At 68.1% G+C, this 43,283-nt stretch carries 39 protein-coding genes; 19 read left to right on the forward strand and 20 right to left on the reverse strand.

All coding sequences use genetic code 11. From position 1 onward, the window contains the following. Positions 1-274 precede the first annotated feature (274 nt). Complete coding sequence (locus A3CU_RS0132700; RefSeq protein ID WP_027945807.1) at positions 275-1,261, reverse strand: Acg family FMN-binding oxidoreductase; 987 nt, start codon at positions 1,259-1,261, stop codon at positions 275-277. Positions 1,262-1,425: 164 nt separating this feature from the next. On the opposite strand from A3CU_RS0132700, the gene A3CU_RS52975 reads away from it, so the two are divergent. Further along, positions 1,426-1,920: a hypothetical protein gene (locus tag A3CU_RS52975; protein ID WP_156960682.1), complete on the forward strand. Its 495-nt coding sequence runs from the start codon at positions 1,426-1,428 to the stop codon at positions 1,918-1,920. 54 nt (positions 1,921-1,974) lie between these two features. On the opposite strand, the gene A3CU_RS0132705 is transcribed toward A3CU_RS52975, so the two are convergent. Beyond that, a complete protein-coding gene (locus tag A3CU_RS0132705; protein WP_156960683.1) occupies positions 1,975-2,247 on the reverse strand; it encodes a hypothetical protein in 273 nt (90 codons plus the stop codon). A gap of 102 nt (positions 2,248-2,349) precedes the next feature. Next, positions 2,350-2,808, reverse strand: coding sequence for a nuclear transport factor 2 family protein (locus A3CU_RS47865; RefSeq protein ID WP_084144082.1), 459 nt, complete (start codon positions 2,806-2,808; stop codon positions 2,350-2,352). An 86-nt stretch (positions 2,809-2,894) separates the two neighbouring features. Between A3CU_RS47865 and A3CU_RS0132715 the strand changes: the two genes are divergently transcribed. Next, positions 2,895-3,665 carry a helix-turn-helix domain-containing protein gene (locus A3CU_RS0132715; RefSeq protein WP_027945809.1) on the forward strand — a complete coding sequence of 257 codons (771 nt, stop codon included), beginning with the start codon at positions 2,895-2,897 and terminating at the stop codon, positions 3,663-3,665. A 46-nt stretch (positions 3,666-3,711) separates the two neighbouring features. On the opposite strand, the gene A3CU_RS0132720 is transcribed toward A3CU_RS0132715, so the two are convergent. The 10 genes from A3CU_RS0132720 to A3CU_RS0132770 form a co-directional block, all read right to left on the reverse strand. Beyond that, the gene (locus tag A3CU_RS0132720) at positions 3,712-4,965 is read right to left on the reverse strand and encodes an outer membrane protein assembly factor BamB family protein (protein ID WP_052372572.1); all 1,254 of its coding nucleotides are present in this window, start codon (positions 4,963-4,965) and stop codon (positions 3,712-3,714) included. A gap of 537 nt (positions 4,966-5,502) precedes the next feature. After that, positions 5,503-7,122, reverse strand: coding sequence for a DUF885 domain-containing protein (locus tag A3CU_RS0132730; RefSeq protein ID WP_027945811.1), 1,620 nt, complete (start codon positions 7,120-7,122; stop codon positions 5,503-5,505). Then, the gene (locus A3CU_RS0132735) at positions 7,119-7,349 is read right to left on the reverse strand and encodes a hypothetical protein (protein ID WP_027945812.1); all 231 of its coding nucleotides are present in this window, start codon (positions 7,347-7,349) and stop codon (positions 7,119-7,121) included. Before A3CU_RS0132735 ends, A3CU_RS0132730 begins: the two co-directional genes overlap by 4 nt. A gap of 249 nt (positions 7,350-7,598) precedes the next feature. Further along, complete coding sequence (locus A3CU_RS0132740) at positions 7,599-7,988, reverse strand: TraR/DksA family transcriptional regulator (protein ID WP_245617454.1); 390 nt, start codon at positions 7,986-7,988, stop codon at positions 7,599-7,601. Positions 7,989-8,121: 133 nt separating this feature from the next. Next, positions 8,122-9,339 carry an MFS transporter gene (locus A3CU_RS47870; RefSeq protein ID WP_043843393.1) on the reverse strand — a complete coding sequence of 406 codons (1,218 nt, stop codon included), beginning with the start codon at positions 9,337-9,339 and terminating at the stop codon, positions 8,122-8,124. A 4-nt stretch (positions 9,340-9,343) separates the two neighbouring features. Continuing rightward, positions 9,344-11,437 (reverse strand): acetate--CoA ligase family protein, encoded by a 2,094-nt coding sequence (locus A3CU_RS0132750; protein ID WP_027945814.1) that lies wholly within the window; start codon positions 11,435-11,437, stop codon positions 9,344-9,346. Continuing rightward, a complete protein-coding gene (locus tag A3CU_RS0132755; RefSeq protein ID WP_027945815.1) occupies positions 11,434-12,237 on the reverse strand; it encodes an enoyl-CoA hydratase/isomerase family protein in 804 nt (267 codons plus the stop codon). Before A3CU_RS0132755 ends, A3CU_RS0132750 begins: the two co-directional genes overlap by 4 nt. Positions 12,238-12,285: 48 nt before the next feature. After that, the gene (mctP, locus tag A3CU_RS47875) at positions 12,286-13,851 is read right to left on the reverse strand and encodes a monocarboxylate uptake permease MctP (RefSeq protein WP_052372574.1); all 1,566 of its coding nucleotides are present in this window, start codon (positions 13,849-13,851) and stop codon (positions 12,286-12,288) included. Next, positions 13,848-14,117, reverse strand: coding sequence for a DUF3311 domain-containing protein (locus A3CU_RS47880; RefSeq protein ID WP_027945816.1), 270 nt, complete (start codon positions 14,115-14,117; stop codon positions 13,848-13,850). The genes mctP and A3CU_RS47880 overlap by 4 nt, the downstream gene beginning before the upstream one ends. 148 nt (positions 14,118-14,265) lie before the next feature. Then, a complete protein-coding gene (locus A3CU_RS0132770) occupies positions 14,266-15,531 on the reverse strand; it encodes a PucR family transcriptional regulator (RefSeq protein WP_027945817.1) in 1,266 nt (421 codons plus the stop codon). 163 nt (positions 15,532-15,694) lie between these two features. On the opposite strand from A3CU_RS0132770, the gene A3CU_RS0132775 reads away from it, so the two are divergent. The 11 genes from A3CU_RS0132775 (at position 15,695) to A3CU_RS0132825 (ending at position 28,317) form a co-directional block, all read left to right on the forward strand. Further along, the gene (locus tag A3CU_RS0132775) at positions 15,695-16,498 is read left to right on the forward strand and encodes an enoyl-CoA hydratase (RefSeq protein ID WP_281174172.1); all 804 of its coding nucleotides are present in this window, start codon (positions 15,695-15,697) and stop codon (positions 16,496-16,498) included. Positions 16,499-16,512: 14 nt separating this feature from the next. Further along, positions 16,513-17,694 (forward strand): iron-containing alcohol dehydrogenase, encoded by a 1,182-nt coding sequence (locus A3CU_RS0132780; RefSeq protein ID WP_052372575.1) that lies wholly within the window; start codon positions 16,513-16,515, stop codon positions 17,692-17,694. Positions 17,695-17,704: 10 nt separating this feature from the next. Continuing rightward, a complete protein-coding gene (locus A3CU_RS0132785; protein ID WP_027945820.1) occupies positions 17,705-19,216 on the forward strand; it encodes a CoA-acylating methylmalonate-semialdehyde dehydrogenase in 1,512 nt (503 codons plus the stop codon). Continuing rightward, the gene (locus A3CU_RS47885; RefSeq protein ID WP_052372577.1) at positions 19,209-20,210 is read left to right on the forward strand and encodes an enoyl-CoA hydratase/isomerase family protein; all 1,002 of its coding nucleotides are present in this window, start codon (positions 19,209-19,211) and stop codon (positions 20,208-20,210) included. Before A3CU_RS0132785 ends, A3CU_RS47885 begins: the two co-directional genes overlap by 8 nt. Next, positions 20,207-21,481: a crotonyl-CoA carboxylase/reductase gene (ccrA, locus tag A3CU_RS0132795; protein ID WP_052372579.1), complete on the forward strand. Its 1,275-nt coding sequence runs from the start codon at positions 20,207-20,209 to the stop codon at positions 21,479-21,481. The genes A3CU_RS47885 and ccrA overlap by 4 nt, the downstream gene beginning before the upstream one ends. A 161-nt stretch (positions 21,482-21,642) precedes the next feature. Continuing rightward, the gene (locus tag A3CU_RS0132800) at positions 21,643-22,536 is read left to right on the forward strand and encodes a LysR family transcriptional regulator (RefSeq protein ID WP_027945822.1); all 894 of its coding nucleotides are present in this window, start codon (positions 21,643-21,645) and stop codon (positions 22,534-22,536) included. A 166-nt stretch (positions 22,537-22,702) separates the two neighbouring features. Beyond that, complete coding sequence (locus tag A3CU_RS47890; RefSeq protein WP_084144083.1) at positions 22,703-24,061, forward strand: MFS transporter; 1,359 nt, start codon at positions 22,703-22,705, stop codon at positions 24,059-24,061. After that, positions 24,058-24,627: an OsmC family protein gene (locus tag A3CU_RS0132810; protein WP_027945823.1), complete on the forward strand. Its 570-nt coding sequence runs from the start codon at positions 24,058-24,060 to the stop codon at positions 24,625-24,627. Before A3CU_RS47890 ends, A3CU_RS0132810 begins: the two co-directional genes overlap by 4 nt. Then, positions 24,624-26,171 (forward strand): AMP-binding protein, encoded by a 1,548-nt coding sequence (locus tag A3CU_RS0132815; RefSeq protein ID WP_027945824.1) that lies wholly within the window; start codon positions 24,624-24,626, stop codon positions 26,169-26,171. The genes A3CU_RS0132810 and A3CU_RS0132815 overlap by 4 nt, the downstream gene beginning before the upstream one ends. Continuing rightward, positions 26,168-26,986 (forward strand): enoyl-CoA hydratase/isomerase family protein, encoded by an 819-nt coding sequence (locus A3CU_RS0132820; RefSeq protein ID WP_027945825.1) that lies wholly within the window; start codon positions 26,168-26,170, stop codon positions 26,984-26,986. The genes A3CU_RS0132815 and A3CU_RS0132820 overlap by 4 nt, the downstream gene beginning before the upstream one ends. Positions 26,987-27,273: 287 nt before the next feature. After that, positions 27,274-28,317: a metallophosphoesterase gene (locus A3CU_RS0132825; RefSeq protein ID WP_156960684.1), complete on the forward strand. Its 1,044-nt coding sequence runs from the start codon at positions 27,274-27,276 to the stop codon at positions 28,315-28,317. Between the two features lie 182 nt (positions 28,318-28,499). On the opposite strand, the gene A3CU_RS50245 is transcribed toward A3CU_RS0132825, so the two are convergent. The 4 genes from A3CU_RS50245 to A3CU_RS0132845 form a co-directional block, all read right to left on the reverse strand. Further along, positions 28,500-29,327, reverse strand: coding sequence for a carbon-nitrogen hydrolase family protein (locus A3CU_RS50245; RefSeq protein ID WP_052372581.1), 828 nt, complete (start codon positions 29,325-29,327; stop codon positions 28,500-28,502). Next, positions 29,324-30,088: an SDR family NAD(P)-dependent oxidoreductase gene (locus A3CU_RS0132835; protein ID WP_027945827.1), complete on the reverse strand. Its 765-nt coding sequence runs from the start codon at positions 30,086-30,088 to the stop codon at positions 29,324-29,326. Before A3CU_RS0132835 ends, A3CU_RS50245 begins: the two co-directional genes overlap by 4 nt. A 328-nt stretch (positions 30,089-30,416) precedes the next feature. Next, positions 30,417-31,910: an aldehyde dehydrogenase gene (locus A3CU_RS0132840; RefSeq protein WP_027945828.1), complete on the reverse strand. Its 1,494-nt coding sequence runs from the start codon at positions 31,908-31,910 to the stop codon at positions 30,417-30,419. Between the two features lie 15 nt (positions 31,911-31,925). Beyond that, entirely contained in the window at positions 31,926-33,335 is a 1,410-nt protein-coding gene (locus A3CU_RS0132845; protein ID WP_245617455.1) for a purine-cytosine permease family protein, read from the reverse strand. A gap of 218 nt (positions 33,336-33,553) precedes the next feature. Here A3CU_RS0132845 and A3CU_RS52980 point away from each other — a divergent pair, with 218 nt between their 5' ends. The 5 genes from A3CU_RS52980 to A3CU_RS0132870 all read left to right on the forward strand — a co-directional run bounded on the left by A3CU_RS52980 (position 33,554) and on the right by A3CU_RS0132870 (position 38,047). Next, entirely contained in the window at positions 33,554-33,667 is a 114-nt protein-coding gene (locus tag A3CU_RS52980; RefSeq protein ID WP_211246576.1) for a helix-turn-helix domain-containing protein, read from the forward strand. 419 nt (positions 33,668-34,086) lie between these two features. After that, a complete protein-coding gene (locus A3CU_RS47900; protein WP_043843395.1) occupies positions 34,087-35,865 on the forward strand; it encodes a dihydroxy-acid dehydratase domain-containing protein in 1,779 nt (592 codons plus the stop codon). 370 nt (positions 35,866-36,235) lie between these two features. Continuing rightward, positions 36,236-37,045, forward strand: a complete 810-nt coding sequence (locus A3CU_RS0132860) for an oxidoreductase (protein WP_027945830.1) — start codon at positions 36,236-36,238, stop codon at positions 37,043-37,045. 169 nt (positions 37,046-37,214) lie between these two features. Then, complete coding sequence (locus A3CU_RS0132865; RefSeq protein WP_027945831.1) at positions 37,215-37,448, forward strand: MFS transporter; 234 nt, start codon at positions 37,215-37,217, stop codon at positions 37,446-37,448. Between the two features lie 152 nt (positions 37,449-37,600). Continuing rightward, on the forward strand, positions 37,601-38,047 hold the full coding sequence (locus A3CU_RS0132870; protein ID WP_027945832.1) for a DUF1707 SHOCT-like domain-containing protein: 447 nt from the start codon (positions 37,601-37,603) through the stop codon (positions 38,045-38,047). A gap of 59 nt (positions 38,048-38,106) precedes the next feature. Here A3CU_RS0132870 and A3CU_RS0132875 read toward each other — a convergent pair whose 3' ends face one another. Further along, on the reverse strand, positions 38,107-39,636 hold the full coding sequence (locus tag A3CU_RS0132875) for an FAD-binding oxidoreductase (protein WP_027945833.1): 1,530 nt from the start codon (positions 39,634-39,636) through the stop codon (positions 38,107-38,109). Positions 39,637-40,708: 1,072 nt separating this feature from the next. Then, entirely contained in the window at positions 40,709-40,978 is a 270-nt protein-coding gene (locus tag A3CU_RS0132880) for a hypothetical protein (RefSeq protein ID WP_027945834.1), read from the reverse strand. 213 nt (positions 40,979-41,191) lie between these two features. On the opposite strand from A3CU_RS0132880, the gene A3CU_RS0132885 reads away from it, so the two are divergent. Then, entirely contained in the window at positions 41,192-41,848 is a 657-nt protein-coding gene (locus A3CU_RS0132885) for a response regulator transcription factor (RefSeq protein WP_027945835.1), read from the forward strand. Between the two features lie 159 nt (positions 41,849-42,007). Here A3CU_RS0132885 and A3CU_RS0132890 read toward each other — a convergent pair whose 3' ends face one another. Beyond that, a complete protein-coding gene (locus A3CU_RS0132890; protein WP_027945836.1) occupies positions 42,008-42,394 on the reverse strand; it encodes a hypothetical protein in 387 nt (128 codons plus the stop codon). Positions 42,395-43,283 lie beyond the last annotated feature (889 nt).

Raw genomic sequence — 43,283 nt, forward strand, 5'->3', positions numbered from 1 at the left:
CGTTGCGAGACCTGGGCCAGATCAGCGATGTCGGGCACCGGCCAGCCCTGGGCGGAGGCCAGCACGACCATCGCCCGCCGCAGACGCACCCGGTCTTTCGCGGTCCGGTTGACCCGCTGCAACCGCTGTCCCTCAGCCATCGACAGCGGCCTCACAAACACTCCCGGTGGTCGAGCCACGATCATCCTTCCCGGTCCCGCCATCACGTTCGGGACCAGGATGGGACACCACTCCGGAAAGATCAATTACGACACCAACCAACATTGACGAGGCACTAGTCGCTGATCAGCAGGTCTCGCACGTCGCGACGCGGCGTCACCGGGGTCGGCCAGCCGTAACCGATCCGCGCCACGGCCTGCGGATACCACGTGCTACCTAGCAGCCGAGACAACTCGTCCCGCGTGTCCGTGACCTCCACGACCTGCGAGAGCAACGACAACGCCAAGCCCCGCACCGTCGCGGTCAGCCACATGCGCTGCATCGCCTGCCCCGCGTACAGGTCGTCGAGTCGACTGTCGTGGTGCGAGCACACCACGACCAGCAACGGCTCGTACTCGAAGTCCTTGCCGGGAACCCGCGCACGCGCCTGACCACCGGAGAAATCCCGCAGCACCCACTGGTCCTGCGGCTCCGGCAGCGGCCCCGCCGCAGCAGCCGGCACCCCCTCGACGGTTCCCGGCGGCCGGCCGGTCCGCCGGGCCAGCTGGTCGCGGAAACGCGGATCCGCCATCTGCACCCGATGCGCGTGGCGCACCAGGCGCTCCAAAACCCCCAACTCCGAGCGCTCCATCACGTGCAACCAGCACTGCTCCCGCTGCACCGCGGCGGCCAGCGCGTGCCGGTGCTTGGTCGGTACCTGGGTCTCCCGGAACGGCCGCCTGTTGCTGCGCCGCTTGGGGATCGCCCGATACAGCTCCTGCTCCCCCGGCGCCTGAGTCGCTCGCCCACCGTCGCGCACCTCGGCCAGCGCGGTGCTCCCGGCAAACCGCGGCAGCAGGGTCACCACCGGCCGAACGCCTACGTGCTCAAGGGCCAACCGGAGGTTCAGCAACGCCGCACCGCACGCCAACCGCAGTTCCCGGTCGTCAGGGTCCGCAGCGGGCAGCCGCCGTTGTGGATCGCTGTGCAGCTCGATCGCGTCCGACGCCAGGCGAAAGCGCCACGGCTGGCTGTTGTGCAACGACGGCGCCAGGCCAGCCAGTCGCACCACCTCCTCGGTCTGCTCCGAGGACAAACCCAACGCCGCAGGGAATGAGGTCATCATCGAGTCCCCTCGGGTACGCCGTGCCCGCACATCGAGTCTTGCAGACCATCGACGTCCCCGCTTAGCCCGAAACCGATGCCAACACCGACACGGCCACCGCATGCAAGGCGACGTCCGACCACCGAACTGCACCTGTTGCGACCGCGTGACGTTGCACGATCTTGGAGGCTCTACCAAATAAGCAAGGCGCCAGCATCCTGGGATCGGATCAGTTTCTACGAAATGGGAAGAAGTTCAGAACCCCTTTGCCTGACGATAAAATACCACCTCTATCGCGGTCCAGCGAACGCAGCTTCATCTTACAACAATACGTCAACAGCCACAACCAGTTGATCCTGGAAAGTTTCGGCAATAACCAAACCGATATCGTGAAGATAGTCTTCTCCGGCGTGGAAAGAATAGAAGTAGACCGCTCTTATCGTGGGGGAATAGACATCGCAACGGTCAATCCGCACGAATTTTACCGGCAGTCGCATCCTTTGGTGAAGCCACTACTGTGGACGATCACATCACCGAACGGGACAGGCTTCGTCGCGGCAAGCAGAGTGCGAATCGCTCGGCTTTCTCACGACGGTGAGGAACTGGAGGTACTGTTCGCCGCCCATCAATCTCCGCAATCGGGTAAGTCGAGTGACGACACCCGGCCTAGCCCATAGCACCGAAACAGGCGGAGGTCGCCACTGGCAGGTTCAAGTGGTGAGTGCACCAGGTTAGCTGATCACGGATTCCAAGATCGTGGCACCACGTAACGCCGACGGATCGACGCTGAAGTAGGACTTCGAGAGGTGATAGCCGTCGGCGTCGACCCAGGCGCCCACCGGGGTATCGCCGGAATCGGGGAAATTCTTCAACGGCGCATGCACATCGGTATGCGTGCTGACCGCCGATTGGATGAGCTGGAAGCTCTTGGCCGCCGCTTCACCGGCGCCGAGCAGCATCAGGCTGCTCGCCACCAACCCGGACAGCAGCATGTAGATCGACACACGTCTGACCATCCGGGCCCCCAAGTGCTCGTCTCGGTCTCGACGTGGGGATCGCGCCGGAAGTACCGGACATTACGTGCTCAGCCGGCAAACTGCCGTGCGTCAAAGGAAAGACCGGCTTCGTGCGCGGTGACCGCCCGAGGTCTTGGTGGTGGCATCGCCCGCACCGGCTTCCTTCTCAGTAGGCTCCCACCACACCAGATTGGCGGCCGCCTGGGCCACCGGCTCGATGATCTCCCAGCCCTCGGCGATCAGCCCATCGTCGATCCGCCAGATATCGACGACCGCGATCTCCGGCCCACCATCGGGGAGCTGTCGCCGCGAGTGCATCACGACGTGATCACCATCGGCCAGCAGGTGGTGGACCTCGACCCGCATATCGGCTAGCGGGGTGAGTGCCGCGTGTACGGCGGCGAGCCATTCCGCCTTGGTCGAGGAGATCGAGTCCGGCCTGTGATGGACGAAGTCATCACTCAGCAACGATTCCAGCGCGTCGACGCTGCCCGTCCCGATCAGTTCCGCCAGTGCCCGTTGAACGATGCTCTTGTTGTCTGTGGTCATGGATGCAGTGTTTCCGCGGTCGCAACGGTTGTCGATGAAGTCGGATTTCATGGCGTACGGCTCCACGATGAGTACTCTCGACGACCGTGCACACAGTCGGGGAGCTCCTGCGGCAGTGGCGGCATCGCCGACGACTCAGCCAGCTCGATCTTGCGATCGCGGCCGACGTCTCGGCTCGTCACGTCAGCCTGGTCGAGACGGGCAAGTCCAACCCGAGCGCCGAAATGGTTCTCCGGCTCGCGGACCAGCTCGATGTGCCGTTGCGTGAGCGCAACCGGCTGTTGCTCGCGGCCGGTTTCGCACCCCGGTACGCCGAGCGGCCACTCGAGGACGACGCGCTGTCGGCGGCCCGGGACGCGGTCGCAAGGGTGCTCCGCGCGCATGAGCCGTACCCGGCGTTGGCCTTCGATCGCCGGTGGAACATCGTGATGACCAACCGAGCGGTCGAGCCGTTCTTCGCGGGCGTCGATCCCGACCTGCTCCGGCCGCCCATCAACCTGGTTCGGCTGGGGCTGGACCCGCGCGGGTTCGCTCCCCTGGTCGTCAACCTGGCCGACGTGCGTATGGTGTTCCGCTCCCGGATCAGGCGTCAGCTCGCCGTTGCTCCCGACGCCGAGCTCACCGCGCTCTACAAGGAACTGCTGGAGCCCAACTCCGAGGACGCGTCGAGCCGATCGGTCGAATCCGATGTCGTGATCCCGATGATCCTTCGCTTGGACGGACGGCAGCTGCGGCTGTTCTCGACCATCACCACGTTCGGTACCCCGATGGACATCACGCTGGACGAGGTCGCGATCGAGTCGTACTACCCGGCGGACGCGGAGAGCGCTGCCTACTTCGAGGAGCCCGACGGTTGACCTCTGGGCGTTTGTGTCTGGGATGTTTGATCGGAAATGGGCCCGTTCAGCCCCGCTGGTACGCCACGAAACGGGGACCGGTACCCGCGCTGCGTTTGGAGGTGACGTCACCGGGGGTGGGTGGCAGCGCCGAGACCATCGCGCCGGCGGACGCGACGACCGGCACCGGCCAGTCGCCGTCGCCCAGCGGTTGCCCGGTCCGCAGGTCGATCGCGACCGAGCGCCCACCGCGGGTTCCATACCCGACACCCTGGTGAGCCAACATGAGGTCCAGCATCCCGCCGGACGATGCGTCCTCCCAGAGCTGCACGCCGGAGGCCAGGTCGAACGCCCGCGCGACGCGAAAACCGTCGAGGCCCGTCACGACGACCGTGCCGCTGCCGGTGTCGACCGCCGTGCGCGGTTCCGGCTCGTCACCGAGCGCGGCGATCAGCCGGCCGGTGCGCAGATCGTGCAGTGCCATCCGGTCGATGGCATCGGCATCGGACCAGCGCAACGCAACGACACCACTGTCCGAGGCGTCAGCACCGTCCGCCAGCGCAGCCATGGGGCGGGTGACGTTCCAGTCCTCGGGCAGCGTCAGCGCGGAGGACTCCCAAAGAACGGAGCCGCTCCGCGTGTCGACGGCGGTCACGATGCCGTCCCCACCGAACAGGCCGATCCCCTCGTGCTCATACAGCGGCGCCGCGCCCGCGCGAGGCGGCTTCACCGGCGTGCCGGCCGCAGCCGAGAGCATGACCTTCTCGCCCTGCGCGCCACCGACTATGGAAGGCGTGTTCATCCCGAAGATCAATCCCGGTCCCTGCATCGGGCCAGGAACGCTCACCGGACCCCACACACGATCGCCGTCATGCGCGTCGTAAGCGTTGGCCGTGGTGACTGCGGCGATCCTGCCGTTGCGGTTGTCGGCGTCGCTCGCCAGGACGACGGCGACCGCGCGCCCGCCGGAGTTGGTCACGCCGTACCCAACACAAGCCGGGTTCGTACGTACCGCCCAACGAGTGGAGCCACTGGCGTCGACACCGACCACCGAAAGATCCGCCTGTTCATCGGTGGGGTAGACGAGACCGACCAGCATGTCGCCCGCCGCCCGGGGCACGTCGTCGAACGGGGCCGTCCACATCGGACCTCGAGCGGCGGGCAACTCTGCGTCCGGCACGTCAGGCGCGGGTTGCGGCTCCGACGCCACTCTCACCACCTCGGGTTCCGGCAGGGGCTCGGCGGTCTCGGTGCCGCATGCGGCGAGGAGCACGCCCGCCACGGCAGCAATTCCGAGCCGAGCCAGCGCGTGGCGCCGCATCGATCCTCCGTTCGCCGTTACTACTATCAGGCATAGTATCCGGGCGTCCGGAGCGCCGGCACGGTGGGCGCTCAGGCCAGGGCCGGTGCCCCCACCCAGCTGACCGCCGAGAGCGCGGCCCGGCTGCTACGCGCCGTCCGACCCCACGACGTCGCCGGAAAGACGCTGCAGCACCTCGCGGCCGACCTCGTCGCACATGATGGCGCCATGCCAAATCCGGCACGACACCGAGGGCCGCGCCTATTACCAGCGCAAGCAAGCAGCGGGCAAGGTCCACAAAGAAGTCATGCGGTGCCGGTGAAGACGACCGTCCGATGTGGTCTACCGTCAACTCCTCGGGGATGCCGTGCGAGGATCAACTTGACACAGAAAGGCGCCGTTCGTATTACGAACCCGGTTCTTCGGGTTCGGCCACGGCTACCCCTCAGCGAAGGCCTGCGAAGCTGCTTATGCCAACGAAACGGCCAGCCTGACGGCCCCGGCGTCCAGGCCGCACCTGGTCGAGCATGGCGGACGCATCGTCGCGCCCGGCCACCCTCACGCGGGAGGGTGGTCTTCGGTGGTCAGAAAGCGGCGGAGCGGGTCGAGGCCCATGGGGCCCAGCGCGAGCGCGGCGGCGTGGAACGCCTTGCGGTCGAAGGAAGTTCCGGCGGCGCGTTCGGCAGCCGCGCGGGTCTCGCGCCACAGGCGGGCGCCGACGCCGAACGACAAGGCCTGCCCCGGCCAGCCCAGGTAGCGGTCCACCTCGAACGCCGCCGTGTGCGGCGCCAGCCCGGCCACGTCGGTCAGCACTTCCCGCGCCACGGCGACGTTCCAGGACTCCGCCGCGGTGACGCCGTTGTGCCTCGGGATCGGCAGGCGCAGGTGCAGCCCGAGATCGATGACGATGCGGGCGGCCCGCCAGCGCCGGTCCAGCAGCAGGCCGATCCGTTCGCCCGGGTCGCGGATGAGGCCGAGTTCGTCGGCGAGTTGTTCGGCGTAGTGCGCCCAGCCCTCCGCGTACCCGTGCACGTGGCACAGCGCCCGCTGCCACGGGTGCAGGTCCGGCAGCGCCATCGTGATCGCGTGCTGGAGGTGGTGGCCGGGCAGCGACTCGTGGTGCAGCGCGCTGATCTGGCGCCACGACGCGACGTCACCGGACGGGACCGTCCACCACACCCGGCCGGGCCGGGTGAGTCCCGGGTCGGGTGGCACGTAGTACATGACGCCCGCGTCCGCGCGGACGATGTCGCACTCCACCGCGCGTGTCCTGGCCGGGATGTCGAAGTGCGTGCCGTCGAGCGCGTCGGTGGTCTCGGCGACACGGTCGCGCAACCAGCCGACGAGCGCGTCGGCCCCGCTCAGCAGGCGGCGCGGATCACGGTCCAACATGGACAGTGCGGCCGGGACGCCGCGGCCGGTGATCTTCGCGGCCTCCCCGGCGAGCGCCTCTTCCAGCTCCCGCAACAGCGCCCAGCCGTACTCGTACAGGTCGTCCAGGTCGACGCGGGCGCCGAGGAACGCACTCGCGGTCACCTCGTACAGCTCCCGGCCGACGGCGTCCTCCTCCGGTGCGCGCGGCGCCAGCTCACCGGTGAGGAACGCCGCGAAGTCCGCGGTGGCCGCGGCGGCAGCCGACGCGGCGACGGCTAGGCGGGAGGTCAGCGGTCCGGTGTGGCGGCGCACCAGCGCCGGGTAGAAGTCGTCGCGGTCGACCCACGACGCGCACTGTGCAGCCACGGCGCGAATCTGCCGCAGTGGCACCACGTTCCCGCGGTCGGCGGAGAGCCTCAACGTGTCGGCGTAGTCCGCAAGCGCGGCCGGTACGCGTTCGAGGTTCGCGGCGACAACCGCCCAGTCGTCCTCGGTGCCGGTCGGCAGCTTGTCGAAGACGCCTCGCACCTGGTGCACCGGGGTGGCGAGCGGGGCGAGCAGGCGAGTGGTGAAACCCGCCTCGTACAGCGCGATGTCGCTGGCGGTCCGTTCGGCGAGGGCCGCGCCGAGCGGGTCTATCGGATCCACAGTGGACGCGGCGACCGCGAGTTCGTGCCGGGCGGCGAACGCCTCCGGCGACAACAGCGGCACGATCACCTCGGGCTGTTCACCGAGCGCCTGCGCCGCGTAGGCGTCGAGTTCGGCCAGCCCGGCCAGGTACCGGTCGGCGACCGGCGCGCTCACCGCTCCCCCCGCGGGGCCGGCAGCACCGCACGCCCGAGCAACTCGACGCCGTGCCGGTCGGTGACGCCGTGCCGGGTGCCGAACTCGACCCGCGTCGCACCGGCGGCGAACAATGCCTCGGCGTGCCTGGCGACATCCTCGACCGCGTTGCGGAACCTCATGACCTCAAGCAACTGCGGGCCGGTATCGCGCAGGCGTTCGTCGTCTTCGTTGAATTTTCGCACCACCCGCCGGCAAGTTGCGCGTTTGGTCCTCATATCACCTGGCGAAGCCAGGAATACTCGCCGGCCGGAGACGGAAAGCGACATCGTGGCATCCTACCGGTCGACCGAGCGGCTGAGGCTTGACCGAGAGGTAACGCGGACGACTCCAGCGACCTTCAGCGGCTAACCACGAAGGTCCGTCCACGACGGTTTCCGCGGCCCGTACCGCTTCACTATGCGTCGCACCGAGCGCGAATGATCGCGGCGGAAGCATTAACGACGCCGGGACTCGGCACACGCAATGCACGTCCGCGTGGCGGGAAGTGCTTCCAGCCGCCCATCGGCGATAGCCCCGCCGCACCGCTCACACCGACCATAGGTCCCCGCGCGCAACCGCCCCGCGGCGCTGTCGAACTCGGCGAGCTCGGCCCGTGCCTGGCGAAGCAAGTCCTGCACCTGCGCGCGTTCGAAGGCGACGGTCGCCCCCTCCGGGTCATGCTCGTCATCATTGGTCGCCCACGCCGAAGACTCCACAATGCCCTCAACCTGCCGAGCCAGCCCGTCGATCCGCCTCACCGTCGCCGCCCGCTCCGCCAGCAACCGCGCCTCGACGACCGCGTACCGGTGGGCCGGCATCCCACTGGATCCATGCTGGTCAACCACGCTCACCACGATAACGGCCGCGGTGCCGGCGCGAGCCGCTCAGCGGAGCATCGGTGGCACTGTGCGCAGTACAGCTTCCTTAACGCCGTACTTGAAGAGACGCCTGGGGTTGCGGTCGTTCTCGTGTGGTGGGTCAGTGGGTGGTCGCGGGGGCGCGGCGATACGCGATCAGCGCAAGGATCCCGACGAGTGGCCCGATCGCGAGCACCAGCAGGGCGGCGGTCCAGGAGGTGTTCTCGGCCAGGATCGGGACGAGGTAGATGGTCGCGGCGGTGGTGATGTAGCCCAGGGCCAGTTGCAGGGAGACGGCGCTGCCGACGTAGCGTGGGTCGGCGCTTTCGGTGACCATCGCGGAGAACTGGGCCGAATCGGCGATCACCCAGAACCCCCAGAACGCGCTGATGACCACCACCACCGGTGTCGGCACGCCGTGCGCGAAGGCCAGCACGACCGCGGCGGTCCCGGACAGCGCGAGGCTGATCATCGCCGCCTGAGCCCGGCCGAACCGGTCGCTGATCCACCCGCCGGCGAGGCAGCCGATGGCACCGGTACCGATGCAGACGAAGGCGGCAAGGGCGGCCTGCCGCGAGCCGTCCGGCCCCCTGGAGAACCCGCCGAGTCCGGCGAGGAACGTGCCGATCCACGCCCACATCGCATACAGCTCCCACATGTGCCCGGCGTAGCCGATGTTGGCGAGCATGACGGGCCGGCTGCGGATCGCGCGCAGCGCGGAGCGAAGCCGGAACGCCGAGCGTGGGAAGGGGTAGGGCCCGGATCCGCGGACGGCCAGCACGAGCAGTCCGCCGAGCGCGGTGAGGATCGAGGTCGCGACGATCACGATCTGCCAGCCGAGTCCGCCGGAGGCCTTCACCAGCTGCGGTGCCGCGGAGCCGAGGGTCAGGGCTCCGATCATCACGCCGAGCGCAGTGCCGCGTCCGGCCTTGAACCAGGAGGAGACCTCTTTGAGCGCGGGTGGGTAGACCGCGGCAAGGCAGGCTCCAGTGGCCGCGCGCAGGGCGACCGCGACACCGAATCCCGGCGCGAACAACAGCAGCAGATTCGCGACAGCGGCGCACAGGGCGCCGATGCTCATCAGACGACGTCCCGGGACGGCGTCCGCTACTCCGGTGGCGGCGAGGGCGAGCGCGCCGATGACGAAGCCGAGCTGGACCGCGATCGTGAGCAGTGAGGATTCGCCGCCGGTCAGCTGCCACAGCTGTTGCAGCTGGGGCACGACGAACGACGCGGAGAACCACACGCTCATCGAGGCGAACGTGGCGAGCGCGATCAGTGTGAGCGCGACGCGTGCACGCCGTTTCTCGGCGGTCGTTCCGGTGGCCGGTTCCGGCATGGGCTCACCTTGTCCCGTCGCGGAATGCGTAGGCGGCGCGGGTGCGACCGAGCGCGGCGATCGCGCGTTCGACGGAGTCGACGACGGCCACGCCTCGAGCGGCGGCGACGCCGCGTAGCCGCCGCACAAGCTCGTCCTGCTCGGCGCTGCCGCTGCTGCGCAGGACCAGCGTGAGCGGCACTCCGTTGCGGTCGGCGTCGATGAGGTCCTCGGTGAGCAGGTCGACCAGATCGGCGGCCTCCTTGCCGTCCTTGAGGTCGTAGACGGTGCCGAGGTCGAGATACGCGCACAGGCAGTCGATGCCCGGGTCCGCGGCCAACGCCCGCACGAGCGCGCCGGTGAAGGAGCGGGAACCGTCGAACAGCGACCACACGGGGATGTCGACCGGGTTGCTCAGGCTGCTGCCGGGCGCGTCGTAAGGGGCCAACGCCTGCGCTGTGGCCGGCGCGAGCCGCGGCAGGACGAGGCCGTGTTCATGAGCGACGTCGGAGCCGACGACGGCGACTCCACCCCCGCTGCCGACCAGGCCGAGTCCGGTTCCGGTGAGCCCGGGTGCGTACTGGGCGACCAGGAGGGTGTCGAGCAGTTCGTCGAGGTTCTCCACGAGGATGACCCCGGCCGCCGCCGCGGCGTCGCGCAGCAACTGCGGGTCACTGGCCAGCGCTCCGGTGTGCGAGGCCGCGGCAGCCCCTCCGGCGGCGCTGCGGCCACCCTTGAACAGCACCACCGGGATGGACACCTGGGCGGCGAGGGTGAAGAACTGTCGCGCGTCGCTGTCGTCTTCGAGGTAGAACGCGGCGAGAGAGGTGCGGGGGTCGGCTTCACAGAAGGCCAGCAGCTCCGACGGTGAAACGTCGTCGCAGTTGCCGACCGAGCTGACGAAGCTGAAGCGCACCCCGAGTTCGTTGCCGCGCCGCACCACGTCGCCGGCGTAGGTGCCCGACTGTGAGATGAAGGCGATCGAGCCCTGCTCCTCGGAGGAGGCGCTGCGGCCGATCATCGTCATCCGCGAGTACGGGGTGTAGTGCCCGATGCAGTTCGGCCCCAGAACCCGCAACGGCGTACCGGCCACCACCTCACCGAGATCGGTGGTGTCAGCGGTATAGACGTGCGCGGTCTTCGTCCCCTTCCTGGCAAGCTCACGCAACGCATCCGGAACAGCCTTGGCTGGCAACGCGATGACCGCGCGGTCGAGGCCGTCCGGCAGGTCGGCGATCGTCGCCACGGCTTGGTGGCCGAGGATCACGGTGGCAGAGCGGCTGACCGGGTGGATGGCTCCCTCGAAGCCCTGGTCGACGAGCGTTCGCACGGCTCGGTGCCCCATCTTCGCCGGGTCGGCGGAGGCACCGAGCACGGTGACGCTCTGCGGATAGATCGCCGGGCGCAGCTGCTCGAAGGCGGTGGCCGGGTCGGGCGTGGCTATTGGCGCGTCCTCGCCACGCGCGACCGCGCGGGCGTCGACGGCGATGATGGAGTCTTTCCCGACGACGACGGGGTTGAGGTCGACCTGGTCGACCGGCTCGGAGAGCAGCAGGCCGTCTACCCCGGCGATGCGCACGAGCAGGTCGGCGAGCTGGGTATGCGCGGCCGGGAATCGCCGACGTAGCACCGCGCCGATCCTGGTGCGATCGATGAGTTCCGTCGCGGCGCGGGAGTCCAAGGGTGCCATGGCGAACGCGACGTCGCCGAGGATCTCGACGTCCACTCCCCCGGACCCGACCATGATGATCGGCCCGAACCCGGGGTCGTGCAGAGCGCCGACGACCACTTCCGGGCCGGGCTCGATCATCGGCTCGACGGTCACGCCCCGGACCGCGACCCCGCGCTTTTGCTGGTCGGCGAACAGCTTCTCGACCGACGGCTCGACCTGCTCCGGCGCGAGGCCGAGCAGGACGCCGCCGGCCTTGCTCTTGTGCACGACTCCGTCGGCGACGAGCTTGACCGCGACCCGACGCCCGGCCTGCCGGGCCGCGTCGGCGGCCGCTGCCGGCGACGCCGCGAACACCACGGGGTTGGCGGGAATGCCGTAGCGGATCACCAGATCGCGGATCGCGTCCTCGCGCAGGCGCTCTCCGGCGGACAGTGAAGTCGTGGTCATGCGAGCACCTCGGCAATGCGGTCGTGGTGGTCGGCGGGGTGGTCGGGGTACACCGCGGGCCGGCGTTCGAGGAAGGAGTTGACGCCCTCGTCGCCGTCGGGCAGGTTGCGCACCAACGCGGCGAGGAGGGGCTCGGCGGCCCGGCCGGCGTCCGTGCCGTGGCGCAGGGTGTGCGTGAGCCCGGCCTTCACGGCAGCGACCACGGCGGGCGAGACCTTCGCGATCGCCTCCGCGACCTCGATCGCGCCCTCCAGGGCCTCGGGCCCGTGCACGCCGGTGACGAACCCGTGCTGCTGAGCCTCTTCGACGCCGAACGGTGCGGCGGTGGCGAGCCAGCGGAACGCGACCGGGTAACCGACGAGGTCGAGCAGGCGACTCAGCTGCCCGCCGACCGGGACGAGCCCGATCGCCGCACCTACGCCGCAGAACCGAGCGCCCGGGCTGGCCACGCGCAGGTCGCAGTTGAGCGCCAGGATGAACCCGGCCGCGTAGGCCGGCCCGTCGATCGCGGCGATGACCGGGGTGAGGATCTCCGACGGGCGGCTGAACGCCGCGTTCGCGACCGGGTCACCGGCGGTCTCCGGCTTCTCCAGCACCTCCTGCAGGTCGTGCCCGGAGGAGAAGCAGCCCTCGGTGCCGGTGACGACGATGGCGCGCACCGCCGGGTCGGCGTCGGCTAAGTCGAGCTCGCGCAGCAGTTGGGGCGCCATGTCGCCGGAGAAGGCGTTGCGCTTGGTCGGGTTGTCGATGGTCAGGACGCGCACGGCGCCCCGGTCGGACACACGGATTCCGGGTGTCATCACTGCTCCTTCTCCACGGAGAACGGGAAAATCACGGGTGGTGGGCGGTCAGCGCATGGCGGCGGGGACGGGCTCGGTCACCTCGCCGGCACCGGCGCCACGCGGGCCGGCGCCGAGTGCGCGGGCCAGCAGGCTGCCGAGCACGACGACCACGAGGTTGACCACCAGCGCGGAGATCGCGATGTAGATCGGGCTGTCGAGGAAGAACGGTTTCGCGGTCGACCCACCGAACGGCCCGCCGGTTGCGGTCTTGACCTCGTAGGCGGCCCAGGTGCCGTAGACGACCGCGACCAGCAATCCGGCCAGCAGCGCGCGCCGGTCGGCGAACCGTTTCGTGAACAGTCCGAACAGGACGGTCGGCAGGGTCTGCAGGATCCAGATCCCGCCCAGCAGCTGGAAGTTCAGCGCGAAATTCGAGTCGAGGGTGAGCACGAAGACCAGAGCGCCGACCTTCACCAGCACCGAGACGACCTTCGAGATCAGGGTCTCCGACCTGGCGGTGACGGGGGTGCGGCGGAACTGGCGGTAGAGGTTGCGGCTGACCAGGTTGCCCGCGGCGATGGCCATGATCGCGGCCGGCACCAGCGCGCTCATCGCGATGGCCGCGAACGCGATACCGGTCAGCCACGGCGGGAACACCTGCGACAGCAGTTGCGGCACGGCGTACTGCGGGTTGCCGTCGTGCGGTTTGATCCCGAGCGCGAGCGCCATCATGCCCAGCAGTGCGACGAAGCCGAGCAGCACCGTGTAGACCGGGAGGACGGACATGTTGCGCCGCACCGTCTTCGCGCCCCGGGACGCGAACACGCCGGTGATCGCGTGCGGGTAGAGGAAGAACGCCATGCCCGAGCCGAGCGCGAGGGTCAGGTAGACGCTCGGGTTCACCGCGATCGCCGGATCGACGGTCGACGTGGCCTTGGTCGCGAGGGCTTCGCCGCCGCGGTGGAAGATCGCACCGAACCCCCCGAGTTTGATCGGGACCCAGATGACGGCGACGATGACCACGAGAAAGGTCAGGCCGTCCTTGACGAACGCGATGAGCGCCGGGGCGCGCAGACCCGCTGAGTAGGTGTAGGCGGCGAGCACGCCGAAGGCGATCAGCAGCGGCAGGTCGCGGACGAGCCAGTTGCCCGAGCCACCGATTCCCAGTGAGCCGAACACGACCTCGAGCCCGACCAGTTGCAGCGCCAGATAGGGCAGGGTCGCGAGCAGTCCGGTGATCGTGATGGCCAGGCCGAGGGACTTGGAGCCGAACCGGTCGTTCACGAAGTCGGTCAGCGTGACGTAGCCCTTCTTGTGGGCCAGCGAGACGAGTTTCGGCAGGAACAGGAATCCGAGCGCGTACAGCACGATGGCGTTGGGCACGGCGTAGAACCCGAAGGCGCCCATGCTGTAGATGGCGGCGGGCACCGCGATCAGCGTGTAGGCGCTGTAGAGGTCGCCACCGAGGAGGAACCAGGTGATGAACGGGCCGAACGTGCGCCCGCCCAGCGCCCATTCGTCGAGGTGATCGGATTGCTTGGCGCGACGCCACCGGCTGGCGAGAAAGCCCATGACGGTGATGACCACAAGCAGGACAAGGAAAACGGTGAAGGTGACAGCGTTGAAGGTCATGATTCCTCCTCGTCACCGTCTTTTTCGGAGGCGAACAGCAGCCGGTAGACCGCGCTCGTGCACAGGGCGGTGAGCACGGCGGCGAGCATCTGGAACCAGTAGAAGAACGGAATTCCGCCCAGCGTGGGGCCGGTGCGCTGGTACAGCGGCACGGCGAGGCCGAGCGCCACGGGTAGGATGATCAGGAGCCCGGACACGACCATCCGCAGTGGACGGTGGGTGCCTGGTGGCGAACCGGCGGTGGCCGGCTGAGAGGTATCGCCCATCGTGGACTCTCCCTTGAGTCGGGGTGGGTGGCCTGTCTGGGCGCGGCCCGTGACAGGGCCGGCGCCGTGGTGAGGCACACGCTAAGGGCGATACGTAACCCACGTCATGAGACGAACAGACAAGTTCCGCTCATAGTGTTCTCGTTTCCTACGAGGTTTCGGGGTGCGATGGCCTTCCGGAGTCGTAAAGCCGCAGCCCGAGCGAGAGCAACATCAAGTCGTCGACCTTCATCGGGTCGCGGCGGGTCAGGGTGTGGATCCGGCGCAGCCGGTAGACGACGGTGTTGGGGTTGACCGACAGGGCGGCGGCTGCCTTGGTGAGGTTGAAGTTCGCCGCCACGTACGCGCGCAGCGTCGTCAGCATGTCCGCGCCTTTGCGGTTGTCGTAGTCGAGCAGCGGGCGCACGGTCTCCTCGAGCAAGGCGTCGCTGTGCCCGGCGGCTCGCAGAATCCGGTCAAGCAGCACGTCGGCGAACCGGATCGCGCGGGCCGGCTCGGCGGCGGGGTTGCCGAGGTCTGCCGCTTCGCGCGCCTCGCTGTAGGCACGGCGCACGCCGTCGAGCCCTTCGGCGATCCGGCCGATTCCGACGGTCCACCCGCGCTCCGGACCGGCCAGCCGATCGCAGGCCGTCTCGATCTCCTGGCCGTCGTCGCTGGTATCGAGGCCGCACACGCAGACGACCTCGGATTCACGGGCGCCGACGAGGAACACCTTGGTCAGCGGCGCGATCTGGTTGCGCACCGCACGGATCGCGGACTGCACGCCGATCAGGGATTCCACTCCGGAGGGCACCTGTACGACGACAACCAGCAACCGGTCCCGCAGGCTCATCCGCAGCACGGCGATCTGCCGGCGCGCCTGTTCGCTGACGGCCTCCCCGGTCAGCAGCGTTTCCAGCACATCGGTCCGCAGGGACCGGCCGTCGGTGGAGATCGTGCCGGACTCGCGCACGTAGGCGGCCGTGACCGCGGTCGACACCCGGTCGACGTGGACCATCATCTCCTCGGCCAACTCGATCGACAGCAGCCTGCCCGCCTCGTCCGGGCCGGCCAGTTCGTCCAGGGTCCGCCACAGCTGGATGCCCCAGAGCCGGAAGGTGCGCAACAGCGAGGGCAGGCTGACGTGCTGGTGCACCCGCCGGGCGGCGCTGCGCCGGAGCCACTCGTCGGTGTGGTCGCCCGCATCGCTGCCGGAATCGAGAACGCGCACGACGAATTCGATGTTGAGCACGGCGGACTCGTACACGTCGCGCATGAGCACGGTCTCCGGCAGTTCGCCGTACTCGGGAATGGCCTGCCGGTAGTCGAGGACGAGTTGCTCCGCCAACTCGTGCCGGCGGGCGTAGAGCCGTTCGAGGACGGTCTGGCGTAGCCCGGCCCCGGGGGCCTGGTCGGTCACGTCGTTGCTGGTCACGCCGGTCCGCCGGGGTACTGCTCGACCACTGGAACTCCACCACCGTGCTCGTAGGAATCGAGAAGGTCTGCCTGCAAACTTATCTTTTCCTCTCATGACTTGGCTTACTCGGCCGCCTTAGCGTCCACATCGACTTCATCGGACGCACAGAGAGGTTTGTCCTGTGAGCCAAGACCCCGTCGCTGTGGCGGAGCTCTGCGAGTTCATCGGCGCGGAGCGACGCGGCCCCGTCATGCTCGTGACGCTGGAACGCCCCAAGGCGCTCAACGCGCTGTGCGACCAGCTCACGCGTGAGCTGACCACGGTGCTCGACGCGATCGAGGACGACGACTCCATCGGCGCCGCGGTCCTCACCGGCAGCACAAAGGCGTTCGCTGCCGGCGCCGACATCAAGGAAATGCAGCCGAAGGGCTTCGCCGACGTCTACCTCGAGGACTTCATCACCAGTTCCTGGGAGCGGACGGCACGGATGCGCAAGCCGATCATCGCCGCGGTCAGCGGCTACGCCCTGGGCGGCGGGGCCGAACTGGCCATGATGTGCGACTTCATCATCGCTTCCGACACCGCGAAGTTCGGCCAGCCGGAGATCACGATCGGCATCCTTCCGGGTGCCGGTGGCACGCAGCGACTGACGCGCGCGGTGGGCAAGTCCAAGGCGATGGATCTGGTGCTGACCGGTCGCATGATCGACGCCGAGGAGGCCGAGCGCAGCGGGCTCGTCGCCCGCGTCGTCCCAGCCGATGCCCTCATCGACGAAGCGGTCGCCGCGGCGACCACCATCGCCGGTTTCTCCCGTCCAGCGGTGCTGATGGCGAAGGAGAGCGTCGGGCGCGCGTTCGAGACGCCGCTGGCCGAGGGGTTGCGGTTCGAACGGCGGATGTTCCACGCCGCGTTCGCGACCGAGGGTCAGGCCGAGGGCATGGACGCGTTCCTGGCCAAGCGCGACGCCCACTACTCCGGCCGCTAGGAGGTGACGTAGAGATGACCACGTTCGACACCGCGGCGGTGTGCGAGTTCGCGCAGCCGCGCGACATGCGCGTCGGGGGCGGCGCGCTGGAGAAGATCGGTGAGGTCGTGGCCGCGCTCGGCGTGAGCAGGCCGCTGGTCGTGACCGACGTTTTCCTCGTCAGCACCGGATTGGCCGAGCGGGTCACGAAATTGCTGGGCGCTGCCGGGCTGACGCCGGCCCTGTTCTCCGGCACCGTGCCCGACCCGACCACCGAGTCCCTTGTGGACGGCTTGCGAGCCGTGCGTGACGGCGGCTGTGACGCCGTCATCGGCCTCGGCGGCGGCAGCCCGATGGACACCGCGAAGGCGCTGGCGCTGCTGGCCGTGCAGGGCGGCACGATGCGCGACTACAAGGCGCCGCGACGGAACACCGGGCCCGCGCTACCGATCGTCGCGGTGCCGACGACCGCGGGCAGCGGCTCGGAAGCGACCCAGTTCACGATCATCACCGACAGCGCCTCGGACGAGAAGATGCTCTGCCCGGGACGGTCCTTCCTCCCGGTCGCCGCGATCGTCGACTACGAGCTCACGCTGTCGATGCCGCCCCGGCTCACGGCCGACACCGGGATCGACGCGCTCACCCACGCTGTCGAGGCCTACGTCAGCCGCAAGGCCAATCCGCTGTCCGACTCGTTGTGTCTCGCGGCGATCGCGACGATCGGCCGACACCTCCGCCACGCGGTCGCCGACGGCTTCAACCGCGAGGCCCGCGCCGCGATGATGCTCGCCGCCACGCAAGCCGGCATCGCGTTCTCCAACTCCAGCGTCGCGCTGATCCACGGGATGAGTCGCCCGATCGGCGCGCACTTCCACGTCGCGCACGGGTTGTCCAATGCCATGCTGTTCCCCGCCGTCGCGGCCTATTCCGCCGACGCCGCCACCACCCGCTACGCCGACTGCGCCCGCGCGTTCGGCGTCGCCAGCGGCACCGATAGCGACGAGCAAGCAGCAACCGCCTTGGTGGATGCGATCAGCGCGCTGTGCACCGACCTGGAAGTACCCACGCCGGCGGCCTACGGCATCGACGAGGCCGATTGGAACCGCCTCATTCCGACGATGGCCGAGCAGGCCCTGGCTTCGGGATCGCCCGCCAACAACCCGCGCGTGCCTTCCGCGCGCGAGATCGAAACCCTCTACGCCCGCATCTACCGGTGATTGGACAACGATGACCAGCACTGAACCCACCCCCATCGACCACTGGATCGGCGGTGCTCCCACCGCCCGCGACGGCGCGCAGCGCGGCGACGTGTTCAATCCCGCCACCGGTGCCGTCACCGGCCGGGTCGCCTACGCCACCGCCGCCGAAACCGAAGCGGCCATCGCGGCGGCGGCCGACGCGTTCCCCGGCTGGTCGCGCACCCCGCCGCACGTGCGCGCCCGCGTGCTGTTCCGCTTCCGCGACCTCGTCGAGCAGCATGCCGACCGGCTCGCGGAGATCATCACCGCCGAACACGGCAAGGTTCGGGACGACGCGCGCGGCGAGGTGACCCGCGGGCTCGAGGTCGTCGAGTTCGCGTGCGGCATACCGCACCTGCTCAAGGGCGAGTTCTCCGAGAATGTCGGCCGGAAGGTCGACGCGGTCACCTTCCGGCAGCCGCTCGGTGTCGTGGCCGGCATCTCGCCGTTCAACTTCCCCGCGATGGTCCCGATGTGGATGTTCCCGGTCGCGATCGCCTGCGGGAACACCTTCGTGCTGAAACCGTCCGAAAAGGACCCCACCCTGAGCGTCGAGCTGGCGAAGCTGCTCAAGGAAGCCGGGCTTCCGGACGGGGTGTTCAACGTCGTGCACGGCGACAAGACCGCGGTGGACGTGCTGCTGACCGATCCGCGCGTCGAGGCCGTGAGCTTCGTCGGGTCGACGCCGATCGCGCGGTACGTGCACACCACCGCGGCCGCGAACGGCAAGCGCGTGCAGGCGCTCGGCGGCGCGAAGAACCACCTGGTCGTCATGCCCGACGCCGACCTCGACCAGGCCGTGTCCGCGCTCATGGGCGCCGCCTACGGCTCGGCGGGCGAGCGGTGCATGGCGATCTCCGTGGCCGTGCCGGTCGGCGCCGAGACCGCCGAACGGCTGCGGGAACGCCTGATCAAGGCGTTGGCCGAGCTCAAGGTCGGCCCGGGCCTGAATCCGGGTGTGGAGATGGGTCCGCTGGTCACCGGGGCGCATCGCGACAAGGTCGCCGGCTACCTCGACACCGGCGTCGCGGAAGGCGCCGACCTGGTGGTCGATGGTCGTACGGCCGAGATTCCGGACAGTGGCGACGGATTCTTCCTCGGCGGGTCGCTGTTCGACCACGTCACCCCGGCGATGCGGATCTACCGCGAGGAGATCTTCGGCCCCGTGCTGTCGATCGTGCGTGCGGACAGTTTCGCCGAGGCGCTGACGCTGGTCAATGAGCACGAGTTCGGCAACGGGACCGCGATCTTCACCCGCGATGGCAACACCGCTCGCACTTATCTGGCCGAAGTCAAGGCCGGGATGGTGGGGATCAACGTGCCGATCCCGGTGCCGATGGCCTTCCACTCCTTCGGCGGCTGGAAGCGCTCGCTGTTCGGCGACCACCACGTGCACGGCCCCGAGGGTGTGCGGTTCTACACCCGCAACAAGACCGCCACCACGCGCTGGCCCGGCGACCACCGGATCAGCACCGACTTCGCCATGCCGACCCATGTCTGAAACCGACGGCATCCGAACACGGCTCGACGGGACGCTCGGGCGGATCCGGCTGGACCGCCCGAAAGCTCTCAACGCTCTGACCCTGCCCATGGTCCGCCGGCTGGAGGAAGTCCTGGCCGAGTGGCGAAAGCGTGACCTGACGGCGGTCCTGATCGACAGCACCGACGCCCGCGCGTTCTGTGCCGGCGGGGATATCCGGGCGATCCGGGAGAACACCCTGGCCGCCAGGTACGCCGAGAGCGAGGAGTTCTTCGCGACCGAATACCGGGTCAACGCCACGCTCGCGGCCTATCCGCATCCGGTGGTGGCGCTGATCGACGGGGTCTGTATGGGCGGCGGGCTCGGCCTGTCGGTGCACGGCCCGTTCCGGGTGGTCACCGATGCGGCCGTGTTCGCCATGCCGGAGACCGGGATCGGGTTCTTCCCCGACATCGGCGCCAGTCACTTCCTGCCACGCCTGCCCGGCGCGATCGGGATGTATCTGGGGCTGACGGGCCATCGCGTCGGCGCCGCCGAGGCGCTCGAGGTCGGGCTGGCCACGCACTACTCTCCCGCGGAGAAGGCCGGGCAGATTCCCGAACTGCTCCGGGAGCGCGGTGAGCGCAGCGTCGACGAGGTGCTCCGGCAGGTCGCCGGGGCACCGGATCGGCCCAGTGAGCTGGCCGCGCACCGCGGCGAGATCGACCACTGCTTCGGCGCCGCGAGCTTGGCGGAGATCCGGGGGCGGCTCGCGGCGTCCGCGACGCCGTGGGCTCGCGACACGCTCGCCACGGTGGATCGGATGTCCCCGGCGAGTCTCGCGGTCACCTTCGACCTGCTCACCCGGGGCCGCGAGCGTTCCCTCGCCGAATGTCTCGACGCCGAACTGCGGGCCGGTCGCGTCGTCACCCGCAGCGCCGACTTCGTCGAAGGCGTGCGGGCGGTGCTGGTGGACAAGGACAAGTCGCCCCGCTGGGCGAGCGAGTACACATCGGACAAAGGAGTTCGCGGATGAAGGACGAGGACCGTCGCAGTGTCGTGACGTCCGGCGCGGAGATCACCCCGATCGGTGAGCTGCCGCCGGTGGGTGTCGTGCCACCGCGCATGCATGCCCAAGTGGTGCGCCCGCACCGCTACGGCGACCCGGCTGCCGCATTCCAGCCCGAGGTCGTGGACACCCCGCGGATCGGACCCGGCGAGGTGCTGATCGCGGTGATGGCCGCCGGCATCAACTACAACAACGTCTGGGCCGCCCGCGGCTACCCGGTCGACCAGGTCGCGGTGCGGCAGAAGCGAGGCGAGCCCGAGGACTTCCACGTCGGCGGCTCCGACGCCGCCGGCATCGTCTACGCCGTCGGCGACGGGGTCGCCGGCATCGAGATCGGCCAGCACGTCGTCATCCACCCCGGGGTGTGGGACGCCGACGACCCATGGATCGCCCGCGGCAAGGACCCGATGATCGCGCCCAGCGCGAAGATCTGGGGCTACGACACCAACTACGGCGCCTTCGGCCAGTTCGCCCGCGTCCAGGCCCATCAGGTGATGCCCAAGGCCGAGCACCTGTCCTGGGCGGCGGCAGCCGCCCCGACGCTGGTCGGCACGACCGCCTACCGGATGCTGCATGGCTGGGCCGGCAACACCGTGCAGGAGGGCGACCTCGTCCTCGTCTGGGGCGGCTCCGGCGGCCTGGGCACCCAGGCCTCCCAACTGGTGCGGGCCGCCGGCGCCCGCGCGGTGGCCGTGGTGTCCGACGACGAGCGCGGCGAGTACGCGATGAAATACGGCGCCATCGGCTACATCAACCGACGCGACTACAACCACTGGGGCGTGCCCCCGCTCGTCGACGACAAGGCCGGTCAGAAGGAGTGGTCCGCCGGTGCCCGTGCCTTCGGCAAGAAGCTCTGGGAAATCGCCGGTGGCCGTGAGGACCCGGCGATCGTGTTCGAGCACCCCGGCGGCGCGACCATCCCGACGAGCATCTTCCTGTGCCAGGCCGGGGGCATGGTCGTCATCTGCGCCGGCACCACCGGCTTCGACGCGATGGTCGACCTGCGTTACCACTGGACACGGCAGAAGCGGCTGCAGGGCTCGCACGGCACCAACGACGAGCAGGCCTACGCCTACAACGACCTCATCCGCGCCGGCACGATCGACCCGGTCGTCGGCCGCACGATCCCGTTCTCCGACATCCCGGGCGCCCACGCCGCGATGGGCCGCGGCGAGGACGTGTTCGGCAATGCCGCCGTCCTGATCGGCGCATCCGAACCCGGCCAGGGCCGCGCCTGAACCGTTCCCGGTGGGCGGCGCCCGGCCTCCCCGCCCACCGGGAACGCCCATTCCCGAAACCGCGCCCCTGAATCCGCTGTGTTGTTCAAAACGCGCGATCGACGAACGCGGACTTTTGAATCACCCTCCAGCGACGACGCCGATGAGGGCAGGAGCACCACATGATCTCCGCCGACGATCTGGGGATTTTCCTCGAGGTCGCACGCCGCGGCCGCCTGACCGAGGCCGCGAAACACCTCGGCCTGAACCACACCACAGTGGGGCGGCACATCGCCCACCTCGAACGCACCGCCGAGCAACGCCTCTTCCACCGCGAACCCTCCGGCTGGGTGCTCACCCCGGCCGGCACCCGCCTGCTCGAACACGCCGAAGCCGTCGAGGCAGCGGTGCTCGCCGCCCGCGAGGACTGCCTGCAGACCGGGCGATACCTCACCGGCGCGGTACGGATGATCACCCCCGACGGGTTCGGCACCTTCCTGCTCGCCCCCGAACTCGGCACCCTCGCGGACTCGTTCCCGGCGCTTTCCCTGGAGCTCGTGATCGCGAACGTCCACGCGTCGCTGTCCACACGCGAGTTCGACCTGGCGGTCACCATCGAACGACCGGTCACCCGCGCGGTGAACGCCCGCAGACTGGCGGACTACGACTTGCGCCTGTACGCGGCACCGTCCTTTCTCGACAGTCACAGTCCGATTTCCTCGGCCGGCGATCTCGAGGGCGACCCGTTCATCTGGTACACCGAGGACGCCTTGTGCGCGCCGACGCTGGAAACGCTCTTCCAGGCCGTGCCGGCGGCGCGGCCGGTCTATTTGACCAACACGATTTCAGGGCAGATCTGTGCGGGCCGTCAGGGCCTCGGCTGGGTCTTCCTGCCCTCGTGGATCGGTGACACCGCCGACGGCCTGCGCCGCGTCGACGCCTTCCCCCACTCCGTGCCGCACAGCTATTGGCTTCTGGTGCCACGCAACCTGGCACGGCTGGCCCGCGTGCGCGCGATGTCCGCCGCCATCCACGAACTCGTCACCGGCTACGAGGGGCTGCGCCCGCCCCGCTGACCACAGCGGTGTGCACGAATGCAGACCGCTGTGGGGATCTGGTCGTTGCCCGGCCCCGAACAGCTCTGTTTTCCTTTCATCAGGCCAAAAACGCGCGCAGGCCCCTTGTCCACCGCAGTTGCGGACGGTCCACGACGGCTCGTCCGCCGAACGGAACGGTGACTTCATGGCGCAAGCAACGACGCGGCGCACCAGCTCGCCACGCATGGTCGCGCTCGGCAGTTTCATCGGCACCACCATCGAGTGGTACGACTTTTTCCTCTACGGCAGCGCCGCGGCGCTCGTGTTCGGCCCACTGTTCTTCCCCAGCGTCTCCCCCGTCCTCGGCTTGATCGCCGCCTTCAGCACCTACGCCGTCGGGTTCCTGGCCCGGCCGCTCGGCGCGCTCGTCGGCGGCCACGTCGGCGACCGCATCGGCCGCAAGGCGATGCTCGTCGCCTCGCTACTGATCGCGGGCGGCGCGACCGCACTCGTCGGTGTGCTGCCGACCTACGCCGGCATCGGCGTGGGAGCACCGCTGCTGCTGGTGCTGCTGCGGCTGGCGCAGGGCTTCGGCGTCGGCGGCGAATGGGGTGGCGCGGCCCTGGTCTCGGTCGAAAGCGCACCCGCCCGCCGGCGCGGGTTCTACGGCAGCTTCACCCAGATCGGCGTCTCCGCCGGCATGCTCATGGCCGCGGGTGCCTTCACCCTCGGCCAGACCATGTTGACCAGGGAGCAGTTCCTCTCCTGGGGCTGGCGCGTCCCGTTCCTCGCCAGTGGTCTGCTGGTGATCGTCGGGCTGCTGATCCGCGTCAAAATAAGCGAACCCGAGTCGTTCACCCGCATGAAGCAGGACAACAAGCTGCCCGAGCGACCGCTCGTGGAGGTCATGCGCACCCAACGGCGCCCGGTGTGGCTCACCACCGGCATGCGACTGTCGCAGAACGCGCTCTACTACCTGTACACGACGTTCGGCATCGCCTACATCGCACGCTCCGCCGACGACACCGTCGGACTGCGGGCGGTCCTGGTCGCCTCGGCGATCAGCCTGGCGACCGTGCCCGCCTGGGCGTGGCTGTCGGACCGATGGGGCCGCCGGCCGCTCTACCTGTTCGGCACGGTGGCCAGTGCGATGTTCATCGCCCCGTTCTTCCTGCTCGCCGACACCGGCAACCCGGTGCTGATCACCCTCGGCATGGTGGCCGGCATCAACCTGTTCCACGACGCCATGTACGGACCGCAGGCGGCCTTCTTCGCCGAACTGTTCCCCACAAACGTCCGCTACAGCGGTGCGTCGATGGGCTACCAATTCGGCTCCGTGCTCTCCGGCGGCCTCGCGCCGCTGATCGCCAGCAGCCTGCTCGCCGCTGGTGGCGGGAAGCCGTGGCTCGTCGTGGGCTACTGCCTCGTGCTCAGTGTGATCACCGGTGTCTGCGCCTACCTAGCTCCCGAAACCTTCCGTGCCAGCACCGACAGCACGGATTACGCGGCCGTCGCCCCGGCGGCCGCGACCACCCGCACCATCGAGATAGGAGAACTCCGATGAACGGAACCACCGCCGCCCCCAACGGCATCGACCGCGAAGCGCTGGACGCCACGATCGCCGCCGTCCGCGCCCAGCCCGAACTCGCCCAGGTCACCTTCACCCTCGACGCCGACTGGAAGAGCGGCTGCCACCAGCGCGCCACCACCGGCGAGCTGCGCCAGGCCGGCGCGCCCGTCGAGACCCGCACCTCCCGCTACGTCCTCGAATCCGACGAGCCCGCGGCCCTGCTGGGCACCGACCACGCCGCCAGTCCCGCCGAATACATCCTGCAGGCACTGGCCGGCTGCTACTCGGTCACCTTCGCCGCGAACGCCACCGTCCGCGGCATCGAACTGTCGTCGCTGCGACTGGAGCTGGAAGCCGACTTCGACCTACAGGCCTTCCTCGGTCTGGACAACGACGCCCGTCCCGGCGCCCGGGAGATCCGGGTGACCGTGCACGCCGAGTCGCCCTCCGCGACCCGTCAGCAGTTGCAGGAGCTGACCGAGGCCGTGCAGCGCCGATCCCCGATCCGGGACACCCTGGCGGGGCCGGTCCAGGTCACGACCATCCTGGCGGAGTCGTGACCGTCCCGTTGACCCTGGAGCACCTGCTGTGGCGAATGGAGCACGTGCACTCCGGCTCCGAAGTCGTCGCAGCAGGGGCCAGGGTGCGGTTCCCCGACCTCGCACACGCCATCCGCAGGCTCTCTGCGGGACTGGACGAGCGGTTCGGGATCGGCCGGGGCGACACGGTCGGCGTGCTCGCGTTCAACACCCTCGAGCACCTCGAACTGATGTACGCGGTTCCGATCCTGGGCGCCACGCTCAGCAGCCTCAACGTCCGGCTGAGCTGCGAGATGCTCATCGCCCAGGCCCGCCGCGACGGCCTGCGCCTCCTAGTCGTCGACGAGGAGGTGCTGACCCACCGCTCGATCGGCCCCGCCGCCCGTGCCGCGGTCGAGGAGCTCGCCCACGACGGTCTGCGGATCGTTAAGGCCAGCGCGCTCGAGAACATCGCGCAGACCACCGCGGAAGCCTCCGAGAAGACCAGGGGAACCGCCGCCGTCACGCCGCGGGAGGACGCTCCGGCGTTTTTGTTCCACACCAGCGGGACGACCGGGGTGCCCAAGAGCTACCGCGTGACCCATCGCGACGTGGTCCTGCACGCGCTCAGCCAGAGCTCGGCCGACGCGTCCGGGCTGCGGGCCGGCGACCGGGTGCTGCCACTGGTGCCGTTCTGCCACGTCAACGGGTGGGGTCTGCCGTTCACCGCCGCACTGACGGGGGCGGCGCTCGTCCTCCCCGGCGGTGACCTGGCACCGCAACGGGTCACGCAACTGCTGACCGTCGAGCGGGTCACCGTCGCCGCGGCGGTGCCGACCGTGTGGTTCGATGTGTGCCGTCACGTCTCCGAGCACTCTCTCGCGGCGCCCCTGGCGCTGCGAGAGGTTCTCACCGGCGGCAGCGTCGTGCCCCGATCGGTCGTGGACCTCGTCCACGACGTCCTCGGCGCGAGCGTCGCGACAGCGTGGGGCATGACCGAGACGCTCGCGGTCAGCACCTACGAGCGCGATGATCCCAGCAGTCGCGCCGGACGGTTCATTCCACTCGTCGAGGGCCGCATCGTCGGCGCCGACGGAAGTCCGGGGCCGGCGGGCGAGAACGGCACACTCGAGGTGCGGGGGCCGTTCGTCGTCGGGGGCCGCGACGGCGCTCCCGGCGGCTGGTTCGACACCGGCGACGTCGCCTCACTCGACGAGGCAGGCCGGCTGGCGCTGCACGACCGGCACAAGGACCTCATCAAGTCCGGCGGCGAATGGATCATCTCCGCGCAACTCGAACAGCACCTGTGCACGCACCCGTCCGTCTCCGCGGCCGCCGTCGTCGCGCGCCCTGATCCAAAGTGGACGGAACGCCCCGTCGCCGTGCTGGTCCCCCGCCAAGGCGGCCAGGTCGACGAAACCGAGCTGCGAGCCCACCTCGCCGAGCGCTTCCCGCCCTTCTGGGTGCCCGACGTGTTCATCTGCGTCGAGCACCTGCCCCTCACCCCCGTCGGCAAGGTGGACAAACGCGCGCTGCGCGCCCGCCACGCCGCCGTTTCGCACGACACCACCGGAGGTGCACCATGACCGACACCCAGTACATCCAGCGCGAGATCCACGGGAACGTCGCCTGGCTGACCATCGACCGGCCGAAGAAGCTCAACGCGCTCTCGGTCGAGGTCATGCAGGAGCTCATCGGCGCCCTGGACGCCGTCGAGAAGGACGACTCGGTCAAGGTCGTGATCCTCCGCGGCGGGGCCCGCGCGTTCAGCGTCGGCTACGACATTTCCCAGGAGGTCGAGGCGGGGATTTCGACCGCCGAGCAGTGGCACACCGGCCTGTCCATCAACATCGGCCTCACGATGAAGGTCTGGGGCCTGGCCAAACCAGTGATCGGAGCCGTGTCCGGGTGGTGCCTGGCCGGGGGCTGCGAGCTGGCGATGGCGTGCGACCTGTTGGTCGCCACCGAGGACGCCCAGTTCGGCGAACCCGAGATCCGTTTCGGCTCCGGGCCGGTCACGCTCCTGATGCCCTTCCTGCTCGGCCAGAAAGCGACCAACGAGCTGCTCTACACCGGCGACGTCGTCGACGCTCAGCGCGCCCTCGCCCTGGGGCTGGTCAACCGGGTGGTTGCCACCGGCGATCTTGAGTCCACAGTGGATCTCCTGGCGCGGAAGATCGCCCTCACCCCGCTGTCCATTCTGCGCTACACCAAACGCGCCCTGACCCGTGCCTACGAGGCGATGGGCCTGCGCGACGCGGTCGAAGCCAACCACGACATCGCCGCGGTCCTCAACTCCGCCACAACCCCCGAGCGCACCGAGTTCACCGAACTCGTGGCGACCAAGGGACTCGGCGCCGCCCTCGCCTGGCGCGACGCCCGCTACGCCGACTTCGGCTGACCACCGTCCCCGCGGCCCGGCAACCCGACCCGTCGCCGGGCCGCAGAAGCACACCACACGGCCAAGGACGCTGCGAATTTTGGCGAGGCACAGGTTCAAACGATCATCGGGATTGCGGGGAGCATCGGGCCGATATCACCGTCATTGCCCCGAATCCGGCGGTTCGCGCGAGGGCCTGGCGTTCATGTCGGCGTCATCTGCCGGTCAGCCGACCATGGCAGTCTCTGGTGCACATCACGGATCGCACCGCGGCGCGACCTCGGTCCGGAGCAGACAGGGAGTTCATCGTGTGGAGATCACGGCGGAGGTGGCAGCGGGCAGCGCTGGCCGCGATCGGAGTCGGCGTACTGACCGCGACGGTCCTTTCCAGCGGACCGGCAACGGCCACCGCGGCGCCGGCCAGTGATGATGGCTACACTTTCGCGGTCATCGGGGACATTCCTTACGGTGCCGCGCAGATCGCCAACTTCCCGAACGTCATCGCGCAGATCAACGCCGACCCCGCGGTGCAGTGGGTCAACCACGTCGGCGACATCAAGGACGGCTCGAGCGTGTGCAGCGACGAGTACTTCGAGATGATCAAATCGAACTTCGACAAGTTCGCCGTTCCCTTGGTCTACACCATAGGTGACAACGAATGGACCGACTGCCACCGTCCCAACAACGGCGGCTACAACCCGCTGGAACGGCTGGCGAAGATTCGGCAGGTATTCTTCCCTGATGCCGGGCGCACGCTCGGGCAGCAAAGCCCCCGTGTGCAGTCACAAGACCGCCTTGGCATCCCAGAGAACGTGCGTTGGGAGCGAGCCGGCATCTCCTTCGGCGCGTTGCACGTGGTCGGCAGCAACGACAGCCTGGCCCCATGGACCGGTAACAGCGCGCCCACCCCGGAGCAGACAGCCGAGGTACTCGCCCGTACCTCCGCGGCGATCGACGAGATCCAGCAGACCTTCGCCGACGCCCGCGCACACCACGACAAGGCGGTCACGCTGCTTCTACAGGCGGACATGTTCGACCCGACCGTGCCCAACCCGACCTTCGCCGACTACTACGGGTTCCAGCCGATCGTCGCCACGATCGCCCGCGAGTCGGCCGCGTTCCCCGGGCCGGTGTACCTGTTCAACGGCGACAGCCACGTGTTCAACAGCGACAATCCGCTTGCCGCCGGCTCGAAATGGCTGTCCTTCTACGGCATCGACACGCCGGCGCCGAACCTAACCCGGGTCACCGTCGACGGTTCGGCTGGAGCGAACAACTACCTGCGGGTCACCGTGCACCCCAAGGGGCCGCAGGTGCTCACCTGGACGCGGGTCCCATTCGCCACATCCTGACCGCGAGCCTGCCCGAGGCCACCCGCCGACCGCGAGGTGGCCTCGACGACCTGGCACAGCGGTATCAACGCCGTATCCACCTGCGCGGCCAGACCATCCCGTTACTGGTGGCCTTGCTGGTCGCGGTCAGCCGCAAGGAGGTGCGCTACCGCTTCGCAAGCGGCGGTACGCCTGAAGCGGATCTACTGGTTCGAGGAGTCGTCAACGGGCCTGCGCAGCAGTCGCACTGCCTCCGCGACATGTCTGCGCTCGGCATCGACGTCGATCCGGCCGATGAGCAGTTCGAGTTCCGCGCCGGGGCGGCGCGAGGCCGCCACGACGGTGCGTCCGTCCGGTGCGATGATGCGGCTGCCACCCAGCATCGGCAGTCCTGGTCGACCCTGCTGGTTGGCCATGATCCACCACTGACCGTTCGTGATCGCGTGTGCCGGATACAACGTGTCCCACCAGGACGCCGCACTCGCTTCGTAAGCCGCGGGGGCCAGCACCACACCGGCACCCGCGGCGGCCAACTCCCTCGCCGTCTCCGGGAAATCACCGTCGAAACAGATCGCGCAGCCGACCCGGCCGAGTGCAGCGGTCTCGGCAGTGCCGAACCCGGTACCCGCAGCGAATACGCCGGGCTCACCACCTGGCGGATAGAGGTGCACTTTTCGCTGGGCCAACACGAGTTCTCCGGCCGGGTCGAACAACAACGCGGTGTTGTACAGCAGGCCACCGGCCGATTCGACAATGGTGCCGGCGCAGAGCAGCACACCGTGCCGGGCGGCGAGTGCCGAAAGACGCTGTGCCCGCGGCCCGTCGACCGATTCGGCGGCGGCTTCGGCGTCGGCGGCCAGCGACTCGGGACGGTACCCGCACACCCACAGTTCGGGCAGCACGACCACGGTGCAACCTTGTTCGGCGAGCGCGGCGACCACGTTCGTGGCGGTGGCCTCATTCCGGTCGGGATCGCCCGGTGTGGGAGTCCACTGGGCGATCCCGACGGTAGCCGGCTTCTCTGCGCTCATCGGGCCAGGAATCCGCCGTCGACCGGCAAGGCAACGCCGGTGACGAATCCGGCGTCGGCCGAAGACAGGAAGGCCACGCCGGCTGCGATTTCTTCGGGCTTGGCCAAGCGACCCATCGGAATCGGCTCGGCGAGCTTTGCCTTTTCCGCTTCGATATCGGAGTCACCGAGCAGGGCGTTCAGCAGCGGAGTGTCGCAGTCGGACGGACAGATCGCGTTGACCCTGATCCCGGACGTCGCGTATTGCACGGCCATGTGCCGGGTGAGGTTGAGCACCGCGCCCTTGGAGGCGTCGTAGGCGCATTCGTCGGGCAGCGCGGTGAAGCCGAACACCGATGCGATGTTCACGATCGCCCCGCCACCGGCGGCCAGAATCGCCGGTACGCCGTGCTTGCCGGTCAAATAGATGCTCTTGACGTTGATCGCCATGACCCGGTCCCAGTCGTCTTCCGAGCATGCGACCACGTCGCCTTCGGCGGCGAGGATGCCGGCGGCGTTGACGATCACGTTCAGCCCGCCCAGTGACTCGACCGTCTGCGCGACGGCGGAGGCGACTTGTTCGCCGGCGGCCACGTCGCACTCGACCGCTACCGCGGTACCGCCCGCGGCTTCGATGGTCTTCGCGGTTTCCTCGGCGGCCGGGCGCCGGATGTCGACCGCGGCGACCGCGGCGCCTTCCTCGGCCAGTCGCAGCGCGCAAGCACGTCCGATGCCCGATCCGGCGCCGGTCACGAACGCGACTTTCCCGTCCAGTCCTCGCATTGTTGTCTCTCCTTTGTTTGCCGAGGGGCTTCGCGTTTTCCGGACAGCCTTTTTGTGGCCAATTTATGCGGCGAGCCGCCCGGTCGAGTACTCGTTGTACCAGCGGGACCCGGTAGTCGAGTCCCAAGTAAAGTTATTGCCGACTATAAAATCACTTGATTCATTTGACAACCTTCCAGTGCACGTGTGACAAAGACCATGCGATTGCGCAGAAGAACGATCTGACTATTCCGACACGAACGCGTTTCTTTATTTCGAAACATGAAGAAGATTTTTCCGGAACTGGTTTTGGGTACACGTGGCCGGGCGTTACCGGGCCGGCACGGGTTCAGTACTTCAGCCAGGTGGTCTTCAGCGCGGTGTACTTGTCGAAGGAGTGCAGCGACAGGTCCCTGCCGAAACCTGACTGCTTGAAGCCGCCGAACGGGGTGATCGGGTTCAGAGCGTCGACGGTGTTGAGCGAGACGGTGCCGACTCGTAGCCGGTCGGCGACGCGGTGTGCCCGTGAAATGTCCTGCGTCCATACCGAGGCTGCGAGACCGTAGACGGTGTCGTTGGCGATGCGTACTGCCTCGTCCTCGTCGGTGAAACGCTGTACCGACAGCACCGGCCCGAAGATCTCCTCGGTGGCCAACGCGGAATCGGCCGGGACCTGGTCGAAAATCGTAGGTTCGATGAAGGCACCGCGGCCGTCGACGGTGACCCGGTTCCCACCGAGCACGAGCCGGGCGGTGCGCCGTCCGTTCTCGATGTAGGACTGGACGCGGTCGGCATGACCGGCATCGACCAGCGCGCCCATGGTGCTGTCCGGGTCGAGCGGATCGCCGGGACGGATCTTGGCGGCCCGCTCGGCGATCCGGCCCAGCAGGTCGTCGGCGATCGCGTCGTGCACCAGCAGCCGGGAGTTGGCGGAGCAGACTTCGCCTTGGTTGGCGAAGATCCCGAAGCAGGCAAGGTCGGCGACTTCGTCGAGGTCGCGCGCGTCGGCGAAGACGATGTTCGGGCTCTTGCCGCCGCATTCCAGCCAGACCTGTTTGAGGTTGGATTCGCCGGCATAGCCCAGGAGCAGCTTGCCGACCTCGCCTGAGCCGGTGAAGGCGACGCAGTCGACGTCCGGGTGTAGCCCGATGGCCTTGCCGGCTTCCTCGCCGTAGCCCGGGACGACGTTGAGCACGCCTTCGGGGATTCCGGCGGCGATGGCGAGTTCGGCGAGCCGCAGCGCGGACAGCGGCGACTGTTCGGCGGGCTTGAGCACCACGCTGTTGCCTGCGGCAAGCGCCGGCGCGAGTTTCCACGACGCCATCTCGAGAGGGAAGTTCCACGGCACAATGGCCCCGACGACACCGAGGGGTTCGCGGCGGATCGTGGCGAGGTTGCCTGGTCCTGCGGGGGCGACCTCGTCGTAAAGCTTGTCGATGGCCTCGGCGTACCAGGAGAACACGTCCGCGGTTCCGGGGACGTCGAACGTAGCGGCCTCGGTGACCAGTTTGCCCATGTCCAGCGACTCGGTGAGGGCGAGTTCCTCGGCGTTGTCGCGAATGAGCTCAGCCAGCCGCAGCAGCACGGTCTTTCGGTCGCCGGGGGCCGCGCGGGACCAGTCACCGCGCTCGAACGCGGCACATGCCGAGCGGACGGCGCGGTCCACATCGGCGGCCTCGCAGCGCGCGACCTCGGCGATGGTGGCCTCGGTGGCCGGGTTCACCGTCGCGAAGGTACGGCCGGAGATGGCCGGCACGCGGGCACCTCCGATGAACGCCGCACCGTCGGGGGCGAAGTCCGCGGCGAGTTTCTTCCACTGCTGGTGGGTGTTTCCGTCGGTCACGTTCCGACCTCCTGGTCAGGGGTTCGATGTTGCGTCGGCCGGTACTGCGGCAGGGTCCAGCGGCTGGGTGCGGCTTGACCACCGCTTTGCCGCCAGGTAGTAGAAGGGGCAGGTGATGAGCAGGCCGACGATCCAGGACACGTCCACGCCGCCGAGCAGGTCCGCGACCGGCCCGGTGTAGAGGTCGCTGGAGAAGAACGGCACCTGCACGACGATCCCGACGACGTAGGCGATGATCGCGGGGCCGTTGAAGCGGCCGTAGACACCACCGTCGGCCCGGAAGAACGACATCACGTCGTACTCGCCGTGCCGGACCAGGTAGTAGTCCACCAGGTTGATCGCGGTCCACGGGGTGAGGACGTAGAGCAGCAAGGCGATGAAGTTCTGGTAGACGACCAGGAAGTTGTCCTTGCCGGCCAGTGCCAGCAGCAACGCCACGGCGAACACGGCCACCGCGACCACGGCCCGGCCTCCAGCGCGCGGGACCCAGCTCCGCCGCAGTGTCTGGCCGACGGTGATCACACAGAGCACACCACAGTAGAGGTTCATGGCGTTGGTGTTGGCGACGCCGAGGGAAAGCACGATCAGGATCACGGTGCTGATCCCCGGCGTGAGCTGCGCGAGCCCGCCGACGGGGTCGTCTCCGCCGACAATGGCGCCGGTGAGCGCGCCGAGAATCATCGGCAGCACCGACCCGAGCACGCATCCGCCGTAGGTTGCCCAGAACGACGGCTTGCTCCCGGTGCCCTTCGGCATGTAGCGCGAGTAGTCCGAGACGTACGGAGCGTAGGCGATCTGCCACAGTGCCGCCGCCGAGATCGTGCCAAGCATCCCGGTGGCGCTGACCGTGCCACGACCGAACAGGTCGGTCGGTACGCCGTGGACGAACAGAATCCAGCAGAACGCAAGCAGCAGCGCCAGCCCGGCCGTGACTGTCATGATCTTGCTGTAGGTGTGGATCAGCTTGTAGCCGAAGATCGTGGCCACGACGCTGACCACACCGACGATCACGATGCCCAACGGAACCGAAACGCCGGGCGCCACGATGTGCAGCGACTGCCCGCCGAGCACCAGGTTGGACGCGAAGTAACCCGCGTACATGATGATCACCAGCACGACGACCAGTAGTGAGCCGTAAACACCGAACTGGCCGCGAGTCTGCACCATCTGCGGGACTCCGAGTTGCGGGCCTTGCGCGGAGTGCAACGCCATGAAGATCCCGCCGACCAGGTTGCCGATCAGGATTCCCAGTAGCGCCCACCCCAGCGGAAGGCCATACACCGTGGTCGACAGCGCGCCGGTGACCACGGTAAGCACCATGATGTTGGACCCGAACCAGATCGTGAACAGGTCGCGGGCGCGCCCGTGTCGTTCGTTCTCCGGGATTTGATCGATGGTGCGTACTTCGACGGTCGGAGCCGCCAAACCACTCTCCATAGAGTTGGCCTCTCTGTTACCACGCCATTCAGCGCCGACGGGTGGTCATCTGGGTTCGCGCGAAAAAACTCGCCACCGGTGTGAGGCGCTCCAGATGCATTGGGAGATAGCCTTCAGCCAGTCCGGCGCAACAGTCAAACACATAAAGTTGGCTCTCAATATCTACAAGATTGATAGCTGGCAATGGTCAGCCTTGAAGGAGTGCCATGCCAGGAGACGTCGACTTCACCCTCGTCCAGCTTCGCTATTTCGCCGTCGCGGCCGAGACCGGGAGCATGACCACGGCCGCCAAGCGACCGGCGGTCTCGCAGTCCGGATGACGGCTGCCAAGGGCAGCGGATCGCACCACCCGCGAGCCGCCATCGCTACTCGTTACCTCCCGCAACATAGTCTTGACCGAGCGTGAAACCGAGCGAGTACCCGGATGGATGGCCGAAGTCCAAGCCCGCCGCGCCGATCGCTAGGTTCGATGGGACAAGCTTCGCCGGGCCGCCAGGTTCGACGGGGCGACGCCCGTGGGCGTTGGCCGGAGCCGTCCTCGGCGAGAAGCAGCCGCACTCGGCGGTCGCGAGTTGCAGTTCGGAAGGCGTCGGCACGGGCTGCCAGAATCAGCTATCGCGGGTGGCCCGATGGCGGGCCTCAGGGTTGTTGCTGACGCCGGCGGGGACAGGTTCCACGCGGTGCTGTGCAGACGCAGGAACCGCTCGCGGACAAGTACGCAGGACAAGGAGATGGGCGAATGAGCGAGTCGAGCGGCCAAGACCTGTGGCGGCCCGGCCAGGACTGCCAGGCCGTGGCCACGGCGCGAGCGTTGGGGCAGGACCCCGATCGGATCCACGGAGCGCCGTGGTGCGTCGTGGGAACCCTGGGCGACAGCATCTGCTATGTCGGCGTGAACGATAAAGTCGACGCCATCCAGGCCGCCATGGGGCGCCGTATCGCGGAGCGGGACCTGCCGGTCCGGCTGCTGGCGCCCAACTACTCCGGCGGGATCTCGGACGGGCAGCGCAATGGTACGCCGCAGATGCGCTACTCCCTGATCGGCAGGGAGACAACCAACGACGGCCTGTCGCTGCACTTCGAGGGCAATGACATCCGCGGTGTGATCGCCGTTGTGGCGTGTGACAAGCCGCCCGTCGGCACCGCCGCAGCGATCCTGGAGCGCAACGTTCCCGCCGTCATGCTCTCCGACGGTTCGATCCGCCCGGGCAAGGACCCGCTGACCGGCGAGACCATCGACCTCGTCAGTTGCTTCCAGGTGGCGGGGGACCCGGATGCGGAGAAACGCGAGCGCTGGGCCCGCAACGCCTGCCCTGGGCACGGCAGCTGCGGCGGGATGTTCACCTACAACACTATGCAGACGTTCATCGCGCTGCTGGGGCTCGAACCGCTGCACATGGTGTCGCCAGCGTCGGAGGACCCGCGCCGGATCAAGGAGTTCCCCGAGCAGCTCGTGGACTGCCTGGAGATCATGACCGACCGGGCCATCACCCCCCGTGACCTCGCCACGCCCGCCGCGTTCCGCAACGCCACAATCGTGGCCATCGCGATGGGCGGCTCGACGAACGTGGTCCTGCACGCGCCGGAGATCGCGCGCGCTGCCGGTATCGATTTCTGGAACGACGTCATGTCCCAGCAGGAATTCAACCAGCTCTCCCGGAATGTGCCGGTCCTCATCAACGCCCGCCCGTTCGGCCGATACAGCATGGTCGACATCGACGCGGTCGGCGGTCTGCCGGTGATCGTCAAAGAGCTCCTCGACCACGGCGTCCTCGACGGCTCGACGCTGACATGCACGGGTGAGACGCTGGCTGAGCAGATCGCTCGCATCGACCCGCCCGCGCCCGACGGCGAGGTCATCTTCGGCGTGGCGGCGCCTTTCAAGCCGACCGGCGGTCTCCGTCTGCTCTCGGGCAACATCGCCCCGAACGGTGGTGCGGTGATCAAGCTGGCCGGTGTCGAGACAGGCATCGTGGACAACCGGTTCGTCGGGCGGGCGCGGGTATTCGACAGCGAGCAGGACCTGCTGAAGGCCCTCATCGACACGCCGGACGTGTTCGCCGACCGGGACATGGTCGTCATCCGCTACGAAGGTCCGCGGGGCGCGCCCGGAATGCCCGAAATGCTGGACCCAACGTCGCGCATCACCGCCCTGTGCAGGCAGAAGGGGATCTCTGTCGCGTTGATGACGGACGCCCGCTTCTCCGGCGGGTCGGTGGGCCTGGTCATCGGACACGTCGGGCCGGAGGCCGCACTCGGTGGGCCGATCGCGTTGATCGAGGCCGGGGACACGATCACCGTCGACCTCGACCACGACACCCTCGACTGCGCTGAGCTCGCGGACCCGGCGACATTCGAGGCGCGACGGCAACGTTGGCTGGACGAGGCCGCCTCTCACGGCGGCCAGCATCCACACGTTCGCCCGGTGACAACCCGACTACTGCGCCGCATGCGCGCCGTTGCCGCCACCGCCATCGAGGGCGCCGGGATGGCCACGCCAACCGCAACATCGAACTGAGCCTCCATCCCGGGCACTGAGCCGGATCGTCTCGACGACACGAAACCACGCGAGGCGGGGAACGGTAGTTCCCCGCCTCACGTGCGCCGCTGGTACCAACCGCCAGCCGTTGCGGGGAACTTCGGCCCCTTCAACCCGTGGATCGGAGTGGACGACCCGAAGCGCGAACTGCTCCACGGTTTTCAGGTCGATTCACCTCCAAGTCATTGCAACTTTTTCAGATGCGAGTTGCAATTGCGACAAGGTCGTTGCAACTTTCTTCGTCTTCTACCTCACACAATAAAGGAATCTGCCGAGTCTTGAGTTGACCGTTGCGGAAAGCAAGTAGCTTTCCTTTTGAAGAAACTACAGAGTCAGAAGGGGGTGCCCGATGAAGGTGTGTCTGGTCACCGGAGCCTCGTCCGGGATCGGTATGGCGACCGCGCTCGGCCTGTTGCGCGCGGGTCACATGGTCTACGGTGCCGCGCGGCGCGTGCACAAGATGGAGGCCATCCGCGCCGCCGGCGGGCGCGCGCTCCAAATGGACGCGCGCGTTCATGCGGACCTCGACCAGGCGGTCGACACCGTCGTCGCGGAGCAGGGGCGGATCGACGTCCTGGTCAACAACGCCGGGACGGTTCTGCACGGCGCCATCGAGGACGTGCCGCTGAGCCAGGCGCGCGACCAGTTCGAGGTCAACCTCTTCGCGCCGGCCAGGCTCGTCCAACTCGTCCTGCCACACATGCGTGCGCAGCGGTCCGGCACGATCGTCAACGTCTCCTCGATCGGCGGCGAGATCGCACTGCCGCTGGGCTCCTGGTACTACGCGGCCAAGCACGCACTCGAGGCATTCTCGGACACGCTGCGCATGGAGGTCGGGCCGTTCGGGATCAACGTCGTGATCATCCAGCCCGGCATCATCAAGACCGAGTTCGAGGACCAGACCGCCGCCCAGTTGCGGGAGTTCTCCGGCAACGGCGCCTACCGGCACATGGCGGAAGCCATGGCCCAGAGCAGCGAGACCGGCCTGTCCGAAGGCTCCGACACCGACGTCGTCGCCCAGGCCATCCGGCAGGCGATCGAGTCCGACCGACCGGAAACCCGCTACGCGGTCGGCTGGATGGCGGACAAACTCCTGGAACTCAACCGCACCCTGCCGGACCGCGAGTTCGACGAACTGGTCACGCGCAAGATCAGGTAGCGGACGGCTATGGCCGCATCGCGATGACCAAGCACCAGTTCGACCAAGCCGGATCAGGGCAGCGACGAGGGAGCAGTCATTCCTTCCTCGTCGCACTGTTCGTGGTCGTCGAGGCACGTGTGCCATTGGCGATGGAGCGTCGTGAGGTCACGAACTGTTCGCCATCCTGATGTTCACCCCGCTGTTCCGCCAGATCGTCGTCGGCGCGAAAGCCACCAGCACCGGCCTGCTCCTGCTGCCGATGACGGTCGGAATCACCGCGTCCACAATGGTCGCCGGCCGGCTGATCGCCAAAACCGGCACCTACAAGCACTTCCCCGTGCTCGGCCTCGTCATCACCACGGTGGTGGCCTTCCTGCTGTCCCGGATCACCGAATCGACCCCCAGCCGAGAAGAGCCCTAGCGAAAGGCGCCGCGACATCCACCAAAGGCGCACGGTCGGAAAAATACGACGAAATACGTATTTCCAATGAGCGCGGAACGCGAAAAAGCGTACCCGAAAACGTCGCAACCTGAACGACGCGCGCGCGGATCCCCTGGGCCATCCTGACAATTATGGTAGACAAGTCCTGGCGAACCTTCGGTGTTCGCGCCTCCGACCTCGAACGCGAAGACGCCGCTCACCGGATCGAGGCGGCCAACGGCGAGGGGCGGCTGTCTCTCGCCGAAGCCGAGCAGCGGCTGGCTCTGGCCTACTCCGCGACCTACCGCTACGAGTTGCACCGGCTCGTAGCGGACCTGCCATCGAAACACGCGCCGGCACCCGGCCCCGAGTCACGGAACGCGAAGGTCTGGCTCGGCGTGCACGCCGCCGTCGTGGCCGTGCTGACGGGGCTCCTGGTTTACCGTTGGCAGACCGCGGGCACCGCGTTCTTCTGGCCGATGGCCCCGCTGGCCGTGCTCACGGCAAGCCTCGTGGCGCACGCGTGGTTCCGGCTCTCCGGACGTTTCGTCGGCCGTGCGCCGCTGCTCGGCCAGCGGCGCGAAAACCCCGAGTCGTAGCGTTCGCCGCCCCAGGGGCCATCCCGGCACGGTTGCCAGAACGGTCCCCGGGCGTGCGCTCACTGACCGATGGCCTGCGGAAACCGGAAGAACCCGTGCGGGTCGTAGCGGCGCTTGGTCCGCACCAGTCTGCCGTAGTTGTCCCCATAGTAGGCGTGACGCCAGTCCTGGAGCTGCCCATCGATGAAGTTGATCTGCCCCTCATTGTTGCCGTAACGCCGTGCGACAGCGAATCCGCCGCCGGTCCACGCCTCGATCGAGGCCTTCACCTCAGCGGGCGGTGCCTGGGTCCGCACGCCCGCCGTGTATGTGAAGTATTGCTGCGCGGTGCGGTGGACGTAGGCCGTCTCGGCAGGCCCGGTGCGGTTGATCTGCCCGCCGAGGCCGCCCCAGCTCATCACCCGGAACTGACCGGCTGCGGGCATGGCCTCGAAGGCGGCGAGCGCCTCGCCGATAGCCTGCGCCGTCATGGTCTGCTCGAGCAACCTGCCGCGCGCAAGCACGAAACTCTGCCGCGGCAGGGTCGCCTCGGGGTTGTAGCCGACCCGGTGGCACTGCTGCACGGTCTGGGTACCGCAGCCGAACATTCGCATCATCGCGTCGACGTAGGACAGGTCGTCCGCGAGCCGGCTGACCGGCGCCGACCCCACGGCCGAGACGAGTTCGTCCAGATGCGGGTTCAGCCCGGCCGGTGCGCCGAACCAGCTGCCCGAAACGAACAGGGCCGGCTGTGTCCCGGGCGCGGCATTCTGGTTCATCACCGTCAGGTTCGCGGTGAGGTCGTCCGGTGCCGAGACCAGCCACGCCAGGTACGCGGCGATCACCTCCGCCGCACGCGCCCACGGCCAGCTGAGGCTGAAGCTCACCATCCGCGTCGTGGTCACCGGGGCGATCTCGTAACGCGTGACCACCCCGAAGTTGCCGCCACCTCCGCCGCGCAGCGCCCAGAACAGGTCCGGTTCCCGCCGCGGCGAGCACCGCGCGACCCGGCCGTCGGCCAGCACCACCTCGGCCGAGAGCAGCCGATCGCTTGCCACGCCGTACTTGCGCGACAGCGGGCCGACCCCGCCACCCTGCAGGTACCCTCCCATGCAGACGGTCGGGCAGTTGCCGGTGATCACCGACAACCCTCGCCGGCTCAGCGTGGCCAGGATGTCGACGCCTTGCGCGCCGGGGCCGAGTTCGACCGTCGAGCTGCCCACATCGATCGCGTTGAGCCGCGAGACGTCGAGCACCAGCCCGGTGGTCGTGGAGTAGCCGGCGGCCGAGTGCCCACCGCTGCGCACCGCCACGGCGATGTCGTGGTCGTGCGCGAAACGCAGGCACGTCCGCACGTCCTGGACATTCTCACAGTAGGCGATCGCTTGCGGGAGAACGTCGTCGAAGGCCGCGCTGTCCAACTGCAGGGCCTCGGGGTAGGCCGGGTCGCCCGGCAGCACGACGTCGCCGCTGAGGTACCGGCGCAGCCGTTGCCACCGCGTGTCCGCGGTTTTGGCGAAGGCAGCGGATCCGTACCACGGTGCGGACCCGGCCGCGACGAGTCCAACCGCCCCCATTCCGCCGCGCAGCAACATTCGTCGTGTGATCATGGCTCTGCTCCCTATGCCGCTTTCCGCGTGACAGCCAAACCACACACCAGGACGCGCAGCCTGTCACGAGAGTGGGAACAGAATCCCCGCCGTCAGGGACAAGGTTCCCGGGCGACAGGGGGCGGTCATGTCCCGCTCAGCGCCTCGACCACGGGCGCCGAATTTGTCCAGGTAAGCGGAATTGACGGTGCGAGTCGTTCGACCCGCCTGCCCGCGGCGCCGAATTCGCGTCCGAACTTGGCTGCCCACGCCTCGGACCCCGGCCGGTTCGGCAAGACCCGGATCGTCCGGGAGGGCGGCGACCGCGCCGGGACTATCCTCACCGGCGAACTCGATGTGCACCCGATCTCCGAACTTCCTAATCATCCGCATTGTTCCATGAATTTCAATCAGGCGTTCCCAATTACATGCGAATAGCTTTTAGTTATTCATCATCCACATTCTTCCTTTTGGGCCAGCACCAGCAGACCGGAAGGGTTCGTCCGGCGCGATACCGTCGCGGCAATACCGGAAAGAAAACGATGACCCAGACTTTCGAGATCGCCGCCGGATTAACGTAAATTAAATACACGTTTGACCCGGCGGCGACCCATGGCCAAGGTAACGACGGGCCAACCCGGACGCAAGCACGTCGCACTTGGGCGGTGATTGTTGACGGTCCGCCAAATCGAGCGAAGGGCAGTGCGACCGGAACAGGCCCGCGGGCGCATTCGACAGCGTTTCCGCTGGCAGAACACACAGAGAACGGCAGGGCGCGACGTCGGAATCCCCCCGCGCGACGGGGCGCCGGGGTGCCACCCGTTGAACGGGTCCCAGTCGCGCTGGGTGACAATCCCAGCCATGCCGGGAAACAATCCTCCGATTGACGTATGCGGACCCGGTATCGCATCCATCGGCTCGATTTTCGCCCATGTCAACCCCATGAAGCCGCGTTGCGGAACCGTTGCGAGGCCATGGGGGCCGCTGGTAACATGTAAGTTCGTCTTTATCGTTCGGCACGATTGGTTCTACCTAATGTTCTGGGGGCAAGGTGTGCATGGTCGGCCTTATCTCGGGAAACCGATCCTCCTTGTTACGGACCCGAATGAAACCAAAGCAAGGTCACCCGAATGCGGACGGCGAGCCGAAGAAAACCGCTGAGAGTGACGGAGGAGGCTTCGTAAGAAGACTCGCGGCGATTCTTCGCACGCCGCTGGAAGGCCTGGGTGCGGCGGTCGCCGGGCAGCTGCCGCACCACCCGGCCGAGATCCACGACGAGCCGGATAATGGTCCGGACAACATCGAGCCGGCCAAGGACGGCTCCGGCCGTACCTGTGAGCAACTGCGAAGCACTGGCGAACATGGCGGAGCGCGCGGAAGAGCTGAGGGCCGGTGCACCGTGCGGCCGGCCATTCCCAGCGGCGCGATGGCGCTGGCCGTGCTGCCACTCCCAAGACGGCAAACACGAGCAGCCCGGTCCGCGTGATCAGGGTCTGAACGCCTCACGCGAACAACGCCGTCCACGTGCCAGGGAATGTTTCGTCAACGTCATGACCTTATGCCTGGGGGCATTTCTGTGGGAAACACCGAAAGTGAGCAGATCGAGATACTGATCGCCGACGATCATCCACTCTACCGCTACGGACTGCGAAACCTGCTCGAAGAGTTCGGCATGTTCAAAGTGGTCGGCGAAGCGCCGACCGGTGACGAGGCGCTGATGATGACCTGCCGGCTGAGACCCCGGTTGGTGCTGATGGACGTCAACCTCCCGGGAATGTCGGGAATCGAGGTCACCAAGAACATCGTCGCCCGCCGGCCAGGGACATCGGTCATCGTGATCACGATGCTCGAGGACCGCGACACGTTCTTCGCGGCGATTCGCGCCGGCGCCCGTGGATACCTGATGAAGGGCACCGAGTCAGAGGACGTCCGGCAGGCGATCACCACCATTGTTTCCGGTGGCCTGTTCTTCGATGCCCAGGTGGCGAAATGGGTGGTCGAATACCTGGTCAAGCCGCCCGCGCCACGCCCTCCCTTCCCGGAGCTCACCGACCGGGAGCGAGCGGTGCTGGAAATGGTCGCCGACGGCGAAGGAAACGTGGCCATCGCGCGGACGCTCGGACTGTCGATCAAGACCGTCCGTAACTACCACTCGCGGATCTTCGCGAAGCTCCAAGTGGTCGACCGGACTGAAGCCGCGGTGCTGGCGCGCCGCGCGGGCCTCGGGCACTGACCAGCCACCACACACCGGCCGCGGCGCAGGCGGTCACCTGAACGGGTCTCCCCGGCCACAGGCCGGTGGGACCCGTTTCTCCATCTCATCGAAATCGGGCCGGCGGTGGCGTGTGTCCTGGTCCCCAGCCGGGCAGGCCAGGCCGGTGGATCACACAATTCAGTGGGCGGTAACCTTCCGGTACGCGTGCGTAACCGCGACGATCCCGTAAATCAGAGCCACGACGACGCCGATTTCCTGCAGCGCAGTGCCCAAGAACGGGCCGAAGTCGCCCGGGTTGCCCAGCCGCTTCCAGATGGAGCCCTCGATCAAACCACCCACGAGAACAAAGGCGGGGGCGATGATCCCGATGAACAGGACCCAGCGGGCCCGCGTGGCCAGCGCGAGGACCAGGATGCCCGCCGCAGCCAGGATGATCGGGCCGGGCGGCACCGTCGGGTACCCGGGGACACCCACGATGACTTGCAGGACGATACCCGCGGCGGCGACGAAGAGGAAAATCGCGTTCAGGGTTGCCGCCGAGGACGGCGGGCGGCTGGAAGTCATGCCCGAATCTCCTTCGTGGTTCGCGTCGGCTGCGCACTCGTGCGGCAGCCGCTTTCGGCGCGTGACCGTCCAGGAACGAGTTCCCCCACGCTGGGCCTCCAGAGAGTCCCCGGAGTGATCGGTCACGGCAACAGCATGGCGTCCGTGTCGTGGTGCGACGTCCGCCAGGAAGCGGCATTGCACATACGCAGCCTTGCGTAGAGACGAACAGAGGTCCGGATACGCCGGTGGCAGCTTGGGCAGCACCCGTGCTCCACACTCGTCGTGCTGCTGGTGACCGGCGGCCTCTGGCTCGGGCCGTTCTCACTGCGCAAGGCGGCCACCTTCGGCTGTCGTTCGGCCTGACCCTGGCGACCGTGGCCTGGCAACGCGGTTTTCGGCCTCCTTTCCCGTCGCCGCGGACGTGTTGCAAGGTGACGTGGGTGATTCGGGGTAATCTGATTAGCACGAGTGCCAAGCCGCGCATCGCGGTCATCACCGGATTTCCGGGCAAACGACGCCAAGGAGCGTAACCTCCAGATTTCCAGATGATCAAGGTGCGGTAACGACACAGCTCCTGCTCAGCGAACTGTGGGTATTCTTCCCGAGGCCGCACCAGGCAAATCAGAAAAAGCGAATCCGGCACCGCAAAAAGGGGACGTATTCGCGGTTTTCAGGTCCTCGTAGATCGCCGACATGGTTCGGCGCAGGGCCCAATTCTCTGGGGAGCCGTGACTGTGGACAGCGATTTCGACGGCACACCTACGCGGCTGCTGATAGCCGACGACCATCCGCTCTACCGGTCCGGGCTGCGCGGCGCTTTCGGCGCCGACCCGCGGTTCGAGGTCGTGGGCGAGGTGAGTACCGGAACCGACGCCGTCGCCGCGAGTCACCGCCTGCGCCCGCATGT

This window comes from Amycolatopsis taiwanensis DSM 45107 (genome assembly GCF_000519205.1).
Lineage (GTDB): Bacteria > Actinomycetota > Actinomycetes > Mycobacteriales > Pseudonocardiaceae > Amycolatopsis_E > Amycolatopsis_E taiwanensis.

Coding starts and splice junctions, on each gene's coding strand:
- A3CU_RS0132700 (WP_027945807.1), bottom strand. CDS start 1,261: ATGACCTCATTCCCTGCGGCGTTGGGTTTGTCCTCGGAGCAGACCGAG.
- A3CU_RS47865 (WP_084144082.1), bottom strand. CDS start 2,808: ATGACCACAGACAACAAGAGCATCGTTCAACGGGCACTGGCGGAACTG.
- A3CU_RS0132720 (WP_052372572.1), bottom strand. CDS start 4,965: ATGCGGCGCCACGCGCTGGCTCGGCTCGGAATTGCTGCCGTGGCGGGC.
- A3CU_RS47870 (WP_043843393.1), bottom strand. CDS start 9,339: ATGCCGGAACCGGCCACCGGAACGACCGCCGAGAAACGGCGTGCACGC.
- A3CU_RS0132750 (WP_027945814.1), bottom strand. CDS start 11,437: ATGACCACGACTTCACTGTCCGCCGGAGAGCGCCTGCGCGAGGACGCG.
- A3CU_RS0132755 (WP_027945815.1), bottom strand. CDS start 12,237: ATGACACCCGGAATCCGTGTGTCCGACCGGGGCGCCGTGCGCGTCCTG.
- mctP (WP_052372574.1), bottom strand. CDS start 13,851: ATGACCTTCAACGCTGTCACCTTCACCGTTTTCCTTGTCCTGCTTGTG.
- A3CU_RS47880 (WP_027945816.1), bottom strand. CDS start 14,117: ATGGGCGATACCTCTCAGCCGGCCACCGCCGGTTCGCCACCAGGCACC.
- A3CU_RS0132780 (WP_052372575.1), top strand. CDS start 16,513: ATGACCACGTTCGACACCGCGGCGGTGTGCGAGTTCGCGCAGCCGCGC.
- A3CU_RS0132785 (WP_027945820.1), top strand. CDS start 17,705: ATGACCAGCACTGAACCCACCCCCATCGACCACTGGATCGGCGGTGCT.
- A3CU_RS47885 (WP_052372577.1), top strand. CDS start 19,209: ATGTCTGAAACCGACGGCATCCGAACACGGCTCGACGGGACGCTCGGG.
- ccrA (WP_052372579.1), top strand. CDS start 20,207: ATGAAGGACGAGGACCGTCGCAGTGTCGTGACGTCCGGCGCGGAGATC.
- A3CU_RS0132800 (WP_027945822.1), top strand. CDS start 21,643: ATGATCTCCGCCGACGATCTGGGGATTTTCCTCGAGGTCGCACGCCGC.
- A3CU_RS47890 (WP_084144083.1), top strand. CDS start 22,703: ATGGCGCAAGCAACGACGCGGCGCACCAGCTCGCCACGCATGGTCGCG.
- A3CU_RS0132810 (WP_027945823.1), top strand. CDS start 24,058: ATGAACGGAACCACCGCCGCCCCCAACGGCATCGACCGCGAAGCGCTG.
- A3CU_RS0132820 (WP_027945825.1), top strand. CDS start 26,168: ATGACCGACACCCAGTACATCCAGCGCGAGATCCACGGGAACGTCGCC.
- A3CU_RS50245 (WP_052372581.1), bottom strand. CDS start 29,327: ATGAGCGCAGAGAAGCCGGCTACCGTCGGGATCGCCCAGTGGACTCCC.
- A3CU_RS0132835 (WP_027945827.1), bottom strand. CDS start 30,088: ATGCGAGGACTGGACGGGAAAGTCGCGTTCGTGACCGGCGCCGGATCG.
- A3CU_RS52980 (WP_211246576.1), top strand. CDS start 33,554: ATGCCAGGAGACGTCGACTTCACCCTCGTCCAGCTTCGCTATTTCGCC.
- A3CU_RS47900 (WP_043843395.1), top strand. CDS start 34,087: ATGAGCGAGTCGAGCGGCCAAGACCTGTGGCGGCCCGGCCAGGACTGC.
- A3CU_RS0132860 (WP_027945830.1), top strand. CDS start 36,236: ATGAAGGTGTGTCTGGTCACCGGAGCCTCGTCCGGGATCGGTATGGCG.
- A3CU_RS0132865 (WP_027945831.1), top strand. CDS start 37,215: ATGTTCACCCCGCTGTTCCGCCAGATCGTCGTCGGCGCGAAAGCCACC.
- A3CU_RS0132870 (WP_027945832.1), top strand. CDS start 37,601: ATGGTAGACAAGTCCTGGCGAACCTTCGGTGTTCGCGCCTCCGACCTC.
- A3CU_RS0132875 (WP_027945833.1), bottom strand. CDS start 39,636: ATGATCACACGACGAATGTTGCTGCGCGGCGGAATGGGGGCGGTTGGA.
- A3CU_RS0132880 (WP_027945834.1), bottom strand. CDS start 40,978: ATGTTCGCCAGTGCTTCGCAGTTGCTCACAGGTACGGCCGGAGCCGTC.
- A3CU_RS0132890 (WP_027945836.1), bottom strand. CDS start 42,394: ATGACTTCCAGCCGCCCGCCGTCCTCGGCGGCAACCCTGAACGCGATT.